Source organism: Chthoniobacterales bacterium (genome assembly GCA_039930045.1).
Taxonomy (GTDB): domain Bacteria; phylum Verrucomicrobiota; class Verrucomicrobiia; order Chthoniobacterales; family DASVRZ01; genus DASVRZ01.
In genome coordinates this window covers 1-51,066 of sequence record JBDSQB010000001.1, presented here as the reverse complement: position 1 = coordinate 51,066, position 51,066 = coordinate 1, and the positions used below count along the sequence as shown (strand labels likewise).

Sequence of the window (51,066 nt, the reverse complement as noted above, 5' to 3'; positions counted from 1 at the left end):
GAGCGCACGCGTCTCGCGTGTTCCAGCGGACGTCTCGTCCGATGGCTGGGACGAGCTCTTTCGCGAGACGCAAAAGGGAACACGCGAGACGCGTGCGCTCCCGGGGAATGGCGGACCCTCGCGCTTACGACACGTGCGAGAACGTCTGTTGCGTGGGATTTATCACCAACGCGCGGAGGCGAATATTCTCGGGCCGGGCCAGCTCCGGATCGGCAGAGACGAGTTCCATTGCTTTCTGGCGAGCGAGGAGCATGAGGTCGCGGTCGTGGAGGATGTTGCCGATCTTCAACGGCGGCAAACCACTCTGGGCCGTGCCCAGAATATCGCCCGGCCCGCGCAGATTCAGATCGGCCTCGGCGATGGCGAACCCGTCCGTCGTAGCCGCCAGCGTGCGGAGTTTCTCCAGAGCCGCCGGGTCTTTCGTGCGCGTCAGCAAAATGCAAAACGACGTTTTCGCCCCGCGCCCAATGCGCCCGCGCAACTGATGCAATTGCGCCAGCCCGAACTTCTCCGCATCCTCAATAATCATCACCGTCGCGTTGGGCACGTCGATGCCAACTTCGATTACCGTCGTGGCGACCAAGACTTGAGTTTCATTCGACCGAAACCGGCGCATGATCGCGTCTTTTTCCTCCGGCGGAATGCGGCCATGGAGCAATTCACACTTCAGAGGCGCGAGAAAAGCGGACCATTTTTCGTATTCCTGGGTCGCGGCCTTGGCGTCGGTTTTTTCGCCCTCGTCGATCAGGGGACAGACCACGTAAGCCTGATTCCCCGCTGCCAGATACGACTTAAACTTGGCCGGGTCTTTCAGCGCGCCCTCCTCGCGGAGTTCCGTTTTAATGCGACCCCGGCCCGGTGGTAACTCATCCAAAATGGAAACATCGAGATCGCCATAAGCTGTCATCGTCAGCGTGCGCGGAATGGGCGTCGCCGTCATCACAAGCACATCGGGAGTGGGTCGACGCGAGATGAGTTTCGCCCGCTGCATCACGCCGAATTTGTGCTGCTCATCGATCACCACGAGGCCGAGATTCGAAAATTCCACGGAATCGTAGAGCAAGGCGTGCGTCCCGATGAACAGATGCGGCACGGGAGCGCACGCGTCTCGCGTGTTCCCTTTTGCGTCTCGCGAAAGGGCTTCCTGCGTCCAGCGCCACGGGTAATCCTCCTCCTGCGATACGACTCCAGCCCGAACCGGATTTTTTAGAATGTAATGAAACTTCTCCTCGGCCTCGCGATCCGTTCGCATCAGCCGGTCAAACGATTCCTTCTGCCAGACGGGCCCCTTCCGTTCTGTGATGGCGTTCATCTGATGCGCAGTGAATGACTTGATGGAATGGGTGATCTCGGCCAGTGAATAGAAGACGAGATTCCCATTTTCCAGTCGGTCTTTGACGAAAGGCTCCAGCAGTAAATGGACATGATCCGGCATCACACAGGCGGCGAAAAGTTCGTAGCGTTTGTTGTGGAAATGGATGACGGCGTCGAAGACCAGATTGCGTTCCTCCGGAGAAAGCGTCTCACGTTCATGGGTGGCGAAGGTGACCGCGTAAATGCCGTAAGGACGCTCGTAATGAGGCAGGCGTCGGCGGGTAAATCGGTAGCCAATCTCGGATTTAGACGAGACGTCTAAATCAACACGCGAGACGCGTGCGCTCCCGGAGGATGGCGCTCCATCAAACAGCGGGAGTGTCTCGTTATCCTCTTTCCGGCTGCCGGTGCGGAGGGCAACGTGAACCCCCAGCGGCTCCAGCAACCTTGTGAAATTCAAATAATGCTGCTCCGCCAGAATCTGCGTCGGAGCCATCAGCGCAGTCTGAAAACCCGCCTCGACTGCGAGCAGGATCGCCGCCAGCGCGACGAACGTTTTCCCCGAGCCGACATCGCCTTGCAACAAGCGGTTCATCGGATGCGGCGCGGCCAGGTCGGCGCGAATCTCGCCAATCACCCGCTCCTGCGCACCCGTTAGCGGAAACGGCAGCGCCTGGAGCAAGCGCGCGAGCAATTTCCCCGAGCCACAATGCGCCTCGCCGGGCAAAGCATGTGTCTGCGACCGCCGCCGCGCCACCTGCAACTGCAACCCGAAAAACTCCGTCAGCACGAGATGCCGCCGAGCCTCCTCCAGCGCCTCCGCATCGGGTGGAAAATGGATGTTGCGCAGCGCGCGGTCGCGTCCGGTGTCGCTCAGGCCCGCCGGCAGCCAGTCGGGCAGCGGCTCCAGTCGAGTTAGAAGCGAATCGACCAGCTTGCGAATCGCCCGCTGCGTCATCCCTTCCGTTGCCGGATAAATGGGCACGATGCGCTCCAGATTGAGCGACGCATCGGCATCATCCTCAATGATTTCAAACTCCGGATGTTCGATGCAGAGCGATTTCCCTCTAACTCGCGGCCTGCCAAAAACGACCACGCGCTGGCCCACGGCGATCATCTTTTGGACGTAGTGCAGGTTAAACCAGCGCAGCGTGATGGGACTCGACAGAATCGCTCCGTCCGGCGCCTCGATCACGGCGTCGAACATCTTTTTGTAACCGCCAAATCGCCGCAGATTCGTCTTCCTAACCAATCCGCAAATGCAGACCGGCTTCTCCATTTCCTGATTGGGAAACTGGTCGAAGCGGGTGCGATCCTCATGACGCTTCGGGTAATGCGAAAGCACGTCGCCGACAGTTAGTAGCCCCAGCCGGGCGAGGAGCTTCAACTGCGGCGGAAGGACGACCTCGGCGAGCGGCGTTTCAAATGTTAACATGACGTCCGCAGATGCGTGATCTGGAGTTGCAGCGAAGTCTCGCCGCGATAGGTGTTCGTCTCCAAATGAAACGCCACATCCCACGGCGGCGGCGGGAGCGGTGCGGCGGCTCCGCCGAAAAAGACCGCGGCCATTTGCGTCCTGCGATCCGCCAAAAACATCCGCAAGTGCTTCTCCTTCATCACGACCGGTTCACGCGCAGGATTCACTTTCCGCACCCAATACGTCGGGCGCGGATTCGCCATGCCAAAGGGCTCGAAATGATTCTGCGCGTCCCACAGCGCGTCGTTGATTTCGGCCAGGGTTAGCTCGCAGTCGAGATGCAGTTTCGGATGCAAGTTTTCCGGATCGACTAACATCGCCACCGCTGCCTCAAACTCGGCGGTGAATCGAGTTAGATTCGATTCTAAAATCGTCAATCCCGCCGCCATTTCGTGGCCGCCAAATTTCTCCAGCCACGGCGCACATTTTTCTAGCGCAGAGACCAATGAAACTCCGCTGATGCTGCGTCCGCTGCCTTTGCCGACGCCGTTTTCGTCGAAGGCAATGACGACGCTGGGCCGGTGAAAATGTCGCGCCAGCCGCGCCGCCACGATGCCGACGACTCCGGGCGTCCAGCCGCGCGCACCGACGACAATCGCGGGCGCTTCCGGCGCAGAGACGAGTTCCATCGCACTCTGGTGAGTGTGTTTTTCGATGGTTTGGCGCTCGGCGTTCTGCGCGTGCAATTCCGCGGCTAACATTCGGGCTTCAGCGGGATCATCGGTCGAAAGCAAATCCAGTGCGGCCTGCGCGGTACCGAGTCGACCGGCCGCGTTCAGGCGAGGCCCGAGTCGGAATCCAATGTCGGACGCATTCAGCGGAAAACTCACCCCGGAGACTTCGATTAAAGCGCGCAGTCCGGCCCAGCTCGTGTTTTGCATTCGCGTGAGGCCGTGACGCACGAGCAGCCGGTTTTCGCCGATCAGCGGCACGAGATCGGCGACCGTCGCGAGCGCGGCCAGATCGAGAAACGACTTCAAGTCGAAGTCCGGCAGAGGGCGCGTTTTCAGGAGCGCGTGGCAGAGCTTGAAGGCAAGCCCGCCGCTGCAAAGGTAGCCAAATTCATTTCCCCGCTTCGGGTTCACCACTGCCGCGCAGACGGGCCATTCGCCGCCGCATTCGTGGTGATCGAGCACGATGACGTCGATTCCATTGGAAGTCAGATCAGAAATTTCCCGGGCCGAACTCGTGCCGCAATCGACCGCGATGAGCAGCCCCGGCGCGTGCTCGGCGAGGCAGCGTGTGATGCCATCGGCGGAGAGCCCGTAGCCCTCATCGACGCGATGCGGCAGAAAGCAGGCGGCGGCGTTTCCATACTCGGCGAGCATCCGCCGGAGCATCGTGAGCGACGTCACACCATCGACATCGTAGTCGCCGTAAAGCGCGATTTTTTCTCCGGCATCGATGGCTTGGAAAATGCGCGCCACCGCCTTTTCCATGTCGGGCAAAAGCAGCGGATCGGACAAAGATTTCAGACGCGGATGCAGGAAAGCCGAGGCCAGATTCGCATCCGAGAGGGCGTGACGGCAGAGGAGCGGCGCGAGCGCGGCGGGCAGTCCGAGTGCCTGCGCCAGCGTCCGCGCGGCGGCGAGCTCGGGTGGGTTGCACGGGTGCCAGATCGGATTCACAAAATTCAGATTCGGGTCAGGGCGGACTCGCGCCAAGAAAAATTGCGGTCGGGCGGAGTTTCACCTTACGATACGCGCATGGAACAACGAATTCGTGAAAAAATGCAGTCTGCCGGCCTCAGTGAATCAGCCATTTCCGCCTTCCTCGCGGGCTACGCGCAACTCCAGGCAAATGCGACGGGATTGATCGCCGAGAGCGAGATCGCGCCAGTCGCGGAACTGCCGAAAGCAGGCGAGTTGCAGACGACTGAGGCGGCTGCCGCGCTGCTGGAAAAAACGGTGGTGATCAAGCTGAACGGCGGCCTCGGTACTAGCATGGGACTCGAAAAGGCGAAGTCCCTGCTGCCGATTCGCGACGGGCTGACTTTTCTTGATCTAATCGCACGGCAGATCCTGCATTTGCAAAAACAGGGCCGAGTTAGGTTCTTATTGATGAACAGCTTTTCCACGAGCGCCGACACGCTGGATTTCCTGAAAGCTTATCCCGAGTTAGGAACCGATCTGGAGTTGATGCAAAACCGCGTGCCGAAGCTGGAGGTCGAGACGCTCGCGCCCATCGAATGGCCGGCAAATCCGGCGCTGGAATGGTGTCCGCCGGGTCACGGCGACATTTATCCGTCGTTGTTAGGTTCGGGTCTGCTGGACCGATTGTTAGAGGGCGGAGTTAGATATTTATTTGTCTCGAATGCCGACAACCTGGGCGCGACTTTGGACACGGCGATTTTGGAATATTTTGCGGCGAGCGACCTGTCGTTTTTAATGGAAGTGACGAAGCGCACGAACGCCGATCGCAAGGGCGGGCATCTCGCGAAAGATGTTAGCACTGGGAGACTTCTCCTGCGCGAATCCGCACAATGTCCCGACGCGGACATGGACGAGTTTCAGAACATTGAGAAGCATCGTTTCTTTAATACTAACAATCTTTGGATTCGCCTGGATCGACTGAAGGAAACCATGCTAGCCAACAACGGCGTGCTGCCGCTGCCGATGATTCGCAACACGAAAACAGTCGATCCACGCGATGCTGGTTCGCCGAAAGTTTACCAGCTCGAAACCGCGATGGGCGCGGCCATCGGGGCGTTTGCCGACACGGGTGCGATTGAGGTTTCGCGCGAGCGTTTCGCTCCGGTGAAATCGACGGCGGATTTACTAGCATTGCGGTCGGATGCCTATCAAGTGACGGACGATTCACGGCTAGTACTGGCGGAGTCGAGAAATGGGCAGCCGCCCTTCGTCGATCTCGACAAAAACTACAAGTTTGTCGATCAACTCGATGCGGCGATTCCCGATGGCGCGCCGTCGTTGCTGGAATGTGAGAAGCTGGTCGTGAAGGGTCCGGTGCGCTTCGATTCCGCAGTGAAAATCGCGGGAAATGTGAGCATCGAAAATGACTCGGCTGAGACGAAAGTGGTTCCAGCGGGAGTTTTGAAAAATGAAATCGTTCGTTTCTAACATCATGCCGAGCCATTCGATTCATCCGGTGTTGCGGGCGGCGGCGTTTGCGGCGCGAAAGCATCGTTCCCAGACGCGGGCCGACGGAGTGACGCCATATTTTTCGCACGTGACCCGAGTTACATTTGTCTTGCGCGATCTTTACGGAATCGACGACCCGACGGCGCTGGCGGCGGCGTTCCTGCACGACACGCTGGAGGACACGGACACGGATTACGACGAACTGGCGGACAATTTTGGGAAGCTGGTCGCCGATTATGTGGTGGCTCTAACCAAGAACGCAATGCTGCCAAAAAATGTGCGCGACACGGAATATTTTGCGCGTCTGGCCGCTGCTCCCGAGGTGGTGCAGATCATCAAGCTGGCCGATTGCTACGACAATGTGACAGATCGCGCCGGTGGCCCGAAAATGCCGAAGACGATGGAGACGGCGAAGAAATTGCTGGTCCAGTTTGAGCCGAATCTGCGCACGGAGGCGGGCAAAAAAGCCTCGCGTTTTTTGCAGACGTTGATCAGCGAAATCGAGACCGGCGAATAGCTAGCGCGTCTCTCGCGTGACTTCGACCCAGGCCATGCCGGCGGCTAGCGCGGCAGCGATGCCAGTCGGGCTGTCCTCAAAGACGAGGCATTTCGTCGGGTCCACGCCTAACATCGCGGCGGCCTTCAGAAACGGCTCCGGGTCGGGTTTGCCATGTACCACGTCCTCGGCGGCGACCATGGCATCGAAGCAGCCTTCGAGTTTCACCCCTCGGAGAATTTCCTCGATCACTCGGCGGAACCCACCCGAGGCGACGGCCATGGGAATTTTCCCCCGCCATTGCTCGATGACGTCGATCACAGGCTGGATCGGGACGGCCTCGCCGAGGTGATGCAGGAAATATTTCTCCTTGGTGAGGACGATTTCAGTGACATCGAAATCCGCGTTCGCCCGCTCCCGGACGATTTCGGCCACGCGGTCGGTTTTTGTGCCGCCGAGGGAATAGAAAACGTCCTCGGGAAAAAACGCCGACCATTTTCCCAAGGCATGGGTCCAGGCGTCGAAATGGAGCGGCATGGTGTCGGCGATGGTGCCATCGACATCGAAAATGAAGGCCTCGAACGGACCGGGCGGCAATGTGAGCATCGCGCAAGGAAGCAGCGATTGCCCCGCTCTGAAAGTGATTAAGATGGAACTCCACTGGTTTTTTCCGTTGACGAGGCGGGCAAATCTCCCCACAGTCTGCGGCCCCTATGCGCCACACCATTTCTGTCCTCGTCGAAAATAAGTTCGGCGTTCTCGCTCGTGTCGCCGGCATGTTCAGCGGTCGCGGATTCAATATCGACTCGCTCAACGTCGGCCCCAGCAACGACAACACTTCGCGCATGACCATCGTGGTGCGCGGCGATGACACCGTTCTCGAGCAGGTCACCAAGCAACTCAACAAGCTGATCGACGTGATCGAGATTCAGGATTTTCACGACGACGAATATGTCGATCGCGAACTCGTGATGATGCGTGTCGCAGTCGATGCGAAGACGCGGCCCGAGGTCATTCAGATCTGCGACATTTTCCGCGCGAAAATCATCGACGTGCAGCACAAGAAACTCGCTATCGAAATCACCGGCAACGAGAGTAAAATCAACAAGTTTCTCAAGCTGATGGAAGGTTTCGGCATCAGCGACGTCACCCGCACCGGCAAAGTTGCGCTCGCTCGCGTCGAATAGAATCCAACTCCCAAAAAATTTCTAAAAACAAACACCATGCCCGCTAAAGTATATACCGACAAAGACGCCGATCTCGCCGTCCTCAACAACAAAATTTGCGCCGTCATCGGCTTCGGCTCCCAAGGCCACGCCCACGCACTGAACCTCAAGGAAAGTGGCGTCCAAGTCGTCATCGGCCTCTATCCCGGTTCCAAATCGGCCGCCGTCGCCAAGGAAAAAGGCTTCGAGGTGCTCAACGCCGCCGACGCGGTGAAAAAAGCGGACGTCATCATGATCGCTGTGCCCGACATGAAACAGGCCGACGTTTACAACAACGACGTGCATCCGAACCTCACCAAGGGCAAGACGCTCGTCTTCAGCCACGGCCTGTCGGTTCACTTCAAACTCATCGACCTGCACCCTGAGATCGACGTCATCATGGTCGCGCCAAAAGGCCCCGGCCACATGGTTCGCCGCCTCTATGTCGAAGGCAAAGGCATGCCCGCGCTCATCGCCGTGCAGCAAAACGTCTCCAAGAAAGCCAAGAAAACCGCGCTCGCCTGGGCCAAAGGCATCGGCTCGACTCGCGCTGGCGTCATCGAGACGACCTTCAAGGAAGAAACTGAGACCGATCTATTTGGCGAGCAAGCCGTTCTTTGCGGCGGCGCTGCGGCGTTGATTCAGGCCGGTTACGAGACACTCGTCGAAGCGGGCTATCAGCCGGAGATGGCGTATTTCGAATGTCTGCATGAACTCAAACTCATCTGCGACCTCATCTATGAGTCGGGCATTTCTGGAATGCGCTTCAGCATTTCCGAGACCGCGAAATATGGCGACATCACTCGCGGCCCTCGTGTCATCAATGCCAAGACCAAGCTGGAGATGAAGAAAATCCTCAAGGAGATTCAGACCGGGAAATTCACCAAGGAATGGGTCGCCGAGTACAAGGGCGGCTTGAAAAACTACAACGCGCTCCTGAAGGCTGGCGAGAAACACAGCATCGAGAAAACTGGCGAACGCCTCCGTGGCCTCATGCCGTTTATCGCCAAGAAAAACATCAAGGGCAGCCAGGCGTCTTACTAAGGTTCGACTGCAACTCCACTCAAAAAAAGGCAGACTCGCGAGGGTCTGCCTTTTTTGTTTGGGGAACTTCTTAGAGCCGAGTTAGAGACGGATCTTCCCGCGCTTGAGTGACGGCCCAACCAACACAAGCGCTCCCAGTCCGATCAGCCAATACGTGGAAGGTTCCGGCACCGCCGTCACCGCGTCGATCTGGGATTTGTAATTGCTGAGCTGCACCATGTAGGAGTTGTTGTTGTTCAGGTCCACCGCTTCATTGATGCCCGCCAGGTTCCATGTGGAGCCGTTGAAGATAAAATCGCCTCCTCCTGAATCGCCATCGCGCAGAGTATAGTTATTGGTCACGCTACCGTTGAAGGTGGATGAAGTGGTTCCATACGCCGTCTCAAAATCGGTCGTCGTGTAAGGGGCCAGCGAAACTGTCACATTGTTGGCTGTGACCGTGTTGTAGCCCCAAGCCTCCGTGCTTTTGGAACCTCCATCTCCAAAGCCAATCATCACCACCTTGCTGCCAGCATTGATATTTGAAAAAGGCACTGGCGCTGAACTTGAGATCACGAGATCCGGCAAATTGGGCGCCAGCGTAAGCCGGAACAGAACAATATCTGCCTGACTCGTATCCGGGTTGGTGAAGGTGTGAACGGAACCCGCTTCGATGTTGTAAAGCGTGCCGCCTAGCGTGAAGGAGGTCGCGGTCACAACATGCGCGGCGGTGATGACCCATTGATTCTTCAAGTAGGTGCCGCTGGCCGCACCGCCGCTGCCGGAGTTGACGATGCCCACATAATCCCAGCCAGTCGTTCCCGCCGGGCCGCCCCAGCCGGTGGTCCAATTTGGGATGTCGGAATTAGTCGGCTCGCTCGTGTTATACGTGCTGTTGGAAAGATTCACCACGGCCCCGGCGTGCGGGAGCGTGAGCACGAGGAACGAAAAAAAGAGGGTGCGCGATAATTTCATAAGTCCGAAGTCGAAGATGGGGAAACGCGTAACGCTACGCTTTTTAGGGGAGTCTGAGTCGTATCGAAGGTGTCACAAACAGCCCGGAAATGCGAGCTTTTAGAACTTTTGTTCGTTTCAGTGAATCTAGCGGAGTGAGAGCACAGATAACGTCAAATTTTATTCTACTTGACTTGTAAATGGCCTTTTTCCGATTGTCACAAGCAATGAACTGGTTTCCCTCGTTCTGCCTGACTTCCGCATTTCTGGCAGTGACTTCCACTTTATCGGCGCAGCAGGTGTTGGCTCCGCAAATCGAGCAGCTTCGCCAGTATGGCACAACGGGCGTGTCTTCGCTGCCCCCGGATGAGACGGCGAACAACAGTCCGATGCCAATTTTCGCGTCGGAAAGTCCCGGCGATAATGATCTGGGCCAACAGTTGATTTTGAAGACGAAAAGTGTCTATCAACCACTCACCGCCTACCTCAGTTCCGATGCCACTTACACCTCGAATGTGGGGTTGTCCGATAGTTTTGAGCAGGGCGACTGGTTTTGGAGAACGTCGCTCGGCGTGAATTACGCGCCGCGTATCGGGAATTATCTGCTAGGCAACTTCAACATCTCTCAGAGTGTGTTTCGCTACGACAAATTTAGCGAATTGGACTTCGAGAGCCTGAATATCGGAGCTGGGCTGGCTTACAATTTGTGGTTTTTCTACGGCATCAACGCCGGGCTGGAGTTTAATTACAATCGGCTCACCGCAAACGGATATGGGGATGAAATTTTCTCAGATCGGACGCTCACGCTCACTTTATCGCGCAATTTCATTCTCAGCCGGGCGCATTATTTCTACGTGGTCGGCGGCGCGGAAGCAGGCTGGAGCGATCCTGAACAGGCGGCCCGCGACGAATTTACGGGGCTCGTCGGCTATCATGTGCGGCTGGCGCGCAGCTTCGAACTTGATCTATCCTATCGTCTCGGTTTTTACCATTACACCGAGGTGGATCGCGAGGATGTGAACCAAACGATCCTTCTGGCTGCGCGCTATAATTTCACGAAATGGTTGAGCGCGAGTGCATCGATCAGTGGGTCATTCAATCAGTCGGACCGCACGGGTTTCGACTACAACGCTTTGAATACCGGGGCCGGATTTTTCGTTTGCTGGAAATTTTAAGAAAGGACTTCTTCTGTGAAACCAACGCGCTTCTTCACTCTGATCGCCCTGGCTAGTTCCTCGGTATTTTCCCTCTGTTCTCTTCAGGCAGAGCCGTTGAAAAAAGCGGAAGTCACCCAGATTATTAATCAAGTAGGGATCATCGCCCCCGGTTCTGGGGAACGTCCGGCATCCGTCAATGATGTGGTCGAGGGGAAACTCGGTGTTCGCACCGGCCAAAAATCTCGCGCGGAACTGGTCTTCGCGGATGAAACACTGACTCGGCTCGGAGCGAATACCATTTTTAATTTCGAGGACGGCAGCCGAAACATGGACCTAAGTCAGGGAACCATCTTGCTTCAAGTGCCGAAAAACGCCGGTGGAGCCACGATCAAGACGGCTGCCGTCACCGCCGCCGTTACGGGGACGACCATTCTTTTTGAGCACACCCCGGCACCCGTCGTGCCCGATCGACTCAAGGAAGCGGAAAAGCGCCGCCATCGCAAACCGCATGGTTACATCAAAGCCCTGGTTTTGGAAGGCCATCTCAAAGTCTGGCTCAAAGGGAAATTGGGCGAATCCATTCTGCTCGGGCCAGGGCAAATGCTCATCATGGCCGACGATGCGAGCGAAATCCCGGAAGCCGTGGATTTCGACATCGAAACAGTCGTTACCACCTCCCGCTTGATCGACGGCGCGTATTGGCTGCAGAACAAGCGGAAGCTAAACATGATTCTCATCGCCAATGAGGTATTCGAGCAAAGAAAACGCAAACTTCACGGCGACCTCATCGAGACCAATCTTTTCATCAATGGCAGGGGAACGACCGTGTTTTTGGCCAATAACGACACCCGCGACCATCGCCGGGATAGCCTGACAACGAAAAATCAACCCAGCCAACCTTCTCCGTCGGGCACGCCCAATTCGACTCCTACGGCCACGCCGACGCCAGGCAAAAGTCCCACGCCCGGACGCACGCCCAGCCCTACTCCAATAGAGACACCCAGCCCGACACCGACGGAGTCACCAAGTCCCACGCCGACGGAAACACCCAGCCCGACTCCTCAAGAATCGCCCAGCCCAACACCGGGGCCGACGCCCGAAAATGATCTCGGTCCATTTACCTTCGAGGGCGCGACTAATACGATCACCTACACAACTCCGGCGAACTACGATCCCACGTTGCCCGGTAATGCCACCCAAGTGAATGCCTTGTTCGACAATACCGGCGAAGGCACTGATGTTTTTCCCACCGAAGGCGATTACTTCGGAGTTATCTCGAATGGCGGGGCGGCTCCCAGCGGCTCGCCGGCTCCCGCATATACTGGCACCCGAGGGACGGTGACTTTCCCTCAGACTCAGCCAACTAACCCGGAAGATAAAACCTTCGTCGAAATGGATTATCGTGTCCTCACTAACGAATTCGGCGGTGATTCCACCACCAACGATCACGTCACCTTCACCATCACCGGCGTCGATGGAATGAAAGTCACCTACGTGATCACCCGCGACCAGCTTCTCGACTCGAGCGGGCTACCGACGGCGATTGCACGCTCCAACGTCGGCGGCTATCTCACCGGCACTGATTGGCTGACTTTGAAACTGGAACTCACTCCATTTCTGGCCGCGGGTGAGAGTTCCTTCTCCATCGCGGTGGAAGATTACGAGAGCAGCGATGTCGATACCGCCTTGGCCTTTGATCGTTACCACATCATCACGGGAGACAATTCTGTGCCACCGAACTCGAATCTCATCGATTCCTTTACCGCCAATTTCCCGAATGGAGTGACTTTCGGTGAAAGCACCGGCGAATACCGCGCGCCGAGTTTGGAAGGTATCGAAAACACCAACACCTATGGCCCTGGCTCCAACGGCGGCACCTTTACGGCCACGACGGAAACAGGCGATCTCGTCGTAAACGCCCCGATCCTGGCCGATACGGGCATCAATAAATTCGATCCTAACAGCACGCCTCCGCAGATCTCCGGTGGTGAAGGAGGAACGGTTAATCTTACCTCAAATCAAGCCTCGGTCATCGTCAATTCGACCGTCAAAGTGGCCGCGGACGACGCGACTTCTGGCCGCGTCAGTGCAACTGGCGGTGCCATCAACGTGATTAGTGAACGCAGCGGCGGCGACGGTGTGGTCATCAACAATTCCGGCGAACTGCTTTCCCTGCTCAATGCCGCCGCCTCAACCGATGCAGGTGGAAAAATCATCATTCGAGCGGGCGATTCCAACGTCTTGATCAATGGCGGAAAAATCATTGCCACACGAGGCACGGTCGATATTCGGGCTCCGGGCGACAATCGTAAAATCACCGTCAACAATGCTGAGATTCGTGGCGATATTGTCAAAATAGGAGCCTTGGGTAACAACGGCGAATTGATCGTCGGCGGTGGCACGATCTCCGCAGATAACACGTTGAAACTGTACGGTAATGACACCAATGGGACGGTTCGGTTTGTGGCCGACACCACTTTGGATGGAGCCAGCCAGAAAATCATCTCAGCCAACACTGTGACCGTCGAAAATACGATCAAAGTGACAGTTAATGGCCCGGCGGCCACGGTCTATACCAATCACGCGAATTACACTGGCTCGGGCGGCAACAATAGCACGTCTGGCACATTTACCGGTAGTGGCGCTACAACCGCACCAACCCCGCCGCCATTTGATTAGGCAAAGATCCATCAGCTACAACAAAAAAAGACGGACTCCTAAAAAGTCCGCCTTTTTGTAGCTCCTAACGGAATTATCCGAGCTTATTGAAGGGTATATTCGGCCATGAACTGGCCAGCTTCCTTCTTCACCGTTCGCTTCACATCGGTGCGAAGCAATTTGCGGAACATTTCTTCCTCCATGTTGGCGATCGAGGGGTACACTTCCAGGAGATCCATCAGCGGCGAATGGTGCTCGACGATTTTCTTTGTGCCGCCTTCTGTGACAAGCTCGCTGAGGTAACCGTCGGCATCGCGCAATTTGGCGAGCGACTTGGCACGTTCAGCGGGAGTCTCGCCCTTGATTTTCGCTTCGTGGCGCGCGGTTTCGGCCTGATAAAGCTTGAAGAGTAATTTCTCCGCAGCCGTGGCTCCATAGAGTGAAGTGGCCGCCTCCAGAAGAGCAACCGTAAATGGATTGGCGGCTTGTGGAAACAGCTCGAGCGATTTCGGCGTGAGCATGTAGAACAGCTCCGGTCGTCCGATGCGTCCGGTCGAATGTGGGGCGCGCTTGGTGGTTAGATAACCCTGGCGATGGAGCGACAGACAGTGCTGTTTGACTCCCATGTAACTCATTCCGAGTTTTTCAGACATGCGCGCGACCGCCATGCCCTCGCTGCGTTTGAGGAGATTAATAATGCTAATCCGCTGACTGCGGCCGATTTGTTGGATAATTTTTTGATTCATAATGAGACGTTTAGTCTTATTCGCGTGGTAAAGTAAGAAAAATGTATTTTCTTTTTAATTTTTTATTCCGCCGGCTTTAGGACCAGAAAAGCGCTGCTTTTATCGCGCTCCACAAAGAGCAAAGTGCCCTTCGATTTGTCGCCTTTGCTGAGGGCTGCGGCATAGGATTTCTCGTCGCTGACGATCTGCGAATTTACCTCAGTAATTACGTCACCGACCCGCACACCCGCCACCGCCGCCTCGCTGTCGGGGGCGACTTCGGTTACAATCAGACCCACCTTGGCCTTGAGTTTTCTCGCCTCGGCCAGCTCGGGAGTGAGCACCTGCACCTCCAGGCCCACGCCGGGAGTTGCATCGGAATGGCGAGCCTCGGGCGAATCCATCTCGGGCTTGGAATCGTCCATGTCCGGATCGGCTGGCGTCGTTTCCTCGTCGGGCTCGTTTTTCGCGGTGAGATTGCTCGGCATTTCCGCCGTGCGCACCGGGATGGTGAGTTCCTTGCCATCGCGCCAGACGGCCAGCTTCACCGTCTGCCCGACTTTTTTCTTCTGGACTTCCCGCTGGAGATCGATCGTTTCCTTCACCGGCGTGTCGTCCACTTTCAGGATCACGTCCTGCGGGCGCAACTCGCTTTGCAACGCCGGGCCGTCGTTGGAAAGACTCATCACGATCACGCCGTCTTTCAGCGCCTGATATTTCTTTGAGCTCTTGGAAATTTCCTGCACCGACTGGATGCCGAGTCCCAGCCACGGACGGGCGATTTTTCCGTGGGCGATAAGTTCGTCGCCGACGCGCCGCAGCAAATTCGAGGAAATGGCGAATCCGAGTCCCTTATTGATACCTTGGATGAGGGTGTTCATTCCGATGACTTTGCCGTCGATGTCGAGCAAGGGACCGCCGCTGTTTCCGGGATTAATCGAGGCGTCGGTCTGAAGAAAATCCTCAAACAACCCGCTCCAGCGCCAGTCGAGCAGGTTCTGGTTGCGGCCTTTTCCGCTGATCACGCCGGTCGTGAATGAGTAGGTGAAATTATACGGCGCACCGATCACGCAGGCAATCTGGCCGACGCGCACAGCATCGCTGTCGATAAACTCCACCACCGGCAAATCCTTGGCTTCGATCTTGATCACCGCGACCTCGGACATCGGATCGCTGCCGACGAGCTTCGCGGGAAACGAGCGGCCGTCCTTTAATTTCACCGTCATCTTGGCAGTCGCATCGACCACGTGGCTGTTCGTAAAAATATAACCGTCTGGTCGGCAGATCATGCCCGAGCCCTCGCTCAGTTCCGGCTGAGCGGGAGCCGAATCGCCGTCCGCATCCGGAGCCTGGTTCATTCCCAAAATATCGGCGGGCGACTGGCTGCCAGTGGTGACCGGTTTCTCGATCTCGATGACCACGACTGAGGGCGAGACCTTGTCGAAGACGTTGATGTAAGCCTCATTCAACTGCCGCACCAGATCGCCCGGACCAGCGGCGGAGAGGGGAGCTGTGATAGCGATGGAAGTCGCGAAAACCGCGCAGAACGAGAGACAAAATGAACGTGAAACCATGTTGAGTAGAACCCAGACCGCAGAATCGCAAAAGTCGTTCAAAAAGCAAATCCGCCCGCCGCTTTTGCGCGTTAACGGGATGAATAACTCCGCACGACGTCGTTTGACATTCCACTCTCCTCACCTAACTTTGCTCGTAATTCGATGAACATAGAACAAGCGCCTGCCGTCGCGGAAGTCCTGCCCGAGAAAAAATTCCTTTCCCATGCTCCCGGCTACTGGCCCGACGTCACGCCCGAGCAGTGGAACGACTGGAAATGGCAGATGAAGAATCGCGTCACCACCCTGACGCAACTCGAGAAACATCTCGTTCTTTCCCAAGAGGAACGCGCCGGAGTCCTGCTCTCCGGCAACAAGCTCGCGCTCGCTGTCACACCGCATTATTTCAACCTCATCGAGCGGGAAAATCCCGATTGCCCGATCCGCCGACAGGTCGTTCCTCGAGTCGAGGAAAGTTGGACGTCTCCCTACGACATGGCCGATCCCTGCGGCGAGGACAGCCACATGCCGGTGCCGGGACTGGTGCATCGCTACCCGGATCGCGTGCTGTTTTTGGTCACGGACCGCTGCGCCGCCTATTGCCGCTATTGCACCCGCGCCCGGGTCGTGAGCGGCGTCGGCGAGCAGGAGTTGCACACGGATTTCGAGCAGGCGTTTCAATATTTGGAGAAGCATACGGAGATTCGCGACGTTCTCCTTTCCGGTGGCGACGCCCTGCTTTTTTCCGACGACAAACTCGAATATCTCCTCAGCAGCCTGCGGAAGATCGAGCACATCGAGTTTCTCCGCATCGGCAGCCGCGTCCCCATCTTCCTGCCGCAACGCATCACGCCGAAGCTCTGCCAGATGCTTCAAAAATACCACCCGCTCTGGGTGAGCATCCACACCAATCACCCGCGCGAACTCACCACCGAAGTGAAGGCGGCGCTCGAAATGATGGCCAACCACGGCATTCCGCTCGGCAACCAGAGCGTCCTCTTAAAAGGCGTCAACGACACGCTGCCCGTTATGAAAGCGCTCGTGCACAAGCTCCTGATGTGCCGCGTTCGCCCGTATTACATCTACCAGTGCGACCTCATCAACGGCTCCTCGCACCTACGCACTTCCGTGGCGAAAGGCATCGAAATCATCGAAGGCCTGCGCGGACACACCACGGGCTACGCTGTGCCGCAATTTGTCATCGACGCCCCCGGCGGCGGCGGCAAAGTCCCGATCAACCCTGGCTACGTCCTGCACCACGATCACGAACGAATCGTCATTCGTAACTACGAGGGTGATATTTTCGAATATCCCGAAGTCCAGGATCCGCAAAACGGCCCGAGTTCCAGTCCTATCCGCCACCGAGATCGCTACGACGAATATCTTTATTCGTAAAACTCAGGTCGCTGCTCCCGAGCTGAGAACGTAGAGGAGATTGTTGGCCAAATGCAGGGCGATGCAGGGATAGATGCTCCCTGTTTTGCCGCGCAGCCAGCCCAGCGCCCAACCGAGCACGAAGACGTGGACCAGCCCAGTCCAGCCGTATTGGACGTGGGTTAGCGCGAAAATAGTGGAAGTCGCCAACACGGTTCCGGCGAAGCCAAACTTCGGCAACCAGCCGCGGAAGGCATAGCCGCGCATGACCAATTCCTCTAAAATCGGTGCCAGAATGACGATGGTGAGGAAGAAAACGACAGGAGAATGGATGCCGTTCGCAATCAACTGGAGCGACTCTTTGGTCCGTGGATCGTCCATTCGTTCCATGAAAAATCCGGAGCCGAGAATGACGATTCCGCTGATGAAAATGGAGAGCGCAGCGCGTCCCAATGGCGTGGGATGCAGGGCGAAATAATCCCGCCAGCCGGAGCGCGGCTGTCTCCCGCACACGACCAGGAGCAGCAGCAAAGTCAGCCACTGCGCATTGGCGATGATGAGAAATCCCTCGCCGGACGCCATGAGCTGGGAGGCAAGTCCTTGGGCGGATGCAGTGTGAAAATCACTCGCCGCCAAGCCCGGCATCAGTGCGAAAATGGTGGCTACGATTTGCACGATCACATTGAAGCCCATGAGCAGCAGCACGCTGAGCAATGTGCGGCCCCAGAGATGCGGAGGTTTTTCGGGCAGATCGGACGGTTCTTTCGACCAGAGGTAGAGAACGAAAACAGCCGATGGAACGGCAGCGGCGGCGGTTCCGTAGAGCACCGCCAGAACGATGGAAATGGCGAGGACGAGAAAGCCCTCCAGCGGGCGGCGACGTTGCCAGACGAGAATCAGGCAAAAAGTGCCCACGAGAAAGCCGCCGAGCGAGTGCGCGGCGATGGTGATCCATTGGCCCACGCGTGGATCTAGCGGACGCCGAGTTGAAGTCGAATGCGATCTCAGCGGATTTTCCCCATTCGCATAGGCAAACTGGCGTGCCTGCTCGAAGGAGGCCGGTTTTTTGTGCCAGAACGACGGCCAGTATTTTCCGCCAATGACATCGAACTGCGCCCTGGTCGTTGCCCGGTCATTTGCCAGCATGGCGAGGTGGATGAATTCATTCCTCAATGGCAGGCTTTCGGGATCTTGCTGAGTCCAGATCGTAAAGCCGCGTTTCGCTCGCTCCCAATCCAGCCGGTCGTTGGCAAAAACCATTTCGTCCGGCATGTTCATGGCATCGGCCTGCCAGACGAGAAGGGCGTAGTGCTTGTCTTTTTCCGGGTGAGCGTCGGCTAGTTTCGCGATCCATTTTTCGAAGTCGCCTTTCTCGCCATACCAGCGCGGAAGCAGCCAGTAACAAGCCGAGTTATAGGTTTGTCCATAGGTCGGCTCGCGCCGGATTGCCTCCTCGACCATCGCGAAATAACGCTCGTGACTCCAGCCTTGGCCGAGCGCAACAGATTGCGCCACCACCGTCCATTGGGGACATTTTTCTGGAAGTCCCCTGGCTTTTTCCAAGACTTTCCAGGCGAGGGCCAGACGCTCGTCCATCAACCTCTGACCTTCCGCCGTCACGGTGCTGGCCCAGCCGCTGCCGCGCGCGATCCAGGCGTAATCCACATAAGCCTGAGCCAGACAAAGCTGGGCGGTGATACTTTCCGGACTATCTGCGGCCCACTTTTCATAAAACGCCATCGCTGTCTGGTCTCCCGCAGGATCATCTTCCGGGACAACCACCGCGCACTCATAGAAAGTGGTCAGCAGCCACGTGCCCGACTTGAGGGATTCTTTACTGACCCGCAGTTCAGCCGCCAGCGCTTCCAGTCCGGCGGTGTCCTGCGCCACGCGCAATCGGCGGGTGCTGGCCGAGACCTCCAGATTACGCGTGTAAGCGGGAGAAAGAACCGTCACTTCCTGACGCGGCGGCAATTCTTTTGCCGGTAATTCAGCCGTCCAGCCACACCCGAATAGCATCCCAAGCACCAGCCAGATTGCGATGGAACCCCTCTGTAAGTGAAAAGAGACGAGCCGATAATTTCGCATGAGAGATGGGTTCGTTGGGTTTCCTCCCGAGCCATTCATCAGACCTGAACAAAAAAAGTGGTGCGCGATGCAGTTTGAACCTGCTAGATAATGTTGAAATATCAAGACTTACAAATGACGGCACACCTAAAAGCACACCTGATTCATTAGATCGGGCAAATTTAGCTGAAATTTTCTCATCGTGGCCGTTGCTTTCAATTGGCATCCGTTCCGCCATTCTTGAAATTGTTCGTTCGGCTCGGCCAAAGGAGGAGTCACCATGAAAATGGACGAACTGGCCCGGTATGTTGCCAAGGGACTTGTGATGATGGTGGGTGAAGTCCGTGCTGCCGATGTGAAAGAGTCCGGCTATGTCGATGAGAAATCCGGTCTAAAAGCGAAATCCCTCTACATCACTTATTTCATCGAGCGTAGGAGTGCCTTTGGTTTTGAAGTCGTTCGCCTTACCAGAGGCGTGCGAACGCCTACCGTCGATCCATCTCAAGTTCCCACCCATGTCGAAAAAGGCAAAGTCTATGCTTTCGAGTTGGAGAGTCTGGAAAGAAAAAACGGAAATGTCTTTGGCAAACTCTCCTTGAGAGAGCCGGAAGAAGTCGAAATTGAGGGGCCATCCGTTGCCTCGCCGCAAGGCGAGGCAACGGATGGCCCCTTAATCTTGTCTATTAACAAACAACTCCAAGGAACCCATGACAAAGAGTAAAGCCGCTTACCTTTTCGCCACTCAAACCCTTGGTAAGGAGACACTTTTTATGTGGACCTTCACCTTTGCTGAATTGTTGGACATCAAAGACACCCGCAAACGGTGGAATCACTTACTGACACTTCTCAAAGTGCGCTGGCCGAAACTCTGCGGGCTACGGGTATTTGAGATGCACAAGTCACACGGTCTGCATGTTCACCTGGTCACGAACCAATGGATTGATGTCAATGCCGCAAGAGTTCTCGCTGCCCAAGCCGGATGGGGCAGAATCCACGTCATGCAAATGCCCGTCGAGCGTGCCGCCTATCTGGGAAAATATCTGAGCAAGGAACGTCCACCCTGCCTAAAACGCTGGCGGCTCTGGGCTGGTTTCGGAGATTGGGATTGGACAAGGGTCAAAGATGTGGTTTTTGAATCCCGTTTCTGCACCATTTATCGGGCGTGCAAAGATTGGCTGCACTGGAAAGGCAACAAAGGATTCTTCGACCGGCTACGGATTGTTTCCATGCAGGAAATACGATCTGCGGAAGAAGGGTGGACCGATGGCTTGGGACCGGGAGACAAACCATTTTGGATGTGCTCTTGGGATGAGTTGATGGTAAAAGGAACCGTGCCCTGCCCTGTCTAATTTGTGAAACTTCCCAACGCATCAAACGCCTTCGTCGACCTCGCCAAGTTGCGGGATTACAGCCTGAGTGAGACACACGAAGAGGGAAAAAACAAAGCCCGCGTATTCTGGAGTGCTCTGGAAATCGACGCCAGCGATGCCGAATGGCTGCGAGATCATTTGCTCGCAGCTGTCCTGCAAGCAGAATGTAAAACTGGCAGGGTTTCCGTGTATGGCCGTCGCTATTCCGTGGATTTTCTTCTTCGCAAAGGTTCACTTTCCGCGATGGTTCGCAGGGACTGGATGGTCCGTGGTGGAGAAAATTTCCCTCGTCTTACCTCTTGTTACGTGCTATGAAATTACCCGTGCAAACGACACCTGCTGCATTACTCGAAGTGGTCGCTCTTCTGGAAGACATTCCAGCGGAAAAGCTCGCGGCTGGTCAGGTGGGAACGATTGTCGAGACACTGGCCCCCGATGTATTCGAGGTGGAATTCTGCGACAAGCAAGGCCGAACGATTGCTTTTGCTGAACTGAATCGAAGCCAATTTCTTATTTTACGCCACGAGCCAGCAATGGCGGCTTAAATTATTTTTTGCTCTCACTCTGTCTCTAGCCAGCGAGGCAATGAGCGCATCGTAAAAAACCATTGAAGCCGCGTAGCAGCCTCTCCTCATCCTCTGAGGCTGCTGACCAGCCGGAACACTCTATCGGAAGGGCGGCAAAGCAAAAAGCATGGCCGGTGCAAGGCAAGGGCAGAATTTTTGTATGGTTGCTCGGGAGGTGACTTTTGGGATGCTTACAAAATAGAAGCAGTGGTAGAGTCCTCTCAACAAAAATAGCTCATTTTATGCTTGGTACAGTCCCGTGCCATCGACCATTCCGAGATTTGTCTCGCATACGCAAAGCCTTCAACGATAGGGCATAATAAGATGCACTTCCTGAAAATAATCCAAGACATATTGTTCCCTTTTCGGTTGGTCTCGATGCAATTTCAACTCCCGAACGCCGCCCCGTTTGACGCCGCGAATTGGTTCGAGACTTTTGTCGGGCAGATCGTTGTTCCACTCTTGAGCACAGGTAAGGTCAAGCGATACTGGTTTACCAGATACGAGACGGGAGGCAATAAAAGTGCCTTATTCCGTTTCTATACACGAGACGTGAAAGCCATCGAAAAGAAGGCCAAGGAACTTGCCAAGAGTATGCATGTCACCGGGGGAGCTGCCGATCTCGCTTATGACGCAGGAGAAATCAGCGGGCACCCTCGTTTTCTCGGCACCAATCAACGACAGGCCGACGGGAAAGCTCGTAAGGAGCTAATCTGGGATTTCCTTCATGCGTCAGCGGTCCTCTACGTGGACTGTTTGTCGCATCAAGACGGACAGGGTCGGTGGAACTCGGAAATAAACATGGACCAAGGAAATTGCAGCACCGGTCAGACATTTGAGTCGTTTCACCATATGTTTTGCAACATTACAGGATTTGATCCTCAGATTTACTATTTTCAAGACCCAGCATTACAGGGGTTTCTATCACCTATGTATTACGTCGCGAGGTTCGAAAAGCAGATTGAAGCGAATATCGCCGCAAACAAGCCACCGATGGATGGACTTCCCATTCCAGCGCGCGCTTTTCGAGTTAAATTTTAGTGCCTTGTGTTCCTTACAAATCTGATGAAAACATGCATTCTCTGCCAGTCGAATCCTCCAATTGAGAACAGCCACGTTGTCTCAAAATTTGTCTTCCGTTGGCTCAAGGCATGCACACCTCACGGAACATTGAGAAACACCGATGACATCGGTAAACCCTATCAGGACGGATGGAAGTCCGACTACCTCTGTACGAGTTGCGAGGTGCTTTTCAGCAAATGGGAGGGGGCTTTCAGCGCAAAATTCTTTCGCCCGTGGGTTGAAAAAGCTCAGAGCACTTATCAGGTCACGGAAGCAATTTCCCTGTTCCTAGCCTCTATTCATTTTCGGTGCCTTCAGCAGGCGATGGACAAGAAGCCACAGAGAGGATTGGCGCAATCAACAGTCATGCACCAGGAATTACGGCAGGTCTGCTTGGCCGAACTGATTCCACCGACGGGTTGCCATTTTTACATGGAATTTGTTCCTTTGATTAGGGACCCCGCTTGCGGCCTCCCGGCGGGAAGTAATACTTACCTTCACCAATCGGTTCACGGCACAACCTTTCCTTTTTATAGTCCCCACACAAACGAGGAGGTGACCATCAGCTACGTGAAACTGCCCTCAATCATCACTTTATTTTCACGCTCTGATCTCGAAAAAACCTTCGGGCTGCCCGGCGCGGCAGGGACGATTGTTCCAAAAACTGGAACCATGGATGCTTCTAAGCAAGGGGGCCTCTTGGTTCAATTGATGAATGAAACAATCGCCGAAAGCGCCGCTAAAATCCAGCAAAGCTATTCACAGATTCCACCAAAACAGTTACAGAAGAATATACTAAAAATTCAATCTGCCCTAAATCCTAGAGACTTCCGTGCCCACGAAATTTATCTGGCAGATATGGCACTCATGCCGGATGACATATAAACGACAAACATACCGTTTACGAAAATGACAAACGAAGACGTTGCCCATCTCCTCCCGCTGAGGGAGCCGCAAATCGGAATTCACACTGATATCGTCCTTTCCATCGAGAAAGGGACAGGGAAATGCGGAGCCGCAGGCTGTGTGCATGTTCTATTTCGAGGGTTGGAATACGTCATTACCTGCCACCATGTCCTTAAAAATGACCGAGACTATTTTACCGGTCCCCTGCGCCTCAAAAAGGACATGATCGAGGAGGATATGAAACACGAAGTTCCCCCAATGGAATTTATCGGAAGTGACATTGCTTGTGATGTCGCTGTCTTTCGGTTGAAGGGAATACAGCTCCAAGACATTCCGAAAAGTGCGTACGATCTTTCGCAGAGTCCGTTCACCTTCGATAATTTAAGCAAGAATCTCGGCTTACTTTCCTTCATTTACGGAACGCCGGGATTTGCTCAGAGATATTTTCAGTATCCAGATCTTGTTCTTTACATGAACACGCCAGTCTATATTGCCCACGGACCAATTATGGAAGTGCTCCCTGAAAAGATCGTGAGCGATTTTGCCGAAAAGGATCTTTTAGAACTGAATACCAATGTCGCCCCTCAACTCGTCGGCTTCCAACCCTCTGGGGGCGCACGCGATTTGCGCGGAATGAGTGGTTCTGGACTCTGGATTTATTCTGGCCTCAGCGACAAATTCGAACTCGCAGGCATTTTACGCGGTCGGAACGATCATTGTGACCTTGCTACGGAACATCTAATCAATTTCTGTCCGGTTTGGAAACTCACAGAATTTCTCGAATCACTGATCCCGAGTTGAATAAGATTCATAGCGAGTTGACAAAATGTAAACATCATTGCAGTTTGCTTTGTGCAAACTGATTTTCCATTTGTCGAGATTCCCACCGAACTTTATTCGTTGGTTGGAAAACCCGATTCTGGCACACGTATGTATCGTCGTGATGGATCGCAGGAAGAAGCGGCGGCGTGGTTTGAGTTAATTACAGAAATCATTGGCCCCTCTGTTTCCCCTGGTGGAGTCGGGATGTATTGCCCGGTTTCGAGAGCCGCCGTTTACAAGCGGATTAAAGAGGGAAAGCTTTCCATTTTTCTATTTCACGTCACGTATCGAAAGACCACCCTTTTCGGAAAAAACAAGATTTTGAGAGAAAATCCTTATGGTTATGTTCCGGCAAGTGAGGCAAAGGCTTGGAGGCAAGAATTGGAAGAGAGAGCTGTAAAACAAGGCGCAATCACAATTGAAGATCTGGAGGGGTCAAAACCGGACTGGCATGGAGAATTTCTCCAATGGCAGAACAAAAATGAAAGAATGGGTTTGCTTGATTCTCTGGAAGTGGACGGAGAATCTCCGATGGATTTCTTGATTTCATTAGCAAAAATGCCTTTCCAGAAACCTTTGAGTGCCGAGGAATTGAGAGAAAGAGCAAAAGCTAGAAGGGCAAAGGATGAAGATCGAGAAAGATGATAATTTCATAAGCCTCAAAAAAGCGGCGGGAAAACTGGATGTGTGCGCCCGGACCATTCGCCGCATGTGTCAGAAAGGGGAACTGCCGCCCATTGTCAAAATCGGGAAACTTTCCAAGCTGCCTGAATCCGCCATTTTGAATTACATGCAACGCAAACTCGCCAACCACTAACGCCATGAATCGCACCAGTTATATCCATAAACGCAAGAGGGTCGTCGATGGGAAGAAAATAATTTCTAAAAATTACTTCGGCACTTATTGCTTGGCTGAAAATTCAGAAAGAAAAACCATCTGTCTCTTCACGACGGATCGCCAAGTGGCACAAGCAAAATTAGCTCGGATTGTGAAAGAGCTGGAAATGGAAAGTGAAGGCTTAATTCCCGCCAAGGCTATTCGAGACGGATTGAACCGCCCGATCTCAGAATTACTTTCCAGCCACGTTGCAGAACTTCGTCAGCTTCGGCGTGATGAGCGTTACGTGCGCGGATTCGAGGCGCAAGTGCATCTCCTTTGCCGTGAATGCGGTTGGAAGACCGTTAAGGAAGTATCAGCGGAGTCCTTTCGTAAATGGCGTCAAAAACAAACCAAGACCGCGAAAACGCTGAATGAATATCTAATCACTATATCGGCCCTTTTTAATGCCTTGGTAAAACGGGGACAAATTCCCTCGAATCCTTTGTTTACCGTCGAGCTAATCAAGAACGATGCAGACAAATCTTTCTATCGCAGAGCTTTGGGTGTCGAAGATGCCCGGCGGCTGATTGCCGTGAGCAAGGAAAGAGGCGTCGTTTATCATTTTGCTTTGGAGACGGGTTTTCGGCGCGGCGAATTGGAGCAACTACGCTGGCAAGACATCGCGCTCGATGGTGAACATTGTTTTGCAACGGCCCGCGCATCGACCACCAAGAACCATCGAGCCGCTGCCGTGGCGATTGATGAAGAACTGGCAAACGTATTACGCGCCTATCGGCCTGCTGACTTTAAGGCGTCCGATCTCGTATTTCCAAAAGTCCCGAAAGTGCCTGTGCTGCAATACGATTTGAAGGCTGCTGGAATCGAACCCATAGATGCTTCGGGCCGTAGGATCGATCTTCATGCTTTAAGAAATACGTTCTGCACGTTCCTCGCCCTAAATGGCGAAACGATGAGAACCGCGATGGAACTGATGCGGCACAGTGATCCCAACCTGACGGCCAAAACTTACACCGATGCGGGATTGCTGCCGACAGGTGACGCCATTCGTGCCCTTCCTTCGCTGCTGATGCCAAAAACAAAGGTTTCGGAAAGCACACCTAAAAGCACACCTGAAATAGTCCGTGAGAGTCAAACGTCGTCACAGGCTGTCACGAATGAAGTAAAATTTCTTGAATCGGAAGTGCCTGATAATCAGGAGTTTAGTTACGATTTGTCACACTCCGTCCATGTTAGTCCCGCAGATGGGGAATGGTGCGCGATGCAGGGTTTGAACCTGCGACATCTTGCGTGTGAAGCAAGCGCTCTACCACTGAGCTAATCGCGCAATACCTTAGTATTCAACAGTTTGCGATGAATACGAACACTCTCAAAAAAGCTTTGTAACCTGTAGGCTCAGAGCATGAAGAAAACCCTGGTTTCAGGCTCGAAACCAATCTTCCAGAAAACGGAAGTGCCATGTCTGTATCGGTACTCATCGAATGGAGTATATTATGCCTTGTTCAAGCATGAGGGCAAACAGAAACGCCTCTCCCTTCAAACTACGGACAAGCCGATGGCTAAACGGCTGCTGGGAGACCGGCAGCGCGAGATGGGGCGTGTGGATGCATCGCAGGGGAAATTAACTCTTGCTTCTCTTGCAGAACGCTATCTCACAACCATCCAAGGGCAGGGGGGCAAGCACTGTCGCGCTGAAAACACATCATCCGGCGCTTGCTGAACGATTTTCCGCTGCGCAGCGGCGTAGAAATTTCCAAGATCAAGCCATCTGATCTCTCAGGTTGGCTGGAGTCGCACCGCTTCAAGTATTCATCCTACAACCACTACATTCAGGTGTTGAAGGCGCTTTTCGAGGTGGCCGTGACCGACAAAGCTCTCGCAGATTCACCGGCGCGAACTCTAAAGGTAAAAAAAGTGGTCACGCCGCGCCGTGTCACGCCCAGTTATGAAGAGTTTCGCGTGATCATCGCTGATGTGCGCTCCCAAAAAGGAAATGCTGACGCTGAAGAGAGTGCGGATTTTCTGGAGTTTCTTGGTCTCCTTGGCGTAGGCCAAGCGGAGACCAGCGGCATCGCAAAGCAGCACGTAAATCTTTCCAAACAGCAACTGACATTCTTCCGCGTGAAGACCTGTAAGCCGTATTTTATTCCAATCTTTCCACAGGCCCGAGCCTTGGTATTGAAACGGTATGAGAAGGCTCTGGAGCAGACTGATCCCCTTTTCCGCTCAATCTCGCCAAGAGCAGAAATCAAAAGGCCAGCACTCGGAGAAACGCAAAGAAAGCCCTACAGTCCGCCTGCAACCGATTAAAACTTCCGGCTCACACCCAGAGGTCGTTCCGCCGGATGTTCATTACCCGCTGTATTGAAAAAGGTGTTGATGTCAAAGTGATTGCAGATTGGTAGGGCCATTCTGACGGTGGCCGCTTAATTCTTGGGACTTACAGCCACGTGCGAAATTCTCATGCTGAGAGGATGGCAGCGATAATGGTGGATTAAGGAACCTTAGGCCGGATCCCTCTGATACTTAGGCTTCTCACAATGACGAATCACCTTGCACGTGCAAGGGCTTAAGCACGCTCGCTTCGACGCATGTTCATCACGCGAGCCATAGAACGGGGTGGGACATGAAAGTGATCGCAGAATGGCAATGCCACAAAGATGGCGGCAAGCTGATCTTTGGATACTTATAGTCACGTGAACCGCAGTCACTCAAAAAAAATGGCGGAGTTGATGTAAGAGCACAAAGGTCAGCCTTCGTCAGATGATTCTAAATATCTCTGCTTGGGTCGGGCGACGAGCGTATTCATGCCGCCTGCCTTCCCCGGGACTTCCCCCCGAACAGCTTATCGATCAGGTTGCTGGCCTGCGTCGAATTGAGTTCTCTCAGTCCAACGCCGAACATTTCCACGGCGGTGGTTTCCACCTCGGTTCGGTCCGCGTTGTTCTCCCGGATGATCCGGTTGATTAAGTCGAGCTGCTTGGCACTAACGGGAGTGCCGGGCCGATGGCTTCGGCCATTCGTGTAGCCATTGCGCCCAGTGCCGTTAGTGGGTGGTGCATCGGGGTCGCCATTATGGTGCCCGTTACTGTCATTCCGCTGCCCATTGCCATTGCCATTTTGGCGCTGGTCTCGGTTGCTGCCTTCCGGATGAGACATGCCGTAGCGGGTGGCATCGGGATGAATCCGACTTGCTGGATGTCGTGGTCCACGGTGTCCTGTAGCAACCGGTAAAGACGACTGCTTTCTTCCGGGACTTGGGCGACGTCGGTTAATTCTGTGCGAATGCTAACGACGTATGAATGACTACTGAAATGGGGTAGTCCCAATTTTTTGCTGTAACTGGCTTCTAGTATGATGGCCATAATTTTATTCCTTTCGTGTTGGTTGTTTGGTTGAGAGCACAAAAAAGCCGACCATGTGGTCGGCTGTCGTGCCTTGATATAGTAATCGCTAGTGCTTAGCGACGGGTTCCTTTGCGATCCGCAGACTCTGGGTCTCTTGCCAGCTTTCCGAGTTCTTCAGTTGCCGCGCAGCAAGTTGGTGAGCCAGGTCATCGGCATCTTTCTACGTTTCGCCTCGTGATAGAGGACGGAAACGAGAAAACAGGAGATCGCAGGACTATAGGGGTTGGGTCTAGCCATGATACCTGCTTGGTTAATGTTGCTGGACGGAATGTCCGTTTTGACGCGCAGCCAAAGAGGCCGTCGTCAAAATTATATAACGCGCAAATGGCGTTATTACGTGCTTTGATGGAAGGCGCGTTTCTTCAACATGTGCATAACCGCGTTTATCTAGGGAGCAATAGAGTCGCCGCGAAGACGGCGAGTTTGGTGTCGTTGTTGGGCAGATGCCGGATGGTGATGCTGCTTAGGTCGTATTTGGGCCGGCGATTAATCCACTGCAATGTGTAGAGATAGCGCCATTCCACGGGATCTTCATCGTTTGCACCCAGCCTGAACGCCTTTGCGGCCTGATTATGGAAATGCGGAAAGGAGGGCCACCAATCCTGCACGCCGGATTCGGATACCCAGCGATCTTGCACGCTGGCATCGGGCGGAGGGGTGAAGTATGCGACTAGGGGCTGGGATTCCTCCTCTCCATCCGCCCACTTATAGACCATCTCAGCGATGGCCCCATGAGAGGAAATAAAGCCCGCCGCGATCAAAAAGAAAACGGCTTCGCAGGCGTTGCCAACAGGCATTGTGAGAGGAGCTTGATTCTGCAGGAGCACGAAGCCCTTGCCTGCGTTGGTCTTTTCATCAATCAACTGGAAGGGCACGGCATTGATCTGTTGCCGACCGGCGACCAGAGGCAGGCCGAGACCTTCCTCCCATTTGGAGATATCCCTACGACTCCGGTAGGAATGCGTCGCGGCCTTGCGCAGATTGAGGAGTTGCCACTGATGGATGAAGGCCTTCTGGGCCAGGGGATGAAAAGGCTCCTCCTCAATCTTTGGCACCGCTTTCTTCGGGGACTTCGCTCCCTTTTTGCCTTTCGTTGGGGAGGGAGGTTGAGTCTGGATGCTCACGCTGGAGCCGTTCCGCCAATAGCCCTGAATATAGCTGTGGACCGGGTGTTGAGGCAGGCCGTGGTTATTGTGCAAAAGATTGCTGATGACCATGTTTGCCGCTGCCGCTCCGATGCTTTTGTAATCAAAGACCACGCCGGCAATGGGGACATGGTTGCCCTCAAATATATTGATATCCACATAGCCAACGTCCAGAGGCACGCTGATTCCAAGCGCGTTTAGCCAGGAAAGAATCTCATCACCATGCCCGATGATCGCGTCTGGCTTTTCCATTTTGAACCAATTGGACAGCCCCTGCAAAGACCAGTCCGTGATCAAACCGACTGTCTGCTCTAGCGGGAGTTCGCACTGATAATCCAGATACATCGCCCGACTGCGGTGATGGCTGAGCGCAACTTGGAACGGGGAGATCGCGTAGCCGATACGGCGATATCCCATCCGCTTAAGATTGCGGATCGCCAAGTTGACGGATTGCACGGGATCGACGCTACAACGGTCCATGTCTGGTTTGACCAGATTGATAGAAATGGCACTGCTGGAGAATTCCTTCCAATCCAGTGATAGATGGCCGCAACTGCGACAGAGCGGGCCGATCAGCAAACCACGAATGTTTCGCGCATAGAGGATGCGGGATATGGTTTTTGAATCCGACCGGGCTGTGTCCATCACGAACTCTTCAACCGTGAACCCGCTTTTAGAGGCTATATTCTGAGCCCCCTGGAGATAAAGCTGCGACGCCAGCCGTTGCTCGGGGCGAAAAGATGCGCTCTCCGCAGTTAGAAATGCAATGACAGGACTGCACATCGGCTGTTTGGTTCCACGCAGTGTGGACATGACGGTTGAAACCAGAAGATTGCGGCGATAGCCGAGCCGATCGGCCACTTCGCGAATTCGGACCGCCGTATCCGGATCAACGTTCGGTTCCCCACGGAGCGCACGGCTCACCGTCATGGGCGAAACTCCGGCGCTCTCCGCGATGGTTCGCACGGTAATCTGGGTTTTCATGGATTCTTGAGACTACCCGGATCAAACCCGGACAGCAATGATGGGGCAGCGGTGAATCCCCATCCTGTTTTGTAGCCTTGGTGAATTCAAGACCCGGATTCACAAGCCAGGAGGGCGGGCATCGAAACTGAATCGCCCGTCGCCCGCCCGCTTGGCGAGGCTTGCAACGGCTCAAACTGAGAATTCTTAAGATGATACACCGTCTCAAGCCGGAGATCCCGGGACGAACTGCCTATCAGGATGCGGAAATCCCCGCTTTCCGCCAGCCAGCCACCCTGTTCGGGGTGAAAAAACATAAAGGCTCTCAGGTCGAGAGGAATCGTGACGCGCCGCCGCTCGCCCGGTTCGAGCGTGATCTTGGTGAATCCTTTCAACTCTTTGGCCGGACGCGGTAGAGAGGATTCGATGTCCTGAATATAGAGCTGCGCCACTTCCGCCCCGCGACAGGTGCCGATGTTGGCGAGATCGAAGCTTGCATTGAGAAACACCCCATCGTCGCCAGCTTCCAGTTCCAGATCAGAGTATGCGAAATCGGTGTATGACAGGCCGTGCCCGAAGGCAAAGAGTGGTTCGATGCCCTTGGTGTCGAAATGGCGGTAGCCTACCATGAGACCCTCCTCGTAAGTGACTTTCCCATCGAGGCCCGGATAGGCCGTCGGTCCAAACGCATGAGCCGCAATGTCCTCCAGATGGCGGGGAAAGGTGCAGGGCAGTTTCCCCGACGGGGTCGTGTCTCCGAAAAGCACGCTGGCAATGACGGTTCCCGCCTCCACGCCACCATACCACGCCTGTAGCACCACCGGCACCGATCCGATCCAAGAATCCATCGCCACAGGCGAACCGGAGACCATCACGACAATGGTGCGCGGGTTGGCTGCGGCGACACGGCTGATCAACTCGTCCTGACCGAATGGGAGGGCGAGGCTGGCGCGATCTGTGCTTTCGTCGTCGGAATACAGCGCACGGCTCAAGCCCGCAAATACGATGGCGATATCCGCCCGGCGGGCGGCTTCCACGGCGCGCTCGATCAAGTCTCCGGTAGTTTCCTCGGAACTGTAGCCTTTGGAATAAGTGACGTCAGTCACGAGGCTGGAGCGCTGCATGATCCCTTCCAGAGCATTAACCTCGTGCATCACTTTCACCCCGGCTCCGAAGCCTCCCTTCGAGTGTTTGCGTCTGGCGTTCTCGCCGATCACGGCGATGGAACGCACTTTGTCGAGGACTATGGGAAGGAGAGCTCCCTCATTCTTCAGCAGGACGATGGCCTCCCCGGCGATTTCGCCTGCGACGGCGCGATGCTCTGGCGTGCCCAGACGGCCGACGGGACGGTTCTCTTCGCTCTCCATGCCTCCAGTGGCAATCAGCACACGTAGATTGCGACGCACCTTCTCATCGAGAGCTTCGAGCGGGTAGGTTCCGTCGAGGATGCCTTGGCGGAATGGCTCCGCCAGAAAATGTTCATCGGGTGGGAGTTCGGTCCCCATTTCGAGATCCAATCCGTTAAAAACTGCCTCGGTGGTGTCGTGAACGGCATTCCAGTCGGAAACGACAAGCCCCTGGAATTTCCATTCCTCCTTGAGAATGTGATTGAGGAGATAGTCGTTGTGGGAACACCACTGGCCGCGCAGTTTGTTGTAGGCGCCCATGACCACGCAGACGCCGGCCTCCTGCACCGCCGCTTGAAAAGCTGGCAGATAAATTTCGCGCAAAGTCCGCTCGTCAACCTCAACGTCGATCGTCATTCGTTCGACTTCCTGGTTGTTCACCGCCAGGTGTTTCACGCAGGCAGCCACTCCCTGGGATTGCACGCCGCGAATATAATTCACCGCCATTCTCGTTGTGAGGAAGGGATCTTCGCCAAAATACTCGAACGTGCGGCCACAGAGCGGTGTGCGCTGGATGTTCACTCCGGGTGCAAGCAGGATGTCCTTCTTCCGGGCGCGGGCTTCGGCCCCGAGCACCTCTCCGCCCGTCAGGGCCAAAGCGGGGTTCCAAGTTGCAGCCAGCGCGAGAGAAATGGGCAGGGCGGTCGCATAATCATCCCAGCGCCCGGCTGGCATCCAGCTATCAGGGGAAATCTCCTCGCGAACGCCATGAGGACCGTCGGTCAACCAGCGCTCCGGGATATTTAATCTCGGCACGCCCGATGTGCTGAACTTGGTGTTTCCATGCACAAGACCGATTTTCTCTTCCAGAGTCAGAAGGGAGAGCAAGTTTTCCACTAGGTCTTCAAGGCTGGATTCAGAATGGCTGGTGGAAAAACTCGACGGAGAGGCAGTGTGAGAGGTCATCGTGACAAAATTGTCTTTATAGCTAATCCTCTTTTCCTTACTTCCAATACACGGCGGTTTTGCGCCTTATGATTCTGTAACATTCGTTGCTCTGCACGAGGCGAGACGGCTCGTTTCCCGATTTAACTGCAAGAGAATCATCGTTGAAGCGTCCGCAGCTGTGGAGAGGGCGCGAATGCTTAGTGAAACCTCGTGTCAGACAAACTCCGCTTCGCCAGGGGCAGGAATGTCAGCGCTCTCTCATTTTGGGCACACAGCCAAGGAAAATACTGTAACATCACATTTTCGGCCGCGAACGTAGAAACATTCTTGGACGGGTGATATTACAGCACACGGAAATAAACATCCACAAACTCACCCCAAATTACCCCCTCAAACCATTATGAAAATGGCACCTCGTTTCTCTATGAATCCTAAAATTGCACTCACCGGATGCGCTGCCGCGCTCCTCCTCGCCGCTTCCATCACCACCGCAACAGCAACCAACTTTTCCACCACCACGGTGGGAGTCATGAACACGAACGGTAAGCCGCTTAAAGAAGCCACCGGGAATACTGTCAACGCCACGACTTTTGCGTCAGACATCGCAACCGCATACACCGCCAATACCGGTGGCGTGTGGAATTTTGACAATGTTGGCGGCTTCAGCGTCAACAACGGAGAGACCGTTACGGTGAATAATGGTGGCACTTTGCTAAACACTTTTACTTATACCGAAGGTGCCGGCGCCGGTGGTATCAACCAAGGGAACATCGGCAGCGAAGCGACTTCCGGGGCGTTTGAATTGGGTCTCGCCGGCAACGGTGCCACCCGAACCTTCACGCCGAGCACGCCGCTGATCGAACTCGGAATCTTCAGCTTGGATCGAAATGACGCCAGTCGCATTCCAGTGCTGACAGTTTACTTTCAGAACGCTCCCACCGTCGCCGTCAGCACATCGGGAGCAACCGCGGACGACGTGTATTTCCATGGATTCAAAACCACAATTAGCAATCCCATCGTGAAATTTGAGCTCTCCCAAAACAATTTCATACGTTACGATGATCTTGGTTTCGTCACTGCGGTTCCCGAGCCTTCGACGGTCTTCGGTGCGGTGGGTCTGGTCGGGTTGATCGGCTACAACCAGCGGAAGCGGCTGCCCTTCACCCGTGCGGCCCGCACTGCGCGCGAATGACGTTATAGGACGACAGATTCCCGGAGCTTTTTTTGGGGATTTCGGGAGTGCCAGACATCCACTCAGAAGGGAGGAGTGTCCGCTGCCGCGTAATCCATGTCTGACTCTACCTTCACGAGTATTTTTTGAGAAATCCGGACGGCGAGCCGAAGGTTTGCGGTGATCGTGTTTACCTCCACGGCTCCGAGCGGTTCTGCGACTATATTCTGAAGGTCTGGTCCGCTCCACTCAACGATCTCAACAACTGAAAGGATCACGGCGTCGTCCTCAGCTCGCGGAACAGTGAGGGGACACAAAGACCACATTCCGTGGTCTGACTACGAATTCTACGCGCCAGACATCGTGAAGGTGAACGACAAATACTACCTCTTTGCCCAAGTCGTCGGCGCGCCTTGCGCCGTAGCGGTGGGCGACGGCGCAGATCGACCATCCGAAGGATGCGGGAGAAACCTGGCGCAGTTTCACGATCCCGATTGCAAACATCAGCGGCCGCCACGCGGTGTATTTCAAATTCGTTGACGGCGCTCCCGGTGCGGCCATGCCCGACCTGCGCTCGTTTGCCTTCAGCCGCAGCGCAGCTTCCCAAGGCACCAGTGCGTCGTAGAAACCGGGTGACTGGATTTCATGACTACCCACAGCACGGATTCCGACCTGCGCTCGTTTCGACAAATGCCCTTCCTACGGTGAAAATGATACTGTAACGTTTTGGGGTGCAGACTTCGCGCATTGCAGTCCCGCCAGTTTCCCACATCCTCAATATCCCCGGCTCGCAAGAGGCCGGTATTTCGACAACTTATGAAATTTACAGACGGCCTTTGGCTCCATCAACCCGGTGTCACCGCCCACTACGCGGCGGAAGCTTATGAAGCGGTCCGCGACGGCGACGACTTGATCGTTTATGCGACGACGCAGGTCGTCCGGCATCGCGGCCAGACCTTGCAGGGACCGCTGCTTACGCTGCGTTTGAGCGCGGTGCTGCCAGGCATCATCAAGGTGCGGATCGAGCATTACTCCGGCGATCTCGAGCGCGGGCCGAAAATTCCGCTGCAGCCGCTGCCTGCGATGCCCGTTGAAATTTCGATCGGCGAGTCGGAGGCCTCGATCACTTCGGGCAGCATGACCGCCCGCGTGGGATTGAAGACCGGCGGGTGGGAACTGCGGTTCGAGTCCGGCGACCGCCTGCTCACGAAGAGCGCCTGGCGCAACCTCGGGTATGCGCAATGGCAGGACCGCGGGAACTTCCTTTTCGAGCAGCTTTCGCTCGCGGTGGGCGAGTGCGTTTACGGGTTCGGCGAGCGCTTCACGGCGTTCGTGAAAAATGGCCAGGTCGTGGAGAACTGGAACAAGGACGGCGGAACGAGCAGCGATCAGGCTTACAAAGCGGTGCCGTTTTACCTGACGAATCGCGGCTATGGCGTGCTGGTGAACGAGACGGGCCCCGTGTCGTTCGAGGTCGCGTCGGAAAAGACCAACCGCGCGCAGTTCAGCGTGGCGGGCGAGAGCCTGGAGTATTTCGTGATCGACGGCCCGACGCCGCACGACGTGATCGAAAAATTGACGGCGTTGACGGGCCGCCCCGCCCTGCCGCCGGCGTGGTCGTTCGGTCTGTGGCTGACGACCTCGTTCGTCACGAGCTACGACGAGGAGACCTGCACGAGCTTCATTGAGGAAATGAAGACACGCGACCTTCCGTTGCATGTCTTCCATTTCGACTGCTTCTGGATGAGGGAGTTCAACTGGTGCGATTTCGAGTGGGATCCGCGCACGTTTCCCGATCCGGCCGGCATGCTCCAGCGCCTGCACGAACGCGGGCTCAAAATTTGCGTGTGGATCAATCCCTACATCGCGCAGCGGTCGCCGCTCTTCGAGGAAGGCAAGCAGGGCGGTTTTCTGCTCGAGAAAACGGACGGCGGTGTTTGGCAGACCGACCTCTGGCAGCCGGGCATGGGCATCGTGGATTTCACGAATCCCGCCGCGTGCGAGTGGTATGCCAGCCATCTGCGGCGTCTGCTCGACATGGGGGTGGACTGTTTCAAGACGGACTTTGGCGAGCGCATTCCCACCGACGTCGCCTGGCACGACGGCTCCGACTCCAAGGGCATGCACAATCACTACAGCGTGATCTACAACGAATGCGTCTTCAACGCGCTCGAAGCGGCGCGGGGCAAGGGCGAGGCCGTCCTGTTCGCGCGCTCGGCCTACGCCTCCGGGCAGCGCTTTCCTCTGCACTGGGGCGGCGATTGTTGGTCGAGCTTCGAGTCGATGGCCGAGAGCCTGCGCGGCGGGCTTTCCCTCAGCCTCTGCGGCTTCGGATTCTGGAGCCACGATATCGGCGGCTTCGAGGGCAACGGCAGCCCGGCGGTCTATAAGCGGTGGATCGCCTTTGGCCTGCTTTCCTCGCACAGCCGACTGCACGGCAACTCCAGCTACCGCATCCCGTGGGCCTACGACGAGGAGGCCTGCGATGTCCTGCGCACCTTCACGAAGCTCAAGTGCCGCCTCATGCCCTACCTTTTCGCCCGGGCCGTCGAAGCGCATAAAAAGGGCCGCCCGACGCTCCGCGCGATGTTGCTGGAGTTTCCCGACGACCCCGCCAGCGATACGCTCGACCGTCAATACATGCTCGGCGACGCCCTGCTCGTCGCGCCCGTGATGACGGAAGATGGCCGCGTGAGCTATTACCTGCCGGCCGGAACGTGGACGCACCTTCTCACCGGCGAATCCCTGGCCGGCGGCTCCTGGCACATCGCGCAGCACGACTTTTTCAGCCTGCCGCTGTTCGTGCGCCCGGGAACGATCCTGCCGCTCGGCGCCTGCGAAGACCGGCCCGACTACGACTTCGCCGAGGGCGTCACCTTCCGCATCTACCAGCTTGCCGCAGGCGCGACGGCCACCTGCGAAATCCCGGCGCTCGACGGCGCGACCTCGCGTTCCCTCACCGCCACGCGGACGGACGAAAGCCTCACGCTGGAATTGACGGGACCGCACACCGGACCCTGGAGCGTGCAGCTCATCGGCATCGACGGCGTGAAATCTGTCAAGGGCGGCGCCTTGCAAGCGGACGCCGGCGGCACGCTCATCGTGCCGGACAAGGATGCCCGCTCCATGACCGTCCATTTCTAACCCCGCGTTTATGCCTGACAACACCCCCAGCGACAATCGGGACGACCTCAAAGAAAATTTCGAGATCGTCCCCAACCCCGGCGTCAGCGTTGTTGGCGAGCCCCCCCATCCGCAACTGCCAGCGGGCGGCGAAAAGACGAGCGACCGCGTGCCGATGCGGCAAAAGATCGGCTACGGCCTCGGCACGTTCCCCGACATCTTCGGGCACTGGCTCTACCCGACCATCGCGTTTCAGATTTTCGGACTCTACCTGCACGTCCCGCAGTGGCAGATCGGCGTGGCGGTAATCCTGAACCGCGTGTTCGACGCGATCTCCGACCCGTTCTTCGGGTGGTTGTCGGACAACACCCGCTCCCGCTGGGGCCGCCGCCGGCCCTTCATGCTCATCGGCTGCCTGTTGGCGGGCATCGCATTGCCGTTCCTGCTCGCGGTCAGCCCGAGCTGGTCTCCCACGACTTGCTTCTGGTTCATGATCCTCTCGTCGGCGCTCTACCTGCCGATCGTCAGCAGCTTCAACATGCCCTACCAGAGCCTCGGCAACGAAATGACGCCGGACTATCACGAACGAACCAGCGTGTTTTCGTTCAAAAGCGCGGTGCAAAAAGTCCCCGAGCTGGGATTGTTTTTCTTCGGCAATTTCTTCTCGCGCGCCGTGTGGGTGGGCGCGGACAGCTCGAATGTGTTTGAGCGCATCAAGCTGCTTTTCACCACGACGGAGGCATGGCAGTCCGCCGCCGACGGGGCGAAGCCCAACATGCTGCTCGGCGCGCAGGTCTATCTCGTGATGTGCGGACTGCTCATCATCATCGCCGGCCTCGCCTGCACCGCCCTGGTTCGCGAGCGCTATTACACGAAGCTCGTCTCGAAGGGACAGCAGCGGATTTCCATCAAGGAAACGCTCTGGCAGACCCTCCAGTGCCGGCCGTTTCGCATCCAGCTCGGCATGCAGATGGCCTACAACATGGGCCTGAGCATGGTGGGCACGCTGGGCTTCGCCGTGACGATCTATTACGTCTGCCGCGGCAACACCTCCGAGGGTAACTTCTACAACTCGCTCATGGGCGTCACCGCCATGCTGATGGGCTTCCTCGGCATTCCGTTCTTCACATTTCTTTCGCACCGATTGGGAAAAATCCACGCTTTGATGTGGGTGTTCTGCATGGCCATCGCCGTGTTCATCGGCACCTGGTGGCTTTACACTCCCCACATCGTCTGGCTGCAGCTCCTTGCCTCCGGCTCCATCGCCTTCACCGGCGTCGGCTTCTGGATGCTGATGGGATCGATCGGGGCCGACGTCATGGACTACGACGAACTCGAAGGCGGCCGCCGTCGCGAAGGGTCGTTCTCCGCCTGCGGCTCCTGGATCAACAAAGTCGGCATGGCCCTCGGCGCCGGCATCTCGTTTTTCATTCTCCAGTGGGTCGGCTTCGACTCGAACCTTGTCACCCAGACCCCGTTCACGATCTTCATGATCCGCTTCCTGTTCATCGTCATCCCTGTCGTCGGCCTTGTTTTGTCGGTCATTGCCCTGATGCGTTTCCCGCTCACCCAAGAAAAGATGGCCGAGATTCGCCGTCAACTCGAGAACCGCCGGGGCACAGTCTGATCGTATGGTCTATTTCAACTGAGCGCGGCTTGTTATCTAATTCACGGAACAAAAGGGCAAAACGGACACACCAATGGCCCGATGTTCGTTACTGTAACAAATCTTCCGCATTGCCGTGAGTTGCTGAATGTCCGGGAACTTTTAGTTTAGTACTGTAACCCCTCCATTTATGGCAACCATGTCCCGACATCACTTTTCCCGAATCGCTCTGCGGAGCCCGTCTTGCCACCGAGCCTTTACCTTGATCGAGCTCCTTGTTGTCATCGCGATTATTGCCATCTTGGCTGCCATCGTGTTGCCTGCGGTCAACTCGGCCCGCAAAGCCGCGGGTTCGGCCAAGACTGTGGCGCACCTGCGTCACATCCAAGCTGCCGACGCTCTTTACGCGAGCGAGTACGACGGGTTCTTCGTCGGAAATGCCCCGTTTGGAGATGGTAATCCCTACGGTTCTCCTTGGTTCGCGTATATCCCGTTCATAAAAAATCTTGGAGTGGGGGCTGGATACGGTGGGGACTACTATTGGCCTGCTTGGGGCAATGAATATCCCGAAGCCCTGAAGACAGGGAGTAACGTAAAGGTGAGCAGTCCTCCCACTGATGGTCGCAGTCGCACCATCGCCATGAATATGACAGCCTGGAGTCACACCCAAGCCGGTGACCCGGGCGCTTACAACATTTATTGGTCTGATGCCATGGGGACACCAGGCAAGATACGGATGCAAAGTGTTGCTAAGCCATCGCGGTTTATCATGTTTTACGAGTCTTGCGATTGTAAAGGAAGCATGCAATATCGCCTAAACTGGAATGAATCGGCGGATAGTGCCCAGACCAACAATGTCGGCATGGCGTTTCGCAATGGAGGGAAATGCAATGTGGTCTTCGCAGATGGACATGTGGAGGCTCTCACAAAGAAGGATGTGACCGACGATACCGATGCGAAGAAGCTATTTTGGTTCGATCCCAGTTTGGTTGGGGTTCAATGACGCGTGCAAGCGGACATTTCCTGCAAGCGACGAGTCTGCTGATTGCGATGACGCTCGCTTAAAAACAGCGCTCAGGCAGGCGTCAACAAGGTGGCGGCCAGGGACGGCTAGTTTGGCGTCATTTTCGGGCTGTTGCATCCAGCGTCTTCGCCTAGGAAATCAGGATTACGAGGGATTTTGAAAGCACACGCATATCGCGAGGGCTCCGCACGAGGTCAGCGAAACATTTTGTACGCGAAGTCATAGAAGTTACTGCCCCATGTCGCACGGTCATGGCCGTGGTCATCAACATTCCACAGGGGAGGAACGTCATGCAGTTTCAAAAACGCATGGACGCCTTGGGAGATGTTGATGAGGCCATCCATGTTGCCGCAGAAGAGACAAAGCAATTTTCAACTTGCCCGAGTGCGACGAGCGAGCAAGAGGGGTCGGCTTTCGCAGGATTTGCACCGACCGGTTATTGCGGTGTTGAGGCTGGGGTTGTGGATGGATTCCCCTTGTTCCGCAGCATATCGGAGAGTTCCTCGCTCGGTTCGTATGGCTCGCGACGGGATATTGCACCGCCGATGTCCCAGAGCACGGGAACCATTTTCCTTTTCAGCGCGGCTTGGAATACCGAGTTGGTCCAGAGGACGCTATAAGCTTTCTCCTTGTTGGAGCACATCGAGAATTCGCCGACGTAAACCGGGATATCGTTGTGCTTGGAAAAGTCGCTCATCCCGTCAAAGAGGTCGTTCAACTGCTTTATGTCCTCTTCGCTGCCCCAGGTGGGCTTCATCTTGCCCCATGACGCGTCTTCGTTCATCCCCACAAAGGTCCAAGGCGTGTAGTAGTGGACCGAGACGAACAGCTTTCTGGGGACTGTATCCTTCGGCAGGCGGTATTCTTTTTCGCACGTCTTACCGAAATCCGTCGAGTAGCCGGGGACGATCAGGAGACGCTGCGCGTTGTTGCCGCCAGTTTTGCGCACCGTGTCGATGAACAGTTGGTTCACGCGGGTCAGCGTGGCATACGCCTTCTCCACCGACCCCTCGTTTTCAAAGTTGGTTTCTTCGTTGAGGGCCTCGAAGATGAGCTTCTCTTTCTTATCGGCGTAATGGAGGGAAATCTGTTCCCAATAAGATCGGAACCTTTTTTCCGCCTCGGGACTGAAGGTATGGTGGGTGTCGGGATAGCGTTCCTTCACGTCGGAGTCGATCCAGCCCCCGTCCCAGTGGATGTTGATCACGCAAAACATCCCGGCTTCGGTGATCCAGTTGACTAGCTCATCAATCCGCTGGAACTGTTGCGTCGTGATGCGGCCTTTATCGGCAAAAGTATCCCAGGCAACGGGCAACCGGACGCTCTTGAAGCCTGTGCGCGCAAGGCTCTGGATGAATCCCTCCGTGATGAGCGGACTGCCCCAGCCCGTTTCCCAATGCGAGACGTTGTCAAAGGTGTTGCCGATGTTGATACCGGGGGTCATTTGACCGACCGCCGTCCAGGCATCAAGACCTTTCATTTTTGCCGGCAGGATGGAGGGAGGAGTTTGCTCTTGAACAATGCCTGCCTGATCTGCCGACACGCCGGTCTGGGAGGTTTCCGCCTTGGCCTTCTCCATTGCGGCCACTGCGAGTGCGGAGAGATTGGTGGCTTTGTGCGGCAGTCGTCTCTGCCCTCCCGCAAAGGCGACAACAACATCATCTGGCGTGATTTCAATCACCGATACATTTCTGGATGCTGGCACCTTTATGGAACCAGCGACCTTGCCGCCTTGCACTGCGGGAAAGTCCAAGGTCTCCGAAAGCGCCACCTCGCGTGGCCAATAAGCCTTGTGGGAGATCAGCCATGCTACGGGATCAACCGGCTTTGGTGTGGCGGTCGGAACGGGCGTTGGCTCTGGAGTGGCGACAGGCTCGGGCGTCGGCTCGGGGGCAGGCTCGGGGGTAGGCGTGGCGACGGGGGTAGGCTCTGGAGTGGCAACGGGTGTGGGAGTCGGCGTGGCGGTCGGCGCAGGCTTCGTTTGGATGAAATTCTCGATGCGCCGCCAGGCCTGTCTCGGACTTTCGTCGTAGCGATACATCACATAGCCAAATGCAATGCCCAGGAACAAAAGCAGGTTAAACAGCTTGCGAAAGAATCCGCCCTGATTGGTTTTCTTATTCATAATTGGATTAAATTAGTCGCACCTGTGGCAGTCTGTTGAAGCGTCACGCTGAGTTTTGTCCAATGGGTTGTTTAGATTGGGGGGCACGCCCAACGCTCATGGCCGCGACGGCCTGCGGAGCAGGAGTTGCATTTGCTTCGCGTATCCGTCCATGGCGGACTGAAACTCAGGCGGCATGGAGAGCATGGCGGTGGGTGGGGGGCCAAACTGGTAAATCGTAGAATCCTTGTCCATCATCAATGCAACGGGCAGACGAGTTTCGAAGTCGGTGTATGCCACGACCGCAACCTTCTCCGGTTCCGGAATTTTTGTATTTTCCTGCTTCCCATCAAGGCCGAAAAAGACACGCTTCGATTGGAAATTCCCGGGTTGAATCTCGCCCTTGAAAACCAGACAATTGCGGTCTCCCACTTTTTGAATTCCGATAAAATTCTGGGCGGAAATCCAATCGAACCCTGCGAAATCGCCGCCGCCGAAATCAAGCCACGCGGGATCCGCACGGTTTTCTCCGGTGGATAGAAGCAGTTCCCGCCACTCCGGTCGCTTGATGACTTGGAACGCGCCTTTGCACCACCTCTCGCTCTTGCTGCCGCCTTCCACAATTCGCACAAAGCGGACATCCCCTGTCTTCACGACCTGCATCACCCGACGAGACGGCGGTTGATTCTTTGATTCGTCCCCCTGCCCCGATGCCTGGTTGCCCTGCTGGCTTTGGTTCGATGTCGAGACGGGAGTGGTGGTAACCGTCCACGCCGCGAAATCTGGAGCATTTTTTGCCACAAGAGGTCCTTCCGGCAAAACCGGGGAAGCAGCCTTGGAAGTTTGCCCATTTGACCTCACGGCTGTCAAAGTCAGTAGTGCGCTGAAAATATAATATAAGGCTCTCATATCTATTCCTTAACAACCTCGATTTGTTTGTCGATGACTTGGCCCGTGGAGCGGTCGATGGCCACATGGACCCAGTAGCGCTGCTCGCCCTCGACGACGAATTTGTCCAATGCGGTTGCACTTTGCGGATAGCGTCCCGTTTGCGCCACCACGTCTATCATCAGGTTCCAGACCCGCGTCTGGCCACTGCTGGAAAGTGCCCTCATGGCAGCTTCACGATAGCGCTGAACGGTTGTGTCTGCGCCTGTAGTCAGGACGCTCGACAAATCCGCACTAAAACCATCGTAGGCGACGCTTGCGTCGTAAGCGGTCTTCGTGCCAGTGGCCGGGAGAGTCTTGGAACTGCCAGTTTTCCATTTACCCACCAGTTCACCGGGATTTTGCAGCGGTTGGGCTGTTGAAGGCGAAGGAGCTTGTCCGTTGGTGGTCAGGCCAGTGGTTCGCGCCACAAGTTTTCCGGCAATGTTGCCCGCTTCGGCTGCGGCACCCCCTGCGATGGTGGTCATGGTCCGTTCATCTTTATAGGCTCCAGCGATGATCGCCTGCAGGACTGGCCATTGCCGGGTGTTCAAGTTCACTTTACCAGCGACCAGCGCATCGGTATTACCCGTGTCCTGAATCGAAAAAACATCAAGCAACGCCGTGTCGCCGCTCTCCGGGGTGAAGAAATTGAGGTTCTTCCACGGCGTGCCGGAAAAAACATAGCCAAGTTCGGATACCGTGCGGAAGGGCCTGTTCAGCACGATCGGCCGGCTGTCGCTTTGCGAGGTGCGTGTCGTTCCATCGTCATTGGCGGTGGCCATGGGCTGGCCCGGCGCGGGGCTCGCTTTGTTGATGGCCGTCGAAACGTATTGGGTGCCATTCACATAGGCCGCGCTTGCGCGCCTCACGACTCCGTCCGGATCGGAATAATAAGTGGCCAAAGTGCCGACACCGGCTCTCGGCGGTGTTGGGTCGCTGCCATAGCCCGTCTGATCTGAGACGCTTCTTGCCGTTAGATAAGAGGGATCGTTTTGCGCAAAGATTCCTGGACGAAACATGGGTTCAGAACCGTCTCCGGCAGGATCCCAGTTTCCTGGAAACCAACCCATCGCGGAAGTGGGGGCCCAGCCTGCTTTATTTGCAGGCACGGGACCGCCGCCCGCATAACCATTGCGATTGGAGATGACAATGCCCTCGGCCTTGTTCAACCAGCCACTGCGATTGGGGTAGGTCCCATTGTTGAATTCGGCGTGAAAAGGCGGAATGAAATATGCCTCGTCCGACGCCCAGCCATGCATCATCCCAAAGCGGCCCGAGCGTGGATCCACGCTCATCGCAAAGTTTCCAGCGCCCACTTTGGGAAGAAGAAAGCACGCTTCCGATGTCCCCATCAGCGATTGATTCAAGGTGTCCCAAGTGCCGGGGTTCATCAACTTTTGATCGTAGGTCACCCAGCTCCCATCCGGCCCTTTGCACTGCAACTTGTAAGTCATGTATCCGGAGGAGCCTATGAGGATGCTTTGCTGTCCGGGACATCTCGTAACGGAACCGCTTATTTTCCACTGGAGCGGATGGCATCCAAAGTAGATGCCGATGTAGCCGGTTTCCTTGACAGGCAAGCCGGTTCCATCGGTGGTATCAACGGCGCTCCTCAATCCGCCATTGGCAAAGAAGCCCGCCGTGTTGGCCACTATTCCGAGGAGGCCGCTGTCCTTGTTGCTAATGGCTGTTGCCGTGAGATTGCTGCCCGTGGGCTTGCCCGGCTGGAAGAGAATCGTCGGCTCCCGAAACAGGCCGGCACCGGTGGCATTGCGCCCGATCTGAAACGTCATTTCCGTATTCGCCTCCGTGAGACTCCTTGGCTCGCTACTCCACGGAAAGCCATACATCGTATTATAGCCGGGTGATGCGGCCTGTTCTGTGGAGGCGACATTGTAGCTTGTGTAGGGGACGGCCCAGACAGCCACGCCAGCCGCCGCAGCACTTGTGGCCACCATGCGGAACTGCGGACCCGTTTGATCCGACGGGCCTTCCGCCCCCATGGTTTGGGACAGGTTTGTCGTGCTGTAATCGTGCGGATTCCAGATATCCACATACTGCATAAGTGCGCCGACCCCTGTATCCGTGATGGTTCTACTATCCCAATACCAGTTCTGGTATGGGCTGCCGCCATCTGACACCTTCGGCTCGGCGATCTTGATGAGCCCGTTTCTCACCCGGTAAATGTAAGGAAGGTTCTCCACGCCGACGTATTCCTTTGAGCCGCTCCCATCGTCAAAGGAGATGCGGGTGGGATATCCATCCGTGTCAAACTGATCCATGATATTCGCCCCCATACGGATGAGGCTGGCATCCACGGAGACGTCGGTATTGTATTGCGATTGGAACGTCACATCACCCGCGCCGGGAGCCGTGAGCGTTTTGCCGATGGATCCCACGTTGATCGCGGCTTTCAGCAACTCGAAGAAATTCGGCTCGCGATTGGAAGTTACCACGTCCTTGCCGGCACCATCGGTGGGATAGGTGAGTTTTTTAATCGGGCCTCGGGCGGTGTCTCTTCCATGCTGATATTCCCAGAGGCCTGCGTTCCATTTCAGGCCAAAGTATTTCAGGATATTGGCATCCGTGCCCTGCTCCAGCCACGCCTGGGTGATTCCCGTAGCCTTGAGAGCGACAATATCCGCATCGCTGCTCGACGCCCTCGGCTGGCTGGAGCCTTTGCAGGTGAGCCAGGCCAGGCGGTTCAGTGCGAAGCGCTTCTTTACAAGAGGCTCACCCACCACGGCCTGGCTGCCATCGTTGCGGGCAAACGCCGCCTTCACACGCACCGCCGGAAAGCTCGGGTTAATCGCCGCGTCCAGGCCGGTGGCATTGTTCCCGCCCGATGCGACCGCTGCGATCTTCGGCGCGCCCGAATCATAGCCGAGACCCGAGGCATCCATGGACTGCGTGCGAACAAAGGACGGCTGATTGACGTCGCGGGAGAAGGTGCCGAGGTATTGCAGGGTCTGCAGTTGCAACGCCGGGGTGAAAGTGGTGACGGTGTTGCCGATGGCCAGGAGAAGTTTGATGAGTTGCTGGCGGCTGGTGAAGAGGCGGTCGGACTGGCCGTTGGTGAGGGAGGTATTGGCGGCTTGGAGGAAGCCGTTGGTGTTGCCCAAAACCGAGAGGTCGAAAGGAGTGAGGGTGGAGGGTGCGGTGGCCGTGCCGAATGAGGTGTAGGAGGGGAAGGTTCCTGCTGCCTGACCAGAGGCGTAGTTACGCCAGCCGACGAGGGCGTTGATGACTTTGGCCTGATCGGCCACTGGAAGGGTGCTGAGGCCGGGAATTTGAGTGAGATCGGCGTAGGCGAGGGCGCTTTTGTAGGGCGCGATGGTGCCCACAGGTTGGGCGGTTCCGTCGTTGACAGGGGACCCAGCCACATTGGCGTCGAGGAGGGCACCTTCGTCGTAAATTTGGTAGGCGTAGCGGCCCGCCACGGCACTGGTGGTGGTGGCGCTGGTGGCGATGAGGTTGGTGTTCCAAGTCGTCGGGTTGGTGCCGTCGCGGGCGACCAGGACCCAATCTGGCGCGGTGTAGCCGGCGGCGCTGGGAACCAAGTTGGTGCCGCTGGTGGTGGGAAGCAGAAGGGGCTTGTTCCAGCGGGCGGCGGAGATGAAGCGTCCGTTCTGGGAGGGGAGGGTGGAAGAAACGTTGGCGGCGCGTTTACTGCCGTTGGCATCGTAGCCGGTAGTTGGATAAAAAGGCTGGTTGTAGGCGCTGCGTTTGACGAGGTTTTCCAGGCCTCCCGTGCCGGTGGAGCCGACGAGGGCAGGGACGGTGGAAAGGCTGGCTTTGGGGCTGTAAATGTTCACGCCGGGGGCCGGTGTGGTGATGGTGGAGCCGGCGGCGATTTCCGTTTTCAAATCGGCAATGATCTGGGCGGCGGCTCCCTGGGCGAGGAGTTCAACCTTGGCCTGGGTGGCGCTGCTGTTGGAAATCTGCCGGTCCAAAATGGAGCGGGAAAAGAAGGCGACGATGAGGCCGGCCAGCAGAACCACAAAGGTCAGGACGATGATCAGGGCGGCGCCGGAGGAGGCTTTGAAACCTGAAGGCTGGGGGGATTGCATAGAGGGAAGCGCTATTTGGCGTTGAGATAAAAATAACGCTGGTAGATGCGGATTTGGGAGGAGGCAGCCTGGGGGATTCCGGGGATGCCCGCTTTGAGCTTGTCTTCCCAGGAGGTGGCCATGAGTTTGGGCGGGGTGGTTCCTCCAGGGGTGATTTCCAAATCAGTCGGATCAGTGAAGGCGGCCCCGACCGTTGCCGGGGAGGCGATCTGACGGGATTGGGGATCGAGGATGACCAGGGCCACAACGATGGCGGAGTAACCCGAGAGGCTGCGTGTGGTGGCGGGTCCATTGGTGTAGGTGCCGTCGGTATTTTGAAAGCAGTATTCCAAGCGGCAGACACTATCGGAGACCATGTGATAGTCGTCGCTGGTGCCACTGAAGGAGGGGGAGGCACCCACGGTGGACGCCCAGACGGCGTCAAGCTGGCTGGCGGGGTAGGGCGTTGGGCTGGGGACAGCGGTGGTGGGGGCGGGGTAGGTCAGGAATACCATGCCGCCGGGCAGGGCGCTGGCGGGGCCGTCCCAACTGAGTTGTTTGCCAAGTCGTTCCATCTGGCTGCTGGCGTTGATCCTCCAGCCGACCAAGGCCAAGGGACTGGCGGCATCCGCGGCGCCACTGTAGAAGGCCGGGGACTCGCTGTAGAAGAACATTTTATCGTTCCCTGTCTGCTTGGAAAAGATGTAATCGACGTCGCTGCGCTTGACCATTTTGGCGAGGTCTCCGCCCAGGCGATCAAAGATCAGCCGGGCCTGTCCATCGGCGTCGATGTGTTTGCGGCTGCTGGTGGTGACGGCGGTGGCGCTGCTGACCATTTGCGAGACCATCACGATCAGCAGAGTGAGCACGGTCATGGAGACCAGCAACTCGATGATGGTGAAGGCGGGGGAGGAGGATGAAGGGCGCATGGGGGGAGATGGCGGCGGTCAGTTGCGGTCGAGCATGGTGAGGGTTTCCAAAGAGCCGCTAAAATTCACCGGATCGGTCGCCGCCGTTTTATCAGCCAGGGCCGGCCAGGTGATAAGGATTCGGACGGCAGTCGATTTGTCCGTGGTTGAAGCCGTTTTGATAACGATAGTGGCGCGATAGCGGGGGTTTTGCGTGGGATCTGCATTCGCGTTTTTTGTCCCAGAAAGACTGCCGTCCTGCTTAAAAAAAATCGTGGTTTTGACGGCCGTTCCTGCCGTCGGCATGTCAATAGCGAATAGAGGTGAGGCGATGGCCGTAGTGGCGGCAGTCCGCAAGTCCGCGCTGATGCTGACAGCAATCGAGGCGGCAGCCGTTTGCTCGTAGCTGTTTTGATTACTGGTGAGGCCCACCGGGAGCAGGCCGAAAATGGCCACCAATGCAAAGGACGCGACTCCCAATGCCAGCGTTACTTCCACCAAGGTAAAGGCGTGACGCGTGATCCGCTGGGTGCAGACCCGAGAGAAAAAGGATTTCATGGCCGGTAAATGGTGCTGGCCCCGGTGACTCCATCCAACTGGATGGCGGATTCTGTGGCGCTGGCAATGTCGGTATTCCCCTTGGATTGCCGTAGCCCGATCTCCAGCCGGGAGACTATGGTCTCGGTCCAACCTTTGCTCGGAGAGCCTTGCGGAGGACGTGGCACGCCCTGGGGATCAAATTCGATGACCCTTTTGAATTTGTATTTAGCCGTCCCGCCCAAGGGCCAGGAAAACGCCTCGGCAGCCAAGTCAATCGAACCATCGGAGACCAACACGTTGTTTTGCGTGGGCCGGGCGATGGTGGTCGCGGGGGGGCCCATGTGCAGATTCTCAAAACGCTGCAACTTGGAGATGGCCACGATATTGGTGGTGAGGGCGGAGGTAGGGAAGCGGGTGCCGTCTTTGGATGCCACGACTGCCACGGCCAACCGGCCCGTGCCAGAGGTTTGTGGGGTGGCACTGTCGGCCTTGCTGACATCCACTTCCTGAAATCCGACATAAACAAAGGTGTTGTTGGCCATCGCATAAGCCCGCGCCTGCTCCAGCGTGCCGGAGATTTCTGTGGTGGCGCTTTTCAAATCCGTCCCTCCCTTGATGCCGTTCATCGCTGGCATCACCAACGCCATCAACAACACGATGATCCCGATCACTGTCAGCAACTCAACCAGCGTGAAGCCTCGGGTGTTGCTGGATTTGGCCGCATGTGGGATCATGCGCGGGATGAAGAGGGTGGGAGGCGTTGGGAGGACCAGTTTCACAGGTCACAATATGTCCATACCTTGTATATGCATCACTAGCCTGTGATTTTGTGGAAGTTACAGTAACTTACATCATATTGCCGCGCGGAGTTCCCCGACTAACATCTAATCCACATCCGTGCGAAACGGAGACGCTGGCAGCCCGTCGCGGTTGAAGAGATTGCCCTCCGGCACGTTCGCCCAGCCGTAGCGCACGGCTACAGGTTGAGGCACGTCGGGTGCGCTCACCACGACGGTCTCGCCAACGATCTTCGCCTGTGCGGGGTGAAAAGCCTCGCCCGCGCCGGCAATCGTGAAGCCCTTCAGTTCGCCCTCCTTTGCGATGAGTCCGCCGCCAAGGTGCGTGAAATGCAGCTCCGCCTTCGCACCCACGATTTTCATCGAGTCGAAAATCGGCCCGGAGTATTCGATGTGCTCGCCGTAGGCCAGCGCGCGCGCTGCCAGCGACAACCGCTCGCCGACCGGCTGCTTGTGCGCGGGATGGATGTCGTTGGCGTCACCGCAGTCGATCGTCACGGCCATCGCGGTGTTTTTCGTGCTCTGCAACGTGAGCAGTTGCGCCTCGCGGATTTCCGGCCTCATGTCGCGGAACGGTGCAATTTGCACAAAGAGGAACGGAAAATCCCCCTCGCCCCACGCCTGCCGCCAGTCGGCGATCATCGCGGGAAACAGGCTTCGATACTGCCGCTCTCGCTCGACATTCGACTCGCCCTGATACCAGATGACGCCGCGCATCGCATACGGCAGCAGCGGCGCGATCATCGCGTTGTAAAGCACCGTCGGCGCGCTTGGGCTCTGAGTGAAATCGTCGGGAGGAAATCCTGTTTCCTTCCTAGAGACGCTTTGTTTGCACAACCAGGAACCAGTAAGAGGAATGGAATCCGTCTCCCCTCCGGCGTTGAAATCCAGACGCATTGCATCGCCCCCACCATAAATGCCGCCATTCGCGCCCGTGTCCATCACACGCACGGCAATGACATTGGTGCCGCGTTTCAGCAACTTGCCCGGCACTCGATAGGCACGCTGCTTATCGTAGCCGATCGTCGCGCCCACGAATTCCCCATTCACCCAAGTCGTGTCGTTGTCGTCCACTCCGCCCAGATGCAACTCCGCATCGACACCATTCCAGTTCTCCGGCAAATCAAACGCGCGTCGAAACCAAAAAATGCCGTCGAAGCCCGGGTAGCCCGCGTTCTCGAAGACAGTCGGCAAGATCATCGTCTTCCAATCGCTCGTGTCCAAATCCGCCGCGCTCCACACCGCGCCGGTCTTCGAGCCGGGATCGACTTTTTGGAACCACTCCTCCTGCTTGGCCTGTGCGTTGCGCTGTGCCAAATCAGGATCGGCGGTGTATTTTTTGAGCTCTGTGAGTGGTCCGGCAAAGTCCGGCAGTTTTCCCAACGCAGCCTCGCTCGTCCATGCCTCTGCCGGCGTGCCGCCCCATGAACTGTGGATGATGCCTATCGGAACGTGCCGCGCCTGAAAAAGATCGCGCGCAAAAAAGTAACCGACGGCGCTGAATTTCGTGACCGTCTCCGGCGAGCAGACAGTCCATTCGCCCTTCACCGTCGTCTGCGGCGTGAGCGATTTTGTCTGAGCCACATAAAACTGGCGGATTTCCGGATACTTCGCCGCAGCGACTTCCCGCTCCCAGTCGGTGATGGGCTGTTGTCCTGCGCGAGGGCCAAGCTCGCGCTCCATGTTCGACTGGCCGCTGGCAATCCAGACTTCGCCGACGAGGATGTTGGTGACGGAGCTTGTCGTGTCGCCGGAAACGGTCAACGTCTGCGGCTTTGCATTCGGCTTCATCGGATTGAGCCAGATTTTCCACGCGCCGTTCTTCGCCACTGTCGAAACTTTCTGTTCGCCAAACGACACGGCGATTTTCTCGCCATCGCGCGCCGTGCCCCAGACCGGCACGCGGGTATCGCATTGCAGCACGGCGTTGTTTTGAAACAACGGGTTCAGTTCCGCTGAAATTCCCGTCGTCGCCGCGACAGTTAACATGGTGAGAAGTATGGATGCTGTTTTCATGGTTATGGATTGGATTGATGATTGATTTGGATGAAAGGATATTTAAGCGGTTTCAGGCCGTCGGCTTCCGTCTTGTGCATAATTATCTGCTTCGTGGCGTGAGCTTGTAGAGCATCACGCCATGCGGACGCACCGTGGCGCGCAGCGATCCCTCTACATTCTTTAGATCCTTTTGCTGCCACAAATCGCGAACCTGCTGGATTCCACCCAAACCATATCCAGCCAATCCGTCCAGCGCGACGGTCGATTCCTTCTCTCCCATGTTAAGGTAACAGAGCGCCGAAGCGCCATCCTCCAACGACTTTTGATAAACACGAACCT

42 protein-coding genes and 1 tRNA gene are annotated in these 51,066 nt (G+C 56.2%); 22 read left to right on the top strand and 21 right to left on the bottom strand.

The window, feature by feature from the left end:
* Positions 1–124 precede the first annotated feature (124 nt).
* Together ABIT76_00215 and recJ are read right to left on the bottom strand one after the other, a co-directional pair.
* Entirely contained in the window at positions 125–2,749 is a 2,625-nt protein-coding gene (locus tag ABIT76_00215; GenBank protein MEO7931557.1) for a DEAD/DEAH box helicase, read from the bottom strand.
* Positions 2,743–4,419 (bottom strand): single-stranded-DNA-specific exonuclease RecJ, encoded by a 1,677-nt coding sequence (gene recJ, locus ABIT76_00210; GenBank protein ID MEO7931556.1) that lies wholly within the window; start codon positions 4,417–4,419, stop codon positions 2,743–2,745. The genes ABIT76_00215 and recJ overlap by 7 nt, the downstream gene beginning before the upstream one ends.
* Before the next feature lie 78 nt (positions 4,420–4,497).
* On the opposite strand from recJ, the gene ABIT76_00205 reads away from it, so the two are divergent.
* Both ABIT76_00205 and ABIT76_00200 read left to right on the top strand, forming a co-directional pair.
* Positions 4,498–5,871: a UTP--glucose-1-phosphate uridylyltransferase gene (locus ABIT76_00205; GenBank protein ID MEO7931555.1), complete on the top strand. Its 1,374-nt coding sequence runs from the start codon at positions 4,498–4,500 to the stop codon at positions 5,869–5,871.
* Complete coding sequence (locus ABIT76_00200) at positions 5,852–6,409, top strand: HD domain-containing protein (protein ID MEO7931554.1); 558 nt, start codon at positions 5,852–5,854, stop codon at positions 6,407–6,409. Before ABIT76_00205 ends, ABIT76_00200 begins: the two co-directional genes overlap by 20 nt.
* Here the strand turns inward: ABIT76_00200 and ABIT76_00195 are convergent, their stop codons facing one another.
* Positions 6,410–6,994 (bottom strand): HAD family phosphatase, encoded by a 585-nt coding sequence (locus ABIT76_00195; GenBank protein ID MEO7931553.1) that lies wholly within the window; start codon positions 6,992–6,994, stop codon positions 6,410–6,412. It lies immediately after the preceding gene.
* A 107-nt stretch (positions 6,995–7,101) separates the two neighbouring features.
* Between ABIT76_00195 and ilvN the strand changes: the two genes are divergently transcribed.
* Together ilvN and ilvC are read left to right on the top strand one after the other, a co-directional pair.
* Complete coding sequence (gene ilvN / locus ABIT76_00190; protein ID MEO7931552.1) at positions 7,102–7,575, top strand: acetolactate synthase small subunit; 474 nt, start codon at positions 7,102–7,104, stop codon at positions 7,573–7,575.
* Positions 7,576–7,611: 36 nt separating this feature from the next.
* Positions 7,612–8,637: a ketol-acid reductoisomerase gene (ilvC, locus tag ABIT76_00185; GenBank protein MEO7931551.1), complete on the top strand. Its 1,026-nt coding sequence runs from the start codon at positions 7,612–7,614 to the stop codon at positions 8,635–8,637.
* Between the two features lie 81 nt (positions 8,638–8,718).
* Here ilvC and ABIT76_00180 read toward each other — a convergent pair whose 3' ends face one another.
* Positions 8,719–9,591: a trypsin-like serine protease gene (locus ABIT76_00180; protein MEO7931550.1), complete on the bottom strand. Its 873-nt coding sequence runs from the start codon at positions 9,589–9,591 to the stop codon at positions 8,719–8,721.
* 206 nt (positions 9,592–9,797) lie between these two features.
* Here ABIT76_00180 and ABIT76_00175 point away from each other — a divergent pair, with 206 nt between their 5' ends.
* Positions 9,798–10,745, top strand: a complete 948-nt coding sequence (locus ABIT76_00175; protein ID MEO7931549.1) for a hypothetical protein — start codon at positions 9,798–9,800, stop codon at positions 10,743–10,745.
* 15 nt (positions 10,746–10,760) lie between these two features.
* Positions 10,761–13,406 (top strand): FecR domain-containing protein, encoded by a 2,646-nt coding sequence (locus ABIT76_00170; GenBank protein ID MEO7931548.1) that lies wholly within the window; start codon positions 10,761–10,763, stop codon positions 13,404–13,406.
* A gap of 83 nt (positions 13,407–13,489) precedes the next feature.
* Here the strand turns inward: ABIT76_00170 and ABIT76_00165 are convergent, their stop codons facing one another.
* Together ABIT76_00165 and ABIT76_00160 are read right to left on the bottom strand one after the other, a co-directional pair.
* Complete coding sequence (locus ABIT76_00165; GenBank protein ID MEO7931547.1) at positions 13,490–14,131, bottom strand: hypothetical protein; 642 nt, start codon at positions 14,129–14,131, stop codon at positions 13,490–13,492.
* Between the two features lie 62 nt (positions 14,132–14,193).
* Positions 14,194–15,684: a trypsin-like peptidase domain-containing protein gene (locus ABIT76_00160; protein MEO7931546.1), complete on the bottom strand. Its 1,491-nt coding sequence runs from the start codon at positions 15,682–15,684 to the stop codon at positions 14,194–14,196.
* 144 nt (positions 15,685–15,828) lie between these two features.
* Between ABIT76_00160 and ABIT76_00155 the strand changes: the two genes are divergently transcribed.
* A complete protein-coding gene (locus tag ABIT76_00155; GenBank protein ID MEO7931545.1) occupies positions 15,829–17,058 on the top strand; it encodes a KamA family radical SAM protein in 1,230 nt (409 codons plus the stop codon).
* A 3-nt stretch (positions 17,059–17,061) separates the two neighbouring features.
* On the opposite strand, the gene ABIT76_00150 is transcribed toward ABIT76_00155, so the two are convergent.
* Entirely contained in the window at positions 17,062–19,056 is a 1,995-nt protein-coding gene (locus ABIT76_00150) for a CPBP family intramembrane glutamic endopeptidase (protein MEO7931544.1), read from the bottom strand.
* Positions 19,028–19,342, bottom strand: coding sequence for a hypothetical protein (locus ABIT76_00145; protein ID MEO7931543.1), 315 nt, complete (start codon positions 19,340–19,342; stop codon positions 19,028–19,030). The genes ABIT76_00150 and ABIT76_00145 overlap by 29 nt, the downstream gene beginning before the upstream one ends.
* Before the next feature lie 42 nt (positions 19,343–19,384).
* Here ABIT76_00145 and ABIT76_00140 point away from each other — a divergent pair, with 42 nt between their 5' ends.
* The 9 genes from ABIT76_00140 (at position 19,385) to ABIT76_00100 (ending at position 24,647) form a co-directional block, all read left to right on the top strand.
* Entirely contained in the window at positions 19,385–19,825 is a 441-nt protein-coding gene (locus ABIT76_00140) for a hypothetical protein (protein MEO7931542.1), read from the top strand.
* A gap of 49 nt (positions 19,826–19,874) precedes the next feature.
* A complete protein-coding gene (locus ABIT76_00135) occupies positions 19,875–20,453 on the top strand; it encodes a hypothetical protein (protein ID MEO7931541.1) in 579 nt (192 codons plus the stop codon).
* A gap of 3 nt (positions 20,454–20,456) precedes the next feature.
* The gene (locus ABIT76_00130) at positions 20,457–20,789 is read left to right on the top strand and encodes a DUF6883 domain-containing protein (protein ID MEO7931540.1); all 333 of its coding nucleotides are present in this window, start codon (positions 20,457–20,459) and stop codon (positions 20,787–20,789) included.
* Complete coding sequence (locus tag ABIT76_00125; protein MEO7931539.1) at positions 20,786–21,019, top strand: DUF4926 domain-containing protein; 234 nt, start codon at positions 20,786–20,788, stop codon at positions 21,017–21,019. Before ABIT76_00130 ends, ABIT76_00125 begins: the two co-directional genes overlap by 4 nt.
* Before the next feature lie 399 nt (positions 21,020–21,418).
* On the top strand, positions 21,419–22,081 hold the full coding sequence (locus tag ABIT76_00120) for a hypothetical protein (protein MEO7931538.1): 663 nt from the start codon (positions 21,419–21,421) through the stop codon (positions 22,079–22,081).
* A 24-nt stretch (positions 22,082–22,105) separates the two neighbouring features.
* Positions 22,106–22,987, top strand: coding sequence for a hypothetical protein (locus ABIT76_00115; GenBank protein ID MEO7931537.1), 882 nt, complete (start codon positions 22,106–22,108; stop codon positions 22,985–22,987).
* A 24-nt stretch (positions 22,988–23,011) separates the two neighbouring features.
* Positions 23,012–23,809 (top strand): hypothetical protein, encoded by a 798-nt coding sequence (locus ABIT76_00110; GenBank protein MEO7931536.1) that lies wholly within the window; start codon positions 23,012–23,014, stop codon positions 23,807–23,809.
* Positions 23,810–23,860: 51 nt separating this feature from the next.
* Positions 23,861–24,475, top strand: a complete 615-nt coding sequence (locus ABIT76_00105) for a hypothetical protein (protein MEO7931535.1) — start codon at positions 23,861–23,863, stop codon at positions 24,473–24,475.
* Positions 24,456–24,647, top strand: coding sequence for a helix-turn-helix domain-containing protein (locus ABIT76_00100; GenBank protein MEO7931534.1), 192 nt, complete (start codon positions 24,456–24,458; stop codon positions 24,645–24,647). Before ABIT76_00105 ends, ABIT76_00100 begins: the two co-directional genes overlap by 20 nt.
* A gap of 1,273 nt (positions 24,648–25,920) precedes the next feature.
* Here the strand turns inward: ABIT76_00100 and ABIT76_00095 are convergent.
* Positions 25,921–25,995, bottom strand: a tRNA-Val gene (locus ABIT76_00095).
* Positions 25,996–26,070: 75 nt separating this feature from the next.
* On the opposite strand from ABIT76_00095, the gene ABIT76_00090 reads away from it, so the two are divergent.
* The gene (locus ABIT76_00090) at positions 26,071–26,388 is read left to right on the top strand and encodes a hypothetical protein (protein ID MEO7931533.1); all 318 of its coding nucleotides are present in this window, start codon (positions 26,071–26,073) and stop codon (positions 26,386–26,388) included.
* Positions 26,382–26,978: a hypothetical protein gene (locus ABIT76_00085; GenBank protein ID MEO7931532.1), complete on the top strand. Its 597-nt coding sequence runs from the start codon at positions 26,382–26,384 to the stop codon at positions 26,976–26,978. Before ABIT76_00090 ends, ABIT76_00085 begins: the two co-directional genes overlap by 7 nt.
* 495 nt (positions 26,979–27,473) lie before the next feature.
* Here the strand turns inward: ABIT76_00085 and ABIT76_00080 are convergent, their stop codons facing one another.
* From ABIT76_00080 to ABIT76_00065, 4 genes are all read right to left on the bottom strand, one after another.
* Positions 27,474–27,827 (bottom strand): hypothetical protein, encoded by a 354-nt coding sequence (locus ABIT76_00080; protein ID MEO7931531.1) that lies wholly within the window; start codon positions 27,825–27,827, stop codon positions 27,474–27,476.
* A gap of 362 nt (positions 27,828–28,189) precedes the next feature.
* A complete protein-coding gene (locus ABIT76_00075; protein ID MEO7931530.1) occupies positions 28,190–28,312 on the bottom strand; it encodes a hypothetical protein in 123 nt (40 codons plus the stop codon).
* Positions 28,313–28,458: 146 nt separating this feature from the next.
* Positions 28,459–30,204 carry a LacI family DNA-binding transcriptional regulator gene (locus ABIT76_00070; protein MEO7931529.1) on the bottom strand — a complete coding sequence of 582 codons (1,746 nt, stop codon included), beginning with the start codon at positions 30,202–30,204 and terminating at the stop codon, positions 28,459–28,461.
* Positions 30,205–30,290: 86 nt separating this feature from the next.
* Positions 30,291–32,495, bottom strand: coding sequence for a glycoside hydrolase family 3 C-terminal domain-containing protein (locus tag ABIT76_00065; protein ID MEO7931528.1), 2,205 nt, complete (start codon positions 32,493–32,495; stop codon positions 30,291–30,293).
* Between the two features lie 406 nt (positions 32,496–32,901).
* Between ABIT76_00065 and ABIT76_00060 the strand changes: the two genes are divergently transcribed.
* The 4 genes from ABIT76_00060 (at position 32,902) to ABIT76_00045 (ending at position 39,380) form a co-directional block, all read left to right on the top strand.
* Complete coding sequence (locus ABIT76_00060; GenBank protein ID MEO7931527.1) at positions 32,902–33,669, top strand: hypothetical protein; 768 nt, start codon at positions 32,902–32,904, stop codon at positions 33,667–33,669.
* Between the two features lie 795 nt (positions 33,670–34,464).
* Positions 34,465–36,792 carry an alpha-xylosidase gene (gene yicI / locus ABIT76_00055; protein MEO7931526.1) on the top strand — a complete coding sequence of 776 codons (2,328 nt, stop codon included), beginning with the start codon at positions 34,465–34,467 and terminating at the stop codon, positions 36,790–36,792.
* Between the two features lie 10 nt (positions 36,793–36,802).
* Positions 36,803–38,398 (top strand): MFS transporter, encoded by a 1,596-nt coding sequence (locus tag ABIT76_00050; GenBank protein MEO7931525.1) that lies wholly within the window; start codon positions 36,803–36,805, stop codon positions 38,396–38,398.
* Positions 38,399–38,567: 169 nt separating this feature from the next.
* The gene (locus ABIT76_00045; GenBank protein MEO7931524.1) at positions 38,568–39,380 is read left to right on the top strand and encodes a prepilin-type N-terminal cleavage/methylation domain-containing protein; all 813 of its coding nucleotides are present in this window, start codon (positions 38,568–38,570) and stop codon (positions 39,378–39,380) included.
* A gap of 457 nt (positions 39,381–39,837) precedes the next feature.
* On the opposite strand, the gene ABIT76_00040 is transcribed toward ABIT76_00045, so the two are convergent.
* The 8 genes from ABIT76_00040 to ABIT76_00005 form a co-directional block, all read right to left on the bottom strand.
* Positions 39,838–41,526: a glycoside hydrolase family 5 protein gene (locus ABIT76_00040; protein MEO7931523.1), complete on the bottom strand. Its 1,689-nt coding sequence runs from the start codon at positions 41,524–41,526 to the stop codon at positions 39,838–39,840.
* A gap of 96 nt (positions 41,527–41,622) precedes the next feature.
* On the bottom strand, positions 41,623–42,306 hold the full coding sequence (locus ABIT76_00035; protein ID MEO7931522.1) for a hypothetical protein: 684 nt from the start codon (positions 42,304–42,306) through the stop codon (positions 41,623–41,625).
* Positions 42,307–42,416: 110 nt separating this feature from the next.
* Positions 42,417–46,505: a hypothetical protein gene (locus tag ABIT76_00030; GenBank protein MEO7931521.1), complete on the bottom strand. Its 4,089-nt coding sequence runs from the start codon at positions 46,503–46,505 to the stop codon at positions 42,417–42,419.
* 11 nt (positions 46,506–46,516) lie between these two features.
* A complete protein-coding gene (locus tag ABIT76_00025; protein ID MEO7931520.1) occupies positions 46,517–47,413 on the bottom strand; it encodes a hypothetical protein in 897 nt (298 codons plus the stop codon).
* A gap of 18 nt (positions 47,414–47,431) precedes the next feature.
* Entirely contained in the window at positions 47,432–47,950 is a 519-nt protein-coding gene (locus tag ABIT76_00020; protein ID MEO7931519.1) for a hypothetical protein, read from the bottom strand.
* Positions 47,947–48,711 carry a prepilin-type N-terminal cleavage/methylation domain-containing protein gene (locus ABIT76_00015; GenBank protein MEO7931518.1) on the bottom strand — a complete coding sequence of 255 codons (765 nt, stop codon included), beginning with the start codon at positions 48,709–48,711 and terminating at the stop codon, positions 47,947–47,949. Before ABIT76_00015 ends, ABIT76_00020 begins: the two co-directional genes overlap by 4 nt.
* Before the next feature lie 105 nt (positions 48,712–48,816).
* On the bottom strand, positions 48,817–50,745 hold the full coding sequence (locus ABIT76_00010; protein ID MEO7931517.1) for a sialate O-acetylesterase: 1,929 nt from the start codon (positions 50,743–50,745) through the stop codon (positions 48,817–48,819).
* A gap of 82 nt (positions 50,746–50,827) precedes the next feature.
* The coding region (locus ABIT76_00005; GenBank protein MEO7931516.1) for an alpha-galactosidase at positions 50,828–51,066 on the bottom strand (239 nt) is incomplete at its 5' end.

Coding starts and splice junctions, on each gene's coding strand:
- ABIT76_00215 (MEO7931557.1), bottom strand. CDS start 2,749: ATGTTAACATTTGAAACGCCGCTCGCCGAGGTCGTCCTTCCGCCGCAG.
- ABIT76_00205 (MEO7931555.1), top strand. CDS start 4,498: ATGGAACAACGAATTCGTGAAAAAATGCAGTCTGCCGGCCTCAGTGAA.
- ABIT76_00200 (MEO7931554.1), top strand. CDS start 5,852: ATGAAATCGTTCGTTTCTAACATCATGCCGAGCCATTCGATTCATCCG.
- ABIT76_00195 (MEO7931553.1), bottom strand. CDS start 6,994: ATGCTCACATTGCCGCCCGGTCCGTTCGAGGCCTTCATTTTCGATGTC.
- ilvN (MEO7931552.1), top strand. CDS start 7,102: ATGCGCCACACCATTTCTGTCCTCGTCGAAAATAAGTTCGGCGTTCTC.
- ilvC (MEO7931551.1), top strand. CDS start 7,612: ATGCCCGCTAAAGTATATACCGACAAAGACGCCGATCTCGCCGTCCTC.
- ABIT76_00180 (MEO7931550.1), bottom strand. CDS start 9,591: ATGAAATTATCGCGCACCCTCTTTTTTTCGTTCCTCGTGCTCACGCTC.
- ABIT76_00175 (MEO7931549.1), top strand. CDS start 9,798: ATGAACTGGTTTCCCTCGTTCTGCCTGACTTCCGCATTTCTGGCAGTG.
- ABIT76_00165 (MEO7931547.1), bottom strand. CDS start 14,131: ATGAATCAAAAAATTATCCAACAAATCGGCCGCAGTCAGCGGATTAGC.
- ABIT76_00160 (MEO7931546.1), bottom strand. CDS start 15,684: ATGGTTTCACGTTCATTTTGTCTCTCGTTCTGCGCGGTTTTCGCGACT.
- ABIT76_00155 (MEO7931545.1), top strand. CDS start 15,829: ATGAACATAGAACAAGCGCCTGCCGTCGCGGAAGTCCTGCCCGAGAAA.
- ABIT76_00150 (MEO7931544.1), bottom strand. CDS start 19,056: ATGCTATTCGGGTGTGGCTGGACGGCTGAATTACCGGCAAAAGAATTG.
- ABIT76_00145 (MEO7931543.1), bottom strand. CDS start 19,342: ATGGCGGAACGGATGCCAATTGAAAGCAACGGCCACGATGAGAAAATT.
- ABIT76_00140 (MEO7931542.1), top strand. CDS start 19,385: ATGAAAATGGACGAACTGGCCCGGTATGTTGCCAAGGGACTTGTGATG.
- ABIT76_00135 (MEO7931541.1), top strand. CDS start 19,875: ATGTGGACCTTCACCTTTGCTGAATTGTTGGACATCAAAGACACCCGC.
- ABIT76_00125 (MEO7931539.1), top strand. CDS start 20,786: ATGAAATTACCCGTGCAAACGACACCTGCTGCATTACTCGAAGTGGTC.
- ABIT76_00120 (MEO7931538.1), top strand. CDS start 21,419: ATGCAATTTCAACTCCCGAACGCCGCCCCGTTTGACGCCGCGAATTGG.
- ABIT76_00115 (MEO7931537.1), top strand. CDS start 22,106: ATGAAAACATGCATTCTCTGCCAGTCGAATCCTCCAATTGAGAACAGC.
- ABIT76_00110 (MEO7931536.1), top strand. CDS start 23,012: ATGACAAACGAAGACGTTGCCCATCTCCTCCCGCTGAGGGAGCCGCAA.
- ABIT76_00100 (MEO7931534.1), top strand. CDS start 24,456: ATGAAGATCGAGAAAGATGATAATTTCATAAGCCTCAAAAAAGCGGCG.
- ABIT76_00090 (MEO7931533.1), top strand. CDS start 26,071: ATGAAGAAAACCCTGGTTTCAGGCTCGAAACCAATCTTCCAGAAAACG.
- ABIT76_00080 (MEO7931531.1), bottom strand. CDS start 27,827: ATGTCTCATCCGGAAGGCAGCAACCGAGACCAGCGCCAAAATGGCAAT.
- ABIT76_00075 (MEO7931530.1), bottom strand. CDS start 28,312: ATGGCTAGACCCAACCCCTATAGTCCTGCGATCTCCTGTTTTCTCGTT.
- ABIT76_00070 (MEO7931529.1), bottom strand. CDS start 30,204: ATGAAAACCCAGATTACCGTGCGAACCATCGCGGAGAGCGCCGGAGTT.
- ABIT76_00065 (MEO7931528.1), bottom strand. CDS start 32,495: ATGACCTCTCACACTGCCTCTCCGTCGAGTTTTTCCACCAGCCATTCT.
- ABIT76_00060 (MEO7931527.1), top strand. CDS start 32,902: ATGAATCCTAAAATTGCACTCACCGGATGCGCTGCCGCGCTCCTCCTC.
- yicI (MEO7931526.1), top strand. CDS start 34,465: ATGAAATTTACAGACGGCCTTTGGCTCCATCAACCCGGTGTCACCGCC.
- ABIT76_00050 (MEO7931525.1), top strand. CDS start 36,803: ATGCCTGACAACACCCCCAGCGACAATCGGGACGACCTCAAAGAAAAT.
- ABIT76_00045 (MEO7931524.1), top strand. CDS start 38,568: ATGGCAACCATGTCCCGACATCACTTTTCCCGAATCGCTCTGCGGAGC.
- ABIT76_00040 (MEO7931523.1), bottom strand. CDS start 41,526: ATGAATAAGAAAACCAATCAGGGCGGATTCTTTCGCAAGCTGTTTAAC.
- ABIT76_00030 (MEO7931521.1), bottom strand. CDS start 46,505: ATGCAATCCCCCCAGCCTTCAGGTTTCAAAGCCTCCTCCGGCGCCGCC.
- ABIT76_00025 (MEO7931520.1), bottom strand. CDS start 47,413: ATGCGCCCTTCATCCTCCTCCCCCGCCTTCACCATCATCGAGTTGCTG.
- ABIT76_00020 (MEO7931519.1), bottom strand. CDS start 47,950: ATGAAATCCTTTTTCTCTCGGGTCTGCACCCAGCGGATCACGCGTCAC.
- ABIT76_00010 (MEO7931517.1), bottom strand. CDS start 50,745: ATGAAAACAGCATCCATACTTCTCACCATGTTAACTGTCGCGGCGACG.